39 protein-coding genes and 1 pseudogene (1 of these 40 running past the window's edge) are annotated in these 57,671 nt (G+C 73.2%); 21 read left to right on the forward strand and 19 right to left on the reverse strand.

The annotated features are described in order from the left end of the window. The 7 genes from ACGF13_RS18280 to ACGF13_RS18310 all read left to right on the forward strand — a co-directional run. Positions 1–8,395 (forward strand): SDR family NAD(P)-dependent oxidoreductase (locus tag ACGF13_RS18280; protein ID WP_392875834.1); only part of this gene is annotated, 8,395 nt, incomplete at its 5' end. Positions 8,396–8,514: 119 nt separating this feature from the next. Further along, a complete protein-coding gene (locus ACGF13_RS18285) occupies positions 8,515–11,736 on the forward strand; it encodes a type I polyketide synthase (protein WP_392875837.1) in 3,222 nt (1,073 codons plus the stop codon). Between the two features lie 97 nt (positions 11,737–11,833). Next, a complete protein-coding gene (locus ACGF13_RS18290; RefSeq protein WP_392875839.1) occupies positions 11,834–12,376 on the forward strand; it encodes a TetR/AcrR family transcriptional regulator in 543 nt (180 codons plus the stop codon). Positions 12,377–12,468: 92 nt separating this feature from the next. Further along, positions 12,469–12,669 (forward strand): hypothetical protein, encoded by a 201-nt coding sequence (locus ACGF13_RS18295; RefSeq protein WP_392875842.1) that lies wholly within the window; start codon positions 12,469–12,471, stop codon positions 12,667–12,669. A gap of 495 nt (positions 12,670–13,164) precedes the next feature. Next, positions 13,165–13,347: a hypothetical protein gene (locus tag ACGF13_RS18300; RefSeq protein WP_392875845.1), complete on the forward strand. Its 183-nt coding sequence runs from the start codon at positions 13,165–13,167 to the stop codon at positions 13,345–13,347. 25 nt (positions 13,348–13,372) lie between these two features. After that, positions 13,373–15,481, forward strand: a complete 2,109-nt coding sequence (locus ACGF13_RS18305; RefSeq protein WP_392875848.1) for a flavin monoamine oxidase family protein — start codon at positions 13,373–13,375, stop codon at positions 15,479–15,481. Further along, positions 15,478–17,337: an alpha-keto acid decarboxylase family protein gene (locus tag ACGF13_RS18310; RefSeq protein WP_392875851.1), complete on the forward strand. Its 1,860-nt coding sequence runs from the start codon at positions 15,478–15,480 to the stop codon at positions 17,335–17,337. Before ACGF13_RS18305 ends, ACGF13_RS18310 begins: the two co-directional genes overlap by 4 nt. A 125-nt stretch (positions 17,338–17,462) precedes the next feature. On the opposite strand, the gene ACGF13_RS18315 is transcribed toward ACGF13_RS18310, so the two are convergent. Beyond that, on the reverse strand, positions 17,463–17,666 hold the full coding sequence (locus ACGF13_RS18315; RefSeq protein ID WP_045694210.1) for a cold-shock protein: 204 nt from the start codon (positions 17,664–17,666) through the stop codon (positions 17,463–17,465). Between the two features lie 503 nt (positions 17,667–18,169). Between ACGF13_RS18315 and ACGF13_RS18320 the strand changes: the two genes are divergently transcribed. Then, positions 18,170–18,397 (forward strand): hypothetical protein, encoded by a 228-nt coding sequence (locus ACGF13_RS18320; protein WP_392875854.1) that lies wholly within the window; start codon positions 18,170–18,172, stop codon positions 18,395–18,397. A 373-nt stretch (positions 18,398–18,770) separates the two neighbouring features. Here the strand turns inward: ACGF13_RS18320 and ACGF13_RS18325 are convergent. The 8 genes and pseudogenes from ACGF13_RS18325 to ACGF13_RS18360 all read right to left on the reverse strand — a co-directional run. After that, positions 18,771–18,899: pseudogene (locus tag ACGF13_RS18325) on the reverse strand (family 1 glycosylhydrolase); the annotation flags it as partial. A 64-nt stretch (positions 18,900–18,963) separates the two neighbouring features. Further along, the gene (locus tag ACGF13_RS18330; protein ID WP_392875856.1) at positions 18,964–19,938 is read right to left on the reverse strand and encodes a GlxA family transcriptional regulator; all 975 of its coding nucleotides are present in this window, start codon (positions 19,936–19,938) and stop codon (positions 18,964–18,966) included. Then, positions 19,935–20,519, reverse strand: a complete 585-nt coding sequence (locus ACGF13_RS18335; protein WP_392875859.1) for a cysteine hydrolase family protein — start codon at positions 20,517–20,519, stop codon at positions 19,935–19,937. The genes ACGF13_RS18330 and ACGF13_RS18335 overlap by 4 nt, the downstream gene beginning before the upstream one ends. A 214-nt stretch (positions 20,520–20,733) precedes the next feature. Further along, complete coding sequence (locus ACGF13_RS18340; RefSeq protein ID WP_392875862.1) at positions 20,734–21,705, reverse strand: TolB family protein; 972 nt, start codon at positions 21,703–21,705, stop codon at positions 20,734–20,736. After that, positions 21,702–22,967, reverse strand: a complete 1,266-nt coding sequence (locus tag ACGF13_RS18345; RefSeq protein ID WP_392876808.1) for an MFS transporter — start codon at positions 22,965–22,967, stop codon at positions 21,702–21,704. Before ACGF13_RS18345 ends, ACGF13_RS18340 begins: the two co-directional genes overlap by 4 nt. 2 nt (positions 22,968–22,969) lie before the next feature. Then, positions 22,970–24,274, reverse strand: a complete 1,305-nt coding sequence (locus ACGF13_RS18350) for a discoidin domain-containing protein (protein WP_392875865.1) — start codon at positions 24,272–24,274, stop codon at positions 22,970–22,972. A gap of 679 nt (positions 24,275–24,953) precedes the next feature. Continuing rightward, positions 24,954–26,294 (reverse strand): GH1 family beta-glucosidase, encoded by a 1,341-nt coding sequence (locus ACGF13_RS18355; protein WP_392875868.1) that lies wholly within the window; start codon positions 26,292–26,294, stop codon positions 24,954–24,956. A gap of 359 nt (positions 26,295–26,653) precedes the next feature. Continuing rightward, a complete protein-coding gene (locus tag ACGF13_RS18360) occupies positions 26,654–28,177 on the reverse strand; it encodes a sialidase family protein (protein ID WP_392875871.1) in 1,524 nt (507 codons plus the stop codon). Between the two features lie 396 nt (positions 28,178–28,573). On the opposite strand from ACGF13_RS18360, the gene ACGF13_RS18365 reads away from it, so the two are divergent. Together ACGF13_RS18365 and ACGF13_RS18370 are read left to right on the forward strand one after the other, a co-directional pair. Beyond that, a complete protein-coding gene (locus tag ACGF13_RS18365; protein ID WP_392875874.1) occupies positions 28,574–29,095 on the forward strand; it encodes a SigE family RNA polymerase sigma factor in 522 nt (173 codons plus the stop codon). 628 nt (positions 29,096–29,723) lie between these two features. After that, a complete protein-coding gene (locus ACGF13_RS18370; protein ID WP_392875877.1) occupies positions 29,724–30,134 on the forward strand; it encodes a hypothetical protein in 411 nt (136 codons plus the stop codon). A gap of 198 nt (positions 30,135–30,332) precedes the next feature. Here the strand turns inward: ACGF13_RS18370 and ACGF13_RS18375 are convergent, their stop codons facing one another. Then, positions 30,333–31,772 carry an MFS transporter gene (locus tag ACGF13_RS18375; protein WP_392876811.1) on the reverse strand — a complete coding sequence of 480 codons (1,440 nt, stop codon included), beginning with the start codon at positions 31,770–31,772 and terminating at the stop codon, positions 30,333–30,335. 159 nt (positions 31,773–31,931) lie between these two features. Here ACGF13_RS18375 and ACGF13_RS18380 point away from each other — a divergent pair, with 159 nt between their 5' ends. Then, the gene (locus ACGF13_RS18380) at positions 31,932–32,357 is read left to right on the forward strand and encodes a winged helix-turn-helix transcriptional regulator (RefSeq protein ID WP_392875880.1); all 426 of its coding nucleotides are present in this window, start codon (positions 31,932–31,934) and stop codon (positions 32,355–32,357) included. A gap of 106 nt (positions 32,358–32,463) precedes the next feature. Here ACGF13_RS18380 and ACGF13_RS18385 read toward each other — a convergent pair whose 3' ends face one another. Next, entirely contained in the window at positions 32,464–33,627 is a 1,164-nt protein-coding gene (locus ACGF13_RS18385) for an MFS transporter (protein ID WP_392875883.1), read from the reverse strand. 612 nt (positions 33,628–34,239) lie between these two features. Here ACGF13_RS18385 and ACGF13_RS18390 point away from each other — a divergent pair. After that, positions 34,240–35,016 carry a hypothetical protein gene (locus ACGF13_RS18390; RefSeq protein WP_392875886.1) on the forward strand — a complete coding sequence of 259 codons (777 nt, stop codon included), beginning with the start codon at positions 34,240–34,242 and terminating at the stop codon, positions 35,014–35,016. Between the two features lie 70 nt (positions 35,017–35,086). Here the strand turns inward: ACGF13_RS18390 and ACGF13_RS18395 are convergent, their stop codons facing one another. Beyond that, positions 35,087–35,632, reverse strand: coding sequence for an EF-hand domain-containing protein (locus ACGF13_RS18395; protein ID WP_392875889.1), 546 nt, complete (start codon positions 35,630–35,632; stop codon positions 35,087–35,089). A gap of 478 nt (positions 35,633–36,110) precedes the next feature. Continuing rightward, the gene (locus tag ACGF13_RS18400) at positions 36,111–36,734 is read right to left on the reverse strand and encodes a LysE/ArgO family amino acid transporter (RefSeq protein WP_392875892.1); all 624 of its coding nucleotides are present in this window, start codon (positions 36,732–36,734) and stop codon (positions 36,111–36,113) included. Between the two features lie 69 nt (positions 36,735–36,803). Between ACGF13_RS18400 and ACGF13_RS18405 the strand changes: the two genes are divergently transcribed. Both ACGF13_RS18405 and ACGF13_RS18410 read left to right on the forward strand, forming a co-directional pair. Beyond that, positions 36,804–37,721, forward strand: a complete 918-nt coding sequence (locus ACGF13_RS18405) for a LysR family transcriptional regulator ArgP (RefSeq protein WP_392875895.1) — start codon at positions 36,804–36,806, stop codon at positions 37,719–37,721. Positions 37,722–38,026: 305 nt separating this feature from the next. After that, a complete protein-coding gene (locus tag ACGF13_RS18410; RefSeq protein ID WP_392875898.1) occupies positions 38,027–40,117 on the forward strand; it encodes a HelD family protein in 2,091 nt (696 codons plus the stop codon). 44 nt (positions 40,118–40,161) lie between these two features. Here ACGF13_RS18410 and ACGF13_RS18415 read toward each other — a convergent pair whose 3' ends face one another. After that, positions 40,162–40,344: a hypothetical protein gene (locus ACGF13_RS18415; protein ID WP_392875901.1), complete on the reverse strand. Its 183-nt coding sequence runs from the start codon at positions 40,342–40,344 to the stop codon at positions 40,162–40,164. Between the two features lie 341 nt (positions 40,345–40,685). On the opposite strand from ACGF13_RS18415, the gene ACGF13_RS18420 reads away from it, so the two are divergent. Continuing rightward, entirely contained in the window at positions 40,686–41,516 is an 831-nt protein-coding gene (locus ACGF13_RS18420) for an ABC transporter ATP-binding protein (protein WP_392875904.1), read from the forward strand. Continuing rightward, entirely contained in the window at positions 41,513–44,125 is a 2,613-nt protein-coding gene (locus ACGF13_RS18425; RefSeq protein ID WP_392875907.1) for an ABC transporter permease, read from the forward strand. Before ACGF13_RS18420 ends, ACGF13_RS18425 begins: the two co-directional genes overlap by 4 nt. A gap of 45 nt (positions 44,126–44,170) precedes the next feature. On the opposite strand, the gene ACGF13_RS18430 is transcribed toward ACGF13_RS18425, so the two are convergent. Then, positions 44,171–44,593, reverse strand: coding sequence for a hypothetical protein (locus ACGF13_RS18430; protein WP_392875909.1), 423 nt, complete (start codon positions 44,591–44,593; stop codon positions 44,171–44,173). Positions 44,594–45,053: 460 nt separating this feature from the next. On the opposite strand from ACGF13_RS18430, the gene ACGF13_RS18435 reads away from it, so the two are divergent. The 5 genes from ACGF13_RS18435 to ACGF13_RS18455 all read left to right on the forward strand — a co-directional run bounded on the left by ACGF13_RS18435 (position 45,054) and on the right by ACGF13_RS18455 (position 53,648). After that, complete coding sequence (locus tag ACGF13_RS18435; RefSeq protein ID WP_392875912.1) at positions 45,054–45,581, forward strand: hypothetical protein; 528 nt, start codon at positions 45,054–45,056, stop codon at positions 45,579–45,581. A 389-nt stretch (positions 45,582–45,970) separates the two neighbouring features. Beyond that, positions 45,971–47,503, forward strand: coding sequence for a trypsin-like serine protease (locus ACGF13_RS18440; protein ID WP_392875914.1), 1,533 nt, complete (start codon positions 45,971–45,973; stop codon positions 47,501–47,503). Positions 47,504–47,658: 155 nt separating this feature from the next. After that, complete coding sequence (locus ACGF13_RS18445; protein ID WP_392875916.1) at positions 47,659–49,305, forward strand: trypsin-like serine protease; 1,647 nt, start codon at positions 47,659–47,661, stop codon at positions 49,303–49,305. Between the two features lie 243 nt (positions 49,306–49,548). Further along, a complete protein-coding gene (locus ACGF13_RS18450) occupies positions 49,549–53,139 on the forward strand; it encodes an ALF repeat-containing protein (RefSeq protein ID WP_392875919.1) in 3,591 nt (1,196 codons plus the stop codon). Then, complete coding sequence (locus ACGF13_RS18455) at positions 53,136–53,648, forward strand: DUF2247 family protein (protein ID WP_392875922.1); 513 nt, start codon at positions 53,136–53,138, stop codon at positions 53,646–53,648. Before ACGF13_RS18450 ends, ACGF13_RS18455 begins: the two co-directional genes overlap by 4 nt. Before the next feature lie 182 nt (positions 53,649–53,830). Here the strand turns inward: ACGF13_RS18455 and ACGF13_RS18460 are convergent, their stop codons facing one another. From ACGF13_RS18460 to ACGF13_RS18475, 4 genes are all read right to left on the reverse strand, one after another. After that, positions 53,831–54,967, reverse strand: a complete 1,137-nt coding sequence (locus ACGF13_RS18460) for a glycosyltransferase (protein ID WP_392875924.1) — start codon at positions 54,965–54,967, stop codon at positions 53,831–53,833. Positions 54,968–55,087: 120 nt separating this feature from the next. Beyond that, positions 55,088–55,942 carry a response regulator transcription factor gene (locus tag ACGF13_RS18465; RefSeq protein ID WP_392875927.1) on the reverse strand — a complete coding sequence of 285 codons (855 nt, stop codon included), beginning with the start codon at positions 55,940–55,942 and terminating at the stop codon, positions 55,088–55,090. 66 nt (positions 55,943–56,008) lie between these two features. Continuing rightward, on the reverse strand, positions 56,009–56,617 hold the full coding sequence (locus ACGF13_RS18470; RefSeq protein WP_392875929.1) for a hypothetical protein: 609 nt from the start codon (positions 56,615–56,617) through the stop codon (positions 56,009–56,011). A gap of 271 nt (positions 56,618–56,888) precedes the next feature. Continuing rightward, positions 56,889–57,671: the 3' portion of an FAD-dependent monooxygenase gene (locus ACGF13_RS18475; protein WP_392875932.1), read on the reverse strand. Its footprint extends 780 nt past the window's final position; 783 of the gene's 1,563 nt are visible here — the last part of the coding sequence; its start codon lies beyond the right edge, outside the window; its stop codon occupies positions 56,889–56,891.

Genomic DNA, 57,671 nt, shown 5'->3' on the forward strand with positions numbered 1-57,671 from the left:
CAACGCCACCACCCTCCACGCCACCCTCACCCCCACCACCCCCGACACCACCCACCTCACCATCACCGACCCCACCGGCACCCCCGTCCTCACCGTGGGCTCGTTGCACCTCCGGGCGGCCGACCTCACCCCGTCCGCCACCGCCGCCGACCCCGGCCTCGGCCTCTTCCGGGTCGACTGGCAGCCCGTCGCCACCCCGCCGGAGACAGAGCGGGCCGTCACCCGTGCGGTGCTGGGACAGGACGTGATCGGCGTCGTCGCGGCGCTCGGCGGGGACGTCCCGCTCCACGAGGACCTGAACGCGCTGCTCGCCGCCGGGCCCGTACCGGAGGAGGTGCTGTTCGCGGTCAGCCCCGGCCGGCCGGCGCGCGGCACGTACGTCCCGGTGGAGCTGGCCAGGGAGGCCCCGAGCCGAGTCCTGAAGGTCCTCCAGCAGTGGCTCGCGGACGAGCGGTGCAGCCGTTCGCGGCTGGTCGTGGTCACCCGCCACGCCGTCTCCACCCGCTACGACGAGACGATCCGGGACCAGAGCCTGGCGGTCTGGGGCCTGGTGCGCACGGCGGAGCGCGAGCACCCCGGGCGGTTCCTGTTGGTCGACGTGGACCGGGACGAGGCCTCGCACCGGGCACTGGGCCAGGCGCTGACCGTCACCGGGGAGAACCAGCTCGCGCTGCGCCACGGCGCCGTGCTCGCCGCCCGGCTCAGCCGGGAGGCCCCCGGGGGCGGGTTGGCGGAGCCCGCCGGGTCGGCCAACTGGCGTCTCGGCTCGGCGAGTCGGGGCACCCTGGACCACCTGGCGCTGCTGCCCGCCGAGGACCCGGACGCCCCGCTCGGCCCGGGCGAGGTGCGGGTCGGCATCCGGGCGGCGGGCCTGAACTTCCGCGACGTCCTGATCGCGCTGGGCCAGTACCCGGGCGAGGCTCCGATCGCCAGCGAGGGCGCCGGCTACGTCCTGGCGACCGGCCCGGGGGTCGACCGGTTCGCTCCCGGCGACCGGGTGATGGGTCTGTTCGGGTCGGGCGCGGGCGGTCCGGTGGCGGTCACCGACCAGCGGCTGCTGACCAGGGTCCCCGGCCACTGGTCCTTCACGCAGGCGGCCGGCGCGCCAGTGGTGTTCCTCACGGCGCTGTACGCGCTGCACGACCTCGGTGACTACCGGGCCGGCCAGACCGTGCTCGTCCACTCGGCGGCGGGCGGCGTCGGCATGGCCGCGGCCCAGCTGGCCCGCGCCCGCGGCCTGGAGGTGTACGGCACCGCGAGCCCGGCCAAGTGGGACGCGCTGCGCTACCAGGGCTTCGACGACGCCCACCTGGCCAACTCCCGCACCCTGGAGTTCGAGCAGCGGATCCTGGACCTGACCGGGGGCCGCGGCGTGGACCTCGTGCTGGACGCGCTGGTGGGCGAGTTCGTGGACGCCTCGCTGCGGCTGCTGCCGCGCGGCGGCCGGTTCCTGGAGATGGGCAAGGCCGACATCCGCGACCCCGAGCAGGTCCCGCGGGAGTATCCGGGCGTGGTCTACCGGGCGTTCGACCTGATGGAGGCCGGTCCGGACCGGATCGCCGAACTGCTCGCGGAGCTGTCCGCGGGCTTCGAGTCCGGTCAGCTGCTGCCGCTGCCCGTCGAGGCCTGGGACGTGCACCGGGCCGGCGACGCCTTCCGCCAGCTGCGCCAGTCGCGCCACGTCGGCAAGGTGGTGCTGACCCTGGCCAAGCCGCTGGACCGCGACGGCACGGTACTGATCACCGGTGGCACCGGCACGCTGGGCGGCCTGCTCGCCCGCCACCTGGTCACCGAGCACGGCGTCCGGCACCTGCTGCTCACCAGCCGCCGGGGCCCCGACGCCCCCGGCGCCACCGAACTCGCCGCCGGTCTCTCGGCGTTGGGTGCCGAGGTGGAGATCGTCGCCGCCGACCCCGCCGACCGGGAGACCGCCTTCGCCCTGGTCGGCTCGGTCGGGCCGGAACACCCGCTGACCGCCGTGATCCACGCGGCCGGGGTGCTGGACGACGGCACCATCGAGTCGATGACCCCGGAGCGGCTGGACGCGGTGGCCCGGCCCAAGCAGGACGCCGCCTGGCACCTCACCGACGCGGTACGGACCCTGGACCTGTCGGCCCTCGTGCTGTTCTCCTCCTTCGCCGGTGTGCTCGGCAACCCGGGTCAGTCCAACTACGCGGCCACCAACTCCTTCCTGGACGGCCTCGCGGCGTACCACCGCAGAAACGGCATCCCCGGCGTCTCGCTCGCCTGGGGCCTGTGGGGCGCCGAGGCCGGGGACGGCTCCGGCGGCGGCATGGCGGGCGCCCTGGACGGCGGGGCGCTGTCCCGGATGGCCGCCGCCGGGTTCGCGCCGCTGGCCCCGGAGCAGGGCCTCGCCCTGTTCGACCAGGCGCTCGACCACGACGAGCCGCTGCTCGTCCCGCTGCGGCTGGACCTCGCGGGGCTGCGCGCCCGCGCCGAGGACCGCTCGCTCGCGCCGCTGCTGCGCGGACTGGTCCGCACCCCGCTCCGGCGTCCGGCGGTCACCGCTCGGGCGGCCGCGGGCGGCGGCGGTTCGCTGACCGACCGGCTGCGCGAGGCGGACGAGGCCGAACGGGACCGGCTGCTGCTCACCCTGGTCCGGGCCGAGGCCGCGGCCGTGCTGGGCCACGGCGGCGCCGAGTCCGTCGGGCCCGAGCGGGCGTTCAAGGACCTCGGCTTCGACTCGCTGACCTCGGTGGAGCTGCGCAACCGGATCAACAGCGCGACGGGGCTGCGGATGCCGTCCTCGCTGGTCTTCGACCACCCGACCCCGGCCGCCCTGGCGGGCCGGCTGCGCACCGAACTGCTGGACGAGGACGAGGCGGCGCCGGTGAAGGCCGTCGCGGCACCGTCGGCCCCGGCCGAGGACGACCCGATCGCGATCGTCGGCATGGCCTGCCGATTCGCCGGCGCGGTGGCCTCGCCCGAGGAGCTGTGGCGGCTGGTGGCCGAGGGTCGGGACGGGATCACCGACTTCCCGGAGAACCGCGGCTGGGACACCGAGGCGCTGTACGACCCGGACCCGCAGCGGACCGGCACCTCGTACACCCGCCGGGGCGCCTTCCTGACGGACGCCGACCGGTTCGACGCGGCCTTCTTCGGCATCAACCCGCGCGAGGCGACCGCGATGGACCCGCAGCAGCGGGTGCTACTGGAGACCGCCTGGGAGGCCGTCGAGCGGGCGGGCATCGACCCGACCGCCCTGCGCGGCAGCGACACCGGGGTCTTCGCGGGCGTGGTCGCGGGCGACTACGTGACCAGGCTCGGGCACTCGCCGGAGAGCGTCGAGGGCTACCTGGCGACCGGGACGACGGCCAGCGTCGCCTCGGGCCGGATCGCCTACACGCTCGGTCTGGAGGGCCCCGCCGTGTCCGTGGACACCGCCTGCTCCTCCTCGCTGGTGGCGCTGCACCTGGCGGCGCAGTCCCTGCGGGCCGGCGAGTGCTCGCTCGCCCTGGCCGGCGGTGCGACCGTGCTCTCCGGACCCACCAGCTTCGTGGAGTTCAGCCGCCAGCGCGCACTGTCCGCCGACGGCGTGTGCAAGGCCTTCTCCGACGACGCGGACGGCACGGGCTGGGGCGAGGGCGCGGGCCTGCTCCTCCTGGAGCGCCTGTCCGACGCCCGCCGCAACGGCCACCCGGTGCTCGCCCTGGTCCGGGGCACCGCCACCAACCAGGACGGCGCCAGCAACGGCCTGACCGCGCCGAACGGGCCCAGCCAGGAGCGGGTCATCCGCCAGGCCCTCGCCAACGCCCGGCTGACGGCCGACCAGGTGGACGCGGTGGAGGCCCACGGCACCGGCACCCGCCTCGGCGACCCGATCGAGGCGCAGGCCCTGCTGAACACCTACGGCCGCGCCCGCGACACCGAACACCCGCTCTGGCTCGGCTCCCTGAAGACCAACGTCGGCCACACCATGGCGGCGGCGGGGGTCGGCGGCGTGATCAAGATGGTCATGGCGATGCGGCACGCGACCCTCCCGCGCACCCTGCACGTCAGCGAGCCCACCAGCCACGTCGACTGGTCCGACGGCACCGTCCGACTGCTCACCGACGCCCGCCCGTGGGGCACCGCGGACGACCGGCCGCGCCGCGCCGCCGTCTCCTCCTTCGGCATCAGCGGCACCAACGCCCACGTCATCCTCGAACAGCCCGTCGGAAAACCGGAACCGGCCACCGGGTCGGCGGAGCTTCCGCTGCTGCTCTCGGCCCGGAGCGCCGAGGCGCTGCGCGAGCAGGCCGGGCGGCTGACCGCCTTCCTGGCCGAGCAGCCCGAGCCGCGGTCCGTCGCCGTCGCCCGCGCCCTCGCCGCCCGCACCCGCTTCGACCACCGCGCCGTCGTCCTCGGCCAGGACCGCGAGAGCCTGCTCGCCGGACTGCGGGCGCTCGCCGACGGAGTGGAGACCCCGGGGGTGGTCACCGGCGGCACGGTCGGCGACCAGCCGGGCCGGGCGGTGTTCGTCTTCCCCGGCCAGGGCAGCCAGTGGGCCGCGATGGGCCGCGAACTGCTCGACTCCGACCCGGAGTTCGCCCGCTACCTGGGCGAGTGCGCCGAGGCGCTGGCCCCGCACACCGACTGGGACCTGCTGGAGGTGCTCACCGAGGCGCCCGGCGCGCCGGGCCTGGACCGGGTGGACGTGGTGCAGCCCGCGCTGTTCGCCATGATGGTCTCGCTGGCCAAGCTGTGGCGCCACCACGGGGTGGAGCCGGCCGCCGTGATCGGCCACTCCCAGGGCGAGATCGCCGCCGCCCACCTCGCCGGCGCGCTGAGCCTGGCGGACGCCGCCAGGATCGCCGCGCTGCGCAGCCGGACCATCACCCGGCTGGCCGGGACCGGCGGCATGCTGTCGGTGCAGGCACCGGCCGCGACCGTCGCCGAGCGACTCGCCGAACGACTCGGCAAGGGGCTCGGCAAGGGCGAGGACGCGCACGTCGCCGCCGTGAACGGCCCTGCGGCGACCGTGGTGTCCGGGGCGCCGGAGGCACTGGCGGCGCTGCGGGACGCCTTCGAGGCCGACGGCGTCCGGGCCCGGCTGATCCCGGTGGACTACGCCTCGCACTCCCCGCACGTGGACACGCTGGAGGAGGAGCTGCGGACGCTGCTGGCCGCCACCGCGCCCACCACGGGCGACGTCCCGTTCTACTCGGCCGTCACCACCGAGCCGCTGGCCGGCACGGAGCTGGACGGAGCGTACTGGTTCCGCAACCTGCGTGAGCCGGTGCGCTTCGAGGAGACGGTGCGACGGCTGCTCGACCACGGGCACACCGCCTTCATCGAGGTCAGCCCGCACCCGGTGCTGACCACGGCGGTGCAGGACACCATCGAGGCCGCGGGCGCGGCAGCCGTCGCGCTGGGCACCCTGCGGCGTGACCAGGGCGGTCCGGAGCGCTTCGCGCTCTCGCTCGCCGAGGCGCACGTCAGCGGCACCTCCCCCGCCGCCTGGGCGCCCGCCACACCCGCCGCGCCCGGCACCGCCGTACCGGAGCTGCCGACCTACCCGTTCCAGCGGGAACGCCACTGGCTGGAGGCGACGCACACGGCGGTGGACGCCGACGGACTCGGCCTGGACCGGGCCGGGCACGCCCTGCTCGGCGCGAGCGTGCCGCTCGCGGACGGCGACCAGCTGGTGCTGACCGGCCGGATCTCCGTCCCGACCCACCCCTGGCTGGCCGACCACGCCGTCGAGGGCACGGTGCTGCTGCCCGGCACGGCCTTCGTCGACCTCGCGCTGCACGCGGCCGAGCTCGCCGACCCGGAGGCCGAGGTGCCCACTGTGGAGGACCTGGTGCTGGAGGCGCCGCTGGTGCTCGCCGGACGGGACGCGGTGACCCTCCAGGTCAGCGTCGGCGCCCCGGAGGAGGGCGGCCGACGGCCCGTCGGGGTGCACTCCCGGACGGCCGGCGCCCCCGGCTGGACCCGGCACGCCGCCGGCTTCCTCGCCCCCGGCGACCCGACGGCCCCCGGCGGGTCGACAGCCCCCGGCGGCCTGCCCTGGCCGCCGCCCGGAACCGCGGTCGACCTGTCGACGGCGTACGACGAACTGGCCGCGCAGGGCTACGCGTACGGACCGGTGTTCCAGGGCCTGACCGGCCTGTGGCGCGACGGCACCGACCTCTACGCCGAGGTGACCCTGCCCGAGGACACCGACGCCACCGGCCACACCGTGCATCCGGCGCTGCTGGACGCGGCGCTGCACGCGCTGGCGCTCGGAGCGCCGGACGGCGGGCAGGGCCCCCGGCTGCCGTTCTCCTTCGCCGGACTGCGGCTGTACGGGCGCGGCGCCACGGCGCTGCGGGTGCGGCTCACCCCGGCCCAGGACGGCACGGTGGCACTGAGCGCCGCCGACGCCTCGGGCGCCCCGGTGGCCGAGCTGGCGGCGCTGGCGCTGCGGCCGGTGACGGCCGAACAGCTCGCCGCGCTGCGAGCGGGCGCCGAGGGCGGCGCGCTGCCGCTGCACACGGTGGAGTGGACCGCACTGCCCGCCGGCCCCGCCGCGCCCGCCCCGGCGCCGGGCGCCTGGACGGTGCTCGGTGCCCCGGCCGTCGCCGACCTGCTCGGCGCCCCGGCCTTCACCGACCTGGCGGCGCTGCGCACGGCCGTCGAGGACGGCACGGCGCCGGTCCCCGAGGTGGTGGTGGCCGCACTGCCGCCACTGGCCGGCTCCGGCCCGGAGGAGACCCGGGCCGCGCTCAGCGGGCTGCTCGCACTGCTGCGCAGCTGGCTGGACGACGAGCGCTTCACCGCCTCGACGCTGGTGCCGCTGGTGCCGGGCGGCGCCGTCGGGGACGCCGACGCGGCGACGCCCGCGGCGGCCGCGCTGTGGGGCCTGCTGCGCACCGCGCGGACGGAGAACCCGGACCGGCTGGTGCTGGTGGACCTCGACCCGGCCGACGAGGCCGCCGTCCTGGCCCTGCCGACCGCCCTGGCCTCCGGCGAGTCCGAACTGGCCGTGCGGGCCGGCACGGTGTCCGTCCCCCGGCTGGCCGCCGCCCCGGCGCAGCCCGCCGGCCACCCGTGGGCGGGCGCGGCCGACGGCACCGTCCTGATCACCGGCGCGACCGGCACCCTCGGCGCCCTGGTGGCCCGTCACCTGGTCACCGAGCACGGCGTCCGGCACCTGCTGCTGACCGGCCGACGCGGCCCCGCGGCCCCCGGTGCCAAGGAACTCGCCGAGGAGCTGGCCGAGTTGGGTGCCGAGGTGCGGATCGAGGCCTGCGACGCGGCCGACCGGGAGGCCCTCGGCGCCCTGCTGGCCTCCGTCCCGGCCACCCGGCCGCTCACCGCGGTGGTGCACGCGGCCGGGGTGCTCGACGACGGCGTCCTGCAGTCGCTGACCCCGGAGCGGCTGGCCACCGTGCTGGCCGCGAAGGCCGACGCGGCCCGGCACCTGCACGAGCTGACCCTGGAGGCGCCGCTGTCGGCGTTCGTCCTGTTCTCCTCGCTCGCCGGGGTCACCGGTGCCGCCGGCCAGGCCAACTACGCCGCCGCCAACGCCTACCTGGACGGTCTGGCCCGGCTGCGCGGCTCGCTGGGCCTGCCCGCCACCTCGGTGGCCTGGGGCCTGTGGGCGGACGCCAGCGGCCTGACCGGCCACCTGGACGCCCGGGAACGGGACCGGATGGGCCGCACCGGCGTGGCACCGCTCTCGACGGAGGACGGCCTCGACCTGTTCGACCGGGCACTGCGCTCCACCGCACCCGCCCTGGTCGCGGCCAGGCTGGACACCGGGGCGCTGCACCGCCAGGCGGCGGCGGGCCTGCTGCCCCCGCTGTTCGGCGGTCTCGTCCGGCGCACGGCGCGACGCGGCACCGTGCAGCCGGCCAGGTCGCTGGCCGAGCGGCTGGCGGCGGTGCCGCAGGCACAGCGGGAACGGCTGGTGCTCGACCTGGTCCGGGACACCGCCGCGCTGGTCCTCGGGCACGCGGACTCCTCGGCGGTCGACGACGAGCAGTCCTTCAAGGAGCTGGGCTTCGACTCGCTGACGGCGGTGGATTTCCGCAACCGGTTGAACGCGGCGACCGGCGTACGGTTGCCCGCCACCGTGGTCTTCGACCACCCCTCTCCCGCGGCGCTGGCGGCCCGGCTGCTCACCGAGGCGGAGCCCGCCCGGTCCGCCGCCTCGGCACCGGAGTTCGGCGGCTCGGCGCTGGCGGGGCTGGACGCGCTGGAGAAGCTCCTGGTGCGGACGCCGGAGGAGGACCCGGCGATCCGGGCGGAGATCGGCCGCAGGCTGCGCGAGTTGCTGCGCGGCTGGGAGTCGGAGCAGACCGGCGGCGCGGAGGCCGACGTGGCCTCGCGCATCCAGTCCGCCTCGGCCGCCGAGATCCTCGATCTGATCGACAGCGAGTTCCGCGGAAAGGGCGGATCGCGATGACCAAGGACCCGGCCCCTGCCACGACCCCAGCCCCTGCCACGCCCCCAACCCCTCCCAAGGCCCCGACCCCTCGCACGGCCCCGGAACGAACGACTGCGGAAGAGACGGCGAGCACACCGATGAGCAACGAGGAGAAGCTGGTCGACTACCTCAAGTGGGTCACCGCCGACCTGCACGAGACGCGACAACGGCTCGCAGAACTGGAGGCGGCCGCCCAGGAGCCGGTCGCGATCGTCGGCATCGGCTGCCGCTACCCCGGCGGCATCCGCGGCCCCGAGGACCTCTGGCGGGTCGTCGACTCCGGCACCGACGTCATCGGAGACTTCCCCGACGGGCGGGGCTGGGACGTCGACACGCTGTACGACGCCGACCCGGACCGGCCCGGCACCTCGTACACCCGCCACGGCGCCTTCCTCCCGGACGCCGCCGAGTTCGACGCCGGCTTCTTCGGGCTGAGCCCGCGCGAGGCACTGGCCACCGACCCGCAGCACCGACTGCTGCTGGAGACCACCTGGGAGGCCTTCGAGCACGCCGGGCTGGACCCGCACACCCTGCGGGGCAGCCGGACCGGGGTGTTCGCGGGCCTGATGTACAGCGACTACGCGGCCCGGCTTCCGTACGTCCCCGAGGAGTTGGAGGGGTTCATCGGCAACGGCACGGCGCCGTCGGTGGCCACCGGTCGGATCTCGTACACCTTCGGCTTCGAGGGCCCGGCGGTCACCGTGGACACCGCCTGCTCCTCCTCGCTGGTGGCGCTGCACCTGGCGGTGCAGTCGCTGCGGCAGGGCGAGTGCTCGCTCGCCCTGGCCGGGGGCGCCACGGTGCTGACCACGCCGGGCCTGTTCACCGAGTTCAGCCGCCAGCGGGGGCTGTCCGCCGACGGCCGCTGCAAGTCCTTCGCGGCCGCCGCGGACGGTACGGGCTTCGGCGAGGGCGTGGCGCTGCTCGTGCTGGAGCGGCTGTCCGACGCCCGCCGCAACGGCCGCCGGGTGCTGGCGGTGGTCCGCGGAAGCGCCGTCAACCAGGACGGCGCCAGCAACGGCCTCACCGCGCCCAACGGCCCGGCCCAGGAGGCGGTGATCCGCCAGGCGCTGGCCAACGCCCGCCTCACCCCGCAGGACGTGGACGCGGTCGAGGGGCACGGCACCGGCACCACGCTGGGCGACCCGATCGAGGCCCAGGCGCTGGTCAACACCTACGGCCGTGAGCGCGACCCGGGACGACCGCTGTGGCTGGGCGCCCTCAAGTCGAACATCGGGCACACCCAGGCCGCCGCCGGGGTCGCGGGCATCATCAAGGTGGTGATGGCTCTCCGGAACGGACGCCTGCCGCAGACCCTGCACGTGGACGAGCCGAGTCCGCACGTCGACTGGACTGGCGGGGTGCGGCTGCTGACCGAGCCGCGGCCCTGGCCTGCGGCCGAGCGCCCGCGCCGCGCCGCGGTGTCCTCCTTCGGGATCAGCGGCACCAACGCGCACGTGATCGTGGAGGAGGCGCCGGCCGTCGAGTCCGCACCGGCGGAAGCCGCGGAATCGGCGGAAGGTGCGGAAGCCGCCGGTGCGCGTTTTCCGCTGGTGCCGTGGGTGTTGTCCGGACAGGGCCGCCCCGCCCTCGCCGGGCAGGCCGCCCGGCTGCTCGACCACCTGCGCGCGCACCCCTCGTACGAGCCCGCCGAGGTGGCCCGGGCCCTGACCGCCCGCAGCGCGTTCAAGGACCGCGCGGTGGTGGTCGGCGAGGACCGCGAGGAACTGCTGCGCGGCCTGGAGACCCTCGCCGCGGGTGGCACGGCCGCGTCGGTGGTCACCGGGCGGGCGGACCGCGGGGCCGGGACGGCGTTCCTGTTCACCGGCCAGGGCAGCCAGCGACTCGGCATGGGCCGGGAACTGTACGGCAGCCACCCCGAGTTCACCGCCGCCTTCGACGAGGTGTGCGCGCTGTTCGACCGACGGCTGGAACGACCGCTGCGCGAGGTGGTGTTCGCCGCGCCCCGCACCCCGGAGGCGGAGCTGCTGCACTCCACCCGCTACGCGCAGGCGGCGCTGTTCGCGCTGGAGACCTCGCTGTACCAGGTGCTGGAACACCACGGCCTGGTCCCGGACTTCGTGCTCGGGCACTCGGTCGGCGAGGTGGCCGCGGCCCACGCGGCCGGGGTGCTGGGCCTGGCGGACGCGGTGACCCTGGTCGACGAGCGTTCCCGGCTGATGCAGTCGGCCCGCTCGGACGGCACGATGCTGTCGGTGCAGGCCTCCGAGGAGGAGGTCCGCGCGTTCCTGGACGCGGACGGTGGCGGACGCTTCGCCGGGCGGCTGGAGATCGCGGCGGTCAACGGCCCGCAGGCGGTGGTGCTCTCCGGTGACGCCGATGCCGCCGCCGAGGCCCTGGCGCACTGGCGCGGCAACGGCCGCAAGACCAAGCGGCTGCGGGTCAGCCACGCCTTCCACTCCCCGCACATGGACGGCATCCTGGCGGAGTTCGGCCGCGCGATCGCGGGCCTGACGTTCCGACCGCCGACGATCCCGCTGGTGTCCAACCTGACCGGACGACCGGGCACCGCGGAGGAGTTGGGCAGCCCCGAGTACTGGGTGCGGCAGGTGCGCGGGGCGGTCCGCTTCCACGCGGGCGTCCGGTACCTGGCCGGGCAGGGCGTGCGGATCCTGCTGGAGCTCGGACCGGACGGGGTGCTGTCGGCGATGGCCGGGCAGAGCCTGCCCGCCGAACCACTGGTCCTCACCCCGGTGTTGCGCGCCGACCGCCCGGAGGGGCGGACCCTGCTGGCCGCGCTCGGCCTCGCCTGGGCCCACGGCCGACCGGTGGACTGGCACCGCCCCGTCCCCACGGACGGCACCGGCGCGCTGCCGCTGCCGACCTACGCCTTCCAGCGCCGCGGCTACTGGCTGCACGGCCCCGCCCGGCACGCCGACCCGGCCTCCGGGCGGGTCGCCTCGACCCCGGCGCCGGACGGTTCCCCCGTTCTCCCCGAGGCCCTCGGGGAGAACGCCGACGCCCCCGGGGGGACCGTCCTGCGCCGGCAACTCGCCGCCCTGGAAGCCGACGCGGAGCGCGAGACGCTGCTGCTCGACCTGGTACGGGGCTCGGCCGCCTCGGTGCTGGGGTACGAGTCGGTCGAGGAGATCGCGGCCGACGTCTCCTTCCTGGACGCCGGATTCACCTCCTTCACCGGCCTGGAGCTGCGCAACCTGCTCTGCGCGGCGACCGGCCTGGACCTGCCCGCGGTGATCGCCTTCGAGCACCCGACCCCGGCGGGCCTGGCGAAGCGGCTGCTCACCGAACTGACCGAGGAGGCCTCCGCCGCCGGGGAGGACGGGTCGGCCGACGGGTAGCACGGGCTAGAATCCGGGGAAAGGCCCCGGTACGGTGCTGCCCCCACGACCGGCGGGGGCAGCACCACGCCCAGTACGGCTAGAAGAAGGTGGCACCATGCGCGCAGACGCCCGCCGCAACTACGAGCGACTCCTCGCGGAGGCCAAGTCGGCCTTCGAGCAGCACGGCACCCAGGCCTCGCTGGACGACATCGCCCGCCAGGCCGGCCTGGGCAACGCGACCCTCTACCGCCACTTCCCCACCCGGGAGAGCCTGCTGGAGACGATGCTGCGGGACAGCCTCAAGGAACTCGGCGACACCGCCGAGGAACTGATGACCACCAAGTCCCCGGGCGAGGCCCTCGCCGCCTGGGTGCGCGCGGCCGTCGCGCACGCCACCCTCTACCGCGGCCTGGTCACCATGCTGATGGAGAGTCTCAAGGACGAGGCCTCCGACCTCAACAGCGCGTGTACCGCGATGCAGTCCTCCGGCCGCCTCCTGCTCGAACGCGCCCACCTCGCCGGTGAGGCCCGCCAGGACGTCACCGCCAACGGCCTCTTCACCCTGATCGCCTCCGCCGCCTGGGCCCGCGAGCACGCCCCCGAGGACAGCGACCAGGTCCTCGCCGTCCTCATCGACGGCCTCCGGCCCCGCCCCTGAGCCGCCCCCTCCCGCGGGGCCGCCCCCGGCCCGTCGAACCGGCTGCCGTCCGGCCGGCTGTCGTCCGGTCGGCCGGAGACCGGCCACGGCCGGTGGCCGAGCACGTCCGGCACCTCGACGGTGGCGCCCGTGGCGAGCCCACCCGGCGCGACGACCGCGAGGCCGTCGGCGAGGGCCGGACCGCGCAGCATCGCCGGGCCGTCGAACGGCAACGGCACGGCGGCGCGGGTAGTGAGCGCCGTCAGCGGCCCGGCAAGGATGCGGCCGAGACCCCCGGAGAGGTCGGCGGGTGACGGCGGGCAGCGGCCGGCCCGCGCTGTTCCGGGCGGTCGCCCGCGCCCGCTCCCACGGCATCCGGTGGGCGGCGGTGCCGTGTCGGTGCGGTACGCCGTACGCGATCCGCTCGGGGAGCGTCCCGTGACTCATGCCGCCCCCGCCTCCTCGGGTCGCTCCGCCACCCAGCGCCCGGCCGGTGCGGACACCGCGCGGTCGACCTCCGTGACCGCCTCCACGGCGCTGCCGGGCCCCGTCGGCCGACCACCCGCCCGGAACCACCGGGCCACTCGCCGCCGCACGGCACTCCCCGGTGGGAGGCCCCACCGACGCCGTGCGGCTTCCGGCGCATACCTGCGCGGAAGCGCTGCACCTGGCTACGCTGCGTGACCCCGCCGAGAGGCCGACCTCCGGTTGACAGGCCTCTCGACGACGAAGCTACGTTGAGTAGCACACCTCTCGCATGTTGTGACCAGCGCTGCCTGGCCCGCACCCCCGCCGCTCGGAGCCCGACCATGACCAGAGCCCCCACCCGTCCCACCGCCGTGCCGTCCATCGAGCAGTCGCCCCAACCGAAGCCGGCGCGTACGAACACCGACACCCAGGGGGACGCGCTCGACGCCTTCACCCCCTCGATCAGCACGCTGCGCCTGCTCGCCGAGGGCAGGGACCTCCCCAACAAGCCGGTCGGCTCCTGACCCCCGAGCGCTCCGAGGAGACACCATGGAGAACCCCGCCATCAACGGCGCCACCAACGAACGCGCCCGCCGGCAGACCTGCCGGCAGCTGGCGCGCGAACTGCTGCTGGTCGGTCCGGACGACAAGGACCTGAAGCTGCGCTACCTCGACGTCCTGATCAAGGACGGCATCCCGGAGACGGACGAGTCCAAGGACGTGCTGATCGTCGGCGCGGGCATCGCCGGCCTGGTCGCCGGGAAGCTGCTCAAGGACGCCGGACACAACGTCACCATCCTGGAGGCCAACGCCAACCGGGTGGGCGGGCGGATCAAGACCTTCCGCTCCACCGACGACGAGGTGGACGGCCCGTTCTACGACCCGGAGCAGTACGCCGAGGCCGGGGCGATGCGGCTGCCCAGCTTCCACCCGCTCACCCTGGCCCTGGTCGACAGCCTCGGCCTGCAGCGGCAGCTCTTCTTCAACGTCGACGTCGATCCGGACACCGGCAACCAGAACGCGCCCGTGCCACCGGTGGTCTACGAGTCCTTCGAACCCGGGAAGGTGTGGACGTACGGCGCGGACAGCCCGGACTTCCGCGAGCCGGCCAAGCGCTTCAACTCGTGGATCCGCGCCAACCGGATCCAGGCCCGGCGCAGCGAGTACACCGCCGACCCGAGCTGCGTCAACGAGGGCTTCCACCTCACCGGCGACGAGGTGCGGATCGCCGCCGCCGACATGGTCAACCAGGCACTCGAACCGGTCCGTGACTACTACTCGGTGATCAAGGACGGCAAGCGTGAGAACAAGCCGTTCGCCGAGTGGCTGGACGGCTGGGCCCGGGTGATCCACGACTTCGACGGCTACTCGATGGGCCGCTTCCTGCGCGAGTACGCGGGCTTCAGCGACGAGGCCATCGAGGCGATCGGCACGATCGAGAACATGACCTCGCGGCTGCACCTGTCCTTCTTCCACACCTTCCTGGGCCGCAGCGACATCAATCCCAAGGCCACCTACTGGGAGATCGAGGGCGGCAGCTGGAACCTGCCCCACGCGCTCGCCGAGGAGCTCCGGACGGAGCTGCGGATGGGCGAGCGGATGATCCGGATGGAGTACTGGGACACGCGCCGGGACGGCGGGGGCGCCCGGAGCGTCGGCCCGAACGGGCCGCAGGTCGCCGTCATGACCGTTCCCGAGCACGACCCGGAGGCCGAACCCACCGTCTGGACGGGCGACTTCGCGATCGTGACGGTCCCGTTCTCCGCCCTGCGGTTCGTCCAGGTGACGCCCCCGTTCTCGTACAAGAAGCGCCGGGCGATCATCGAAACCCACTACGACCAGGCCACCAAGGTGCTGCTGGAGTTCTCCCGCCGCTGGTGGGAGTTCACCGAGGCGGACTGGAAGGTCGAGCTCGACTCCATCGCACCCGGCCTGTACGAGTACTACCAGCGGGCCGGCGAGGAGGACGCCGAGGCGGCCGTGGCCGCCGCCCACAACGGCCACCGGCCCCCGCGCAACCTGCCGGAGGTGCTGCTCGGCGCGCACGCGAGCGTGGACGAGCGCCGGATCAACCAGGGCCAGCGGGAGGCCTACCGGCACACCCCGCTGCTCCGGGCGAGCGTGCGCCCGGCCACCAACTGCTTCGGCGGCGGCTCGACCACCGACAACCCGAACCGCTTCATGTACTACCCCTCGCACCCGGTGCCCGACAGCGACGGCGGCGGTGTGGTGCTGGCCGGCTACAGCTGGTCGGACGACGCGGTGCGCTGGGACTCCATGGAGGACGACGAGCGGTACGTCTACGCGCTGCGCAACCTCCAGTCGGTGCACGGCCGGCGGATCGAGGTGTTCTACACCGGCTACGGGAAGACCCAGAGCTGGCTGCGCGACCCGTACGCGTTCGGCGAAGCCGCGGTGTACACCCCGCACCAGATGACCAGTTTCCACCTCGACGCGGTCAAGCCGGAAGGCCCGGTGTACTTCGCCGGCGAGCACGTCTCGCTCAAGCACGCCTGGATCGAGGGCGCGGTGGAGACCGCCGTGCGGGCGGCCATCGCCGTCCACGAGGCGCCACCGCCACCGCCCCCGGCGGAACCGGAGATCCGGCCCGAGGTGCGGGTCCGCGGGGAGCGTCGACAGGAGGCGATGAGCAGATGAGCGGCGAGCACGAATGGACGGTGGCCCGCTACCTGGCCACCAGACTGGAGCAGTTGGGCATCCAGTACCTGTTCGGGGTGCCGGGCGACTTCCTCGGCCCGTTCCTGACGATCATGCAGTCCACCACCAAGGTGCGCTGGATCGGCACCCCGACCGAGATGGGTGGCGGCTACGCCGCGGACGCGTACGCCCGGGTGCGGGGCGCCGACGCCGACCCGGACAAGGACGAGGTCGGCATCGGCGCGGTCGCGGTGACCTACGGGGTGGGCGCGTTCAGCCTGCTCAACACCATCGGCGGCGCGTACGTCGAGGACGTGCCGCTGATCGCGATCAACGCGGCGCCCTCGTACGAACAGTGGCTCAACCAGCAGGCGGTCGGCCTGCTCACCTCGCACATGAGCCCGCGCCGGGAGAGCAACCTGGACGTCTACCGGCAGGTCACGGTGGACGCGCAGGTGCTCTCCAACCCGGGGCTCGCGCCCTGGCAGATCGACAGCGCGATCACCGCGTGCCTGACCGAGCGCAAGCCCGTCTACCTGGAGGTGATGGAGGACCTCTGGCACGCGCCGTGCGAGCCGCCGCAGGGTGAACTCCGGTCTCACGAGCGGGTGCCCACCAAGCGGAACGAGGAGATGCTGGCCAGGGCGGTCGAGGCGGCGGTGGAGCTGATCGGGAAGTTCGGCACGCCGATCGTCTGGGCCGGCGAGGAACTCGTCCGCCAGCGGCTGGAGGCCGAGCTGTCGGAGTTCGTGCAGGCCACCCGGATGCAGTTCTGCACCACGGTCGGCGCGAAGTCCGTGGTCTCCGAACGGCATCCCCTGTTCGCCGGCGTCTACAACGGCAAGGCGAGCCTGCCGGAGATCCGGGAGACCTTCAAGAACGCCGGGTGCCGGATCGGCCTGGGAACCTGGTCCACGTCCAAGAACCTCGGCGGCGAGCAGTCGATCGGCGACGACTGGATCGTGGCGGCCCGCGGCGGTGTCAGCGTCGGCGCCACGTACTTCCCCGAGGTCCGACTCGGCCGGTTCATCACGGCGTTGCGCAACGCGCTGCAGGGACAGACCTTCCCGGCCGACCACTTCGCGCTGGCCCACGCGGCGGGCCTGGACGTCCCGGCCACCACGGCCGAGTTCCTGGAGTCGCTGAGCACCGACCGATACCCGGAGGAGCTCACGTACGACAGCTTCTTCGAGCACGTCAACCACTTCCTGGAGCACCAGGCCACCGGTGGGGACCCGCAGGCCCCCTCGCCGTTCACGGTGGTCTCGGACGCGGCGTTCGCGCTGATCGGTTCGATGAACCTGCGGATCACCGAGCGGGCCGGCTTCCTGGCGCAGAACAGCTGGCTGTCCATCGGCTACTCGGTCGGCGCGGCCACCGGCGTGGCACTGGGCCGGCAGAAGCCGCTGAAGCGGCCGCTGGTGTTCGTCGGGGACGGCTCGTTCCAGGAGATCTGCCAGGAGCTGTCCACCCATGTGCGCCACCACCTGCGGCCGGTGGTCTTCGTCCTGGACAACGAGGGCTTCTACGGCATCGAGCAGATGCTGGTCAGCCCCTGTTACTACAAGGACAAGCCGTCCGACGGCGCCGACTTCTACAACGTGCTGCACCCGTGGCGGTACGAGAAGCTGGCCGAGGTCTTCGGCACGGACAAGGACCGGATGCACGGGTACGAGCTCACCACCCACACCGAGCTCGAATCGCTCCTGCTGGACATCGCCGACCCCGGCAACGACATCAACCACGCGCCGATCCTGGCCCGCGTCCGGCTCAGCCGGCACGACTACCCGAGGGCGCTCCAGTACAAGATCGACGAGAAGTGCCTCGCGGCCGGAGGCGGCCCCGCGCGGGGGTGACCGCCGCCGCGAAGCCAGGGGCCTGAGCGGCTGGGAACGCGTCGTGGCGCGATGCCAAGGGGCCCGCACCGGGCGTGTGCTCGGTGCGGGCCCCTCACTGCTTGGCGGGTGCCGTGGCAGAAGAACTACAGCGGGCGAATGTTCTCGGCCTGCGGGCCCTTCTGGCCCTGCGTGACGTCGAACTCGACCTTCTGGCCCTCGAGCAGCTCACGGAAGCCGTTGGCGTTGATGTTCGAGTAGTGGGCGAAGACGTCGGGGCCGCCACCCTCCTGCTCGATGAAGCCGAAGCCCTTTTCCGAGTTGAACCACTTCACGGTGCCATTAGCCATTAAGAAATCTCCTTCAAGAGGCTGTCCGAAGCGCGCACAGCGCACGCCTCGAGTCGCCGCGGGAAGCACCCACCCGGGAAGAGCCGGGAAACAAAAATACGCCTGCGAATACATCAGCAGGCGCACACAAAGTTCATGGGAACCACTACTGCAACTAAAACGACTCTAGCAGGCCCGAGCGCGCTGCGGGCGAATTTTTCAACCCCGGTTTCGGAGAGATGCCCCCGGGGTCGCCGAACCGGAGCCGCCATGGGCATCAACACGCCTTGCCGGCAGTCTCGTTGCCACGACCCCGAGGTGTCGGCGCCGAGGGCCCGGAAGGATGATCCCCGCGGGCACGGCGAGGCCGGCCCTCGTCCCGACAGTCACCGCGCAACCGATCACGCCGCGCGCCGGCACCGCTCAGGGGCGTACCGGACGGCGCCCGCCGCATTACGCCCCACTCGAACTCGAGTGCGCCGAAAAGGGCCCGCTCCCGTGACTTCCGGCGCATACTGGAGGGGATGAAAGAATTCAGAGGAGCCCGCCGCCCACTGCCCAACAGCCCCTTCAAGGCCCCACCGCAGGCGCCCCGCAAGCATTTCGCCGTCGGTGACCGGGTCACCCACGACAGGTACGGCCTCGGCCGGGTCGTCGGCGTCGAAGGCGACGGCGACATCGCCGTGCTCGTCGACTTCGGTTCGCAGCAGGCACGCATCTCCCCGCCGTACAGCGCGCTGTTCGTACTCTGACCCGGCCGCCCCCGACTCCCGCGCCCATGGTGCGCACGCCACCGGGCGGAGCGCCCGGTGGCGTTGCCAGGTGGCGGGTCGGGGGTGTCCGTGCGGGCGGATTCCGACGGGCATCGATCAGCACAGCGCCCACCGCGCGGTGGACCGACACCCGGCCAACGCCGACTCGGCGAAACATCCACCTCCTGGCGCGGGCCGGATGCGGCGTGATCGCCGAACCACCCGTGGGTGAACCACGGGGAATGGGTCACGGACCTGTCGAACACCCTGTCTTCTGCCGCGCAGCCGCGGCATGGCTGTTGCGAACCATGCACCTGGGCTGCCCTTCAAGAGTTGCCGAGAGGCCGCATACTCCGCAGCAGATGGATGCCGACTACCGCGCTTGAAGCGCACGATGGGCGGCGATCCGGTCGCGGTACCAGGCGTACGAGGCCTTCGGGGTGCGCCGCTGCGTCGCGAAGTCGACGTGGACGAGGCCGAAGCGTTGGTGGTAGCCCTCAGCCCGTCGGACAGGCTGTCATTGTGGCAAGACCTTGACCGAAAGGCACTGGCTCCCATCAAGTCAACTATCCGACGGAGGAGTTGACGCACTCTGCCAGCCCGTCCACGCCGCGGACCGCACCGGCGTGGACGACTCCGGCGCGGGCGCGCAGGCGGCGGAGCATCCGGGCGTCCTGGAAGCCGGCCGCGCGGGCGGCGGCCTCCGTGGTGGCGCCGTGCGCGATGAGGTGCTCTGCCCGCTCGACGCGCAGTTCCTGCTGGTAGCGCAGCGGGGTGAGTCCGGTGGCCTCGGTGAAGTGGCGGGTGAGGGTACGCTCGCTGACGCCCGACGCGCCGGCGAGGTCGGCGAGGCTGAGCCGGGCGGTGAAGCGGGCGTCGATCAGGTCCTGCACCCGGTGGACGGCGTCGACCAAGTGGGCGCGGTGCCGAAGCATCACGCTGACCTGCCGCTCGTCGCCGTTGCGGCGCGCGTAGACGACCATCTCCCGCGCGATCCGGGCGGCCGCTGCCGGCCCGTGCCGGACGGCGACCAGATGCAGGGCCAGGTCGATGCCGCTCGCGATGCCGGCCGAGGTCACCACCCGGTCGTCCACCACGTACAGCACGTCGCGCACTACCACCGTCCTCGGGTAGCGGCGAGCCAGTTCGTCCTGGAGGTCGTGGTGCGTGGTGCAGCGGCGCCCGTCCAGCAACCCCGCCCGGCCGAGCGCGTCCGCGCCCGCGCAGACGCTGGCGACCGTACCGCCGGCCGCGTGGTGGGCAGCCAGCCGCTCCAGCGTCGCCGGGGAGAGCTCCCCGTGTGCCCGCAGCGTCGACGCCCGCCAACCGGGGACCACGATCAGGTCGTCCGGCGTGAGCCGGGGCCACTCGGCGGAAGCCCGCAGCGTGAGCCCCTGCGCCGTGGGGACGTCCTCCTGCTCGGCCACGTAGCCGACCGCGTAGCCGAGCCCGTGGTCGGCCGCCGTCGAGAACACCTGGGCGGGCCCGGCGAGGTCCAGCAGGTGCAACTGCGGGACCAGCAGGAAGACGACACGGGTCACGATCCGGTCAACTCCTTCACAGTGGTGACGGTGGCGAAGCGGCCCGCCAGAGCGTACTCGGTACGGGCGATGATCTCCTCCGTGGAGAGCGTGCGCGGATCGGCAAGGATCTCGTCGAGACTGCGCCCGGCAGGCGCGTCGCGATGCTCGATCGGATGGGTGGCGGTCGCGTCGACCACGAACGTGACGGCGTAGCCGAGGTCGGCCGCCACCCGGGTGGTGGTCTCACAGCACTGCTCGGTGCGAATGCCGCTGACCACCAGTTCGCGGATCGCTTGCCGGGTGAGCAGCTGCTGCAGGTTGGTGGTGGTGAACGCGTTGTGCGAGGTCTTGGTGACGACCGGCTCACCCTCCATCGGCACCAGCCCGTCCATCAGGCGGACGTGACCGAGGGCTGGGTCGAACACCGTCCCGGTGCCGGGCTCGGCGTGCAGGACCCAGACGACGAGGTCGCCCTTGGCCCGGGCGTGCTCGACGAGCCGGGCAACCTGCCCGACGATCCCGGGGTTGGAGACGGCCGCCCAGTTCTCGCGGCGGCGGAAGGATTCCTGGACGTCGATGACGAGGAGTGCGTTGGTCATGCCTCGATCCTCACCGCCGCGGGGTGCCCGGATGAAGACCCCATCGGGCCTGGATGCGGAACGATCCGGTCAGGGCGGGCTGAATGAGCGGCCGGAACGGACGCCGTCCAGGCCGGTAGGCCGCGGGCGCCGTCCTGGGGCTCCGCGGTGGGGGTTGGTGATGACGCCGAGCTCCCGTCCGATCGGCAGGGGCTGTGCGGCGCCGGCCGCCGGGTCATTTCGACGCCGCCGGAACGGTCACCGGCGACGAACCGCCGGGCACCAGCAGGTGCGGCGTCCCGCTGCCGTCCGCCGGCACGCTCCAGACGTCGGTGCCCTTCCCGTCCTGGGCCGGCAGCGCGTACCCGAGCGTCTCCCCGTCGAGCCAGGCCGCCTGGTCGTCCACGCTGCGCGACTCGGCCAGCGGGTGCTCGCGCAGTCCCGCCAGTTCCAGGACGTGGAGCCGCCAGGGCGCCGCCGGGTCGGCCGAGATCTTCTTCTTGAAGGCGATCCGGGTACCGTCCGGCGAGAGCGAGGGGCACTCGACGTTCTCCCGCAGTGTGCGGGCCGACCACGCCCGGAGGTCGCCCTCGACCAGGTGGGTCCGGCCGCCGGTCGAGACGGTGGCGTAGAAACGGTTGTCGTCCGAGGCGAAGTTGACGCCCCAGTAGTTGACGTCAGCGGCGTGGTACCGGGCACCGTCGACGGTCAGTGGGATGGACTCGACCGACTTGACCAAGTAGCCGGTGCGCAGGTCCAGGATCGACGTCCGGGTGGAAAAGGTACCCGCCGCGTAGGAGTCCCCCACGGCGAAGGTGGTCCAGGAGAGCAGTTGCCCGGAGGCCGACACCCGGGCCCGGTTCGGGATCCCGGGCACCGTCACCGTCTGGAGCTCGGTGAACCGTCGGTCGTACACCACCGCTTGGGTACGCGCCGGGGTGCCGGGCAGCGCCCGCAGGCACAGGGCCCGGTCTCCCCCGGCGTGGAAGCGGACACAGGACGGCCCGTCCGGCACCCCCGGGCTGCGGGCGACCCGCCCGCTGGCGGTGTCCCGGTAGTAGAGCCCGGGCTCGTCCAGGGTGAACGAGGTCTCCGCGGCGACGAGCCGCTGCCCGCCGTTGCGCTGCCGGGCGTGCAGCATGTACCCCAGCGAACCGCCCAGCAGTACCAGAGCGGCTGCGATCAGCACCACTGGACGCGCCTTCACGAGGCCTCCCTCTCCGGCAGGATCCGCCATGCTGCGACAAGTGCGGCGGCCAGCCCGAGTGCGGCCACCGCCAGGGCCGGGCGCGGCCCCCACCACGTCCAGGCCGCACCGAAGCCGGCCGCACCGACCAGCCGAGCGAGCGCCTGGCCGGTCTGCAGCACCGCGAGGCCGCTCGCGCGGCCGTCGAGCGGCAGCACCGGCCCGGCCAGTGCCATCAGCACGCCGTCCGTGGCGGCATAGAAGACGGCGAGGAGCACCAGGACGAGTACGGCCGCCGGCCATCCCGGCGGGGCCATCAGGGTGAGGTAGGCGGCGAGCAGCGCGGCGTGCCCGCAGAGGAACGGAATGCGCCTCCCGGTCCGGTCCGCGATCCGGCCTGCCGGTACGGCCAGCAGCAGGTAGCCGGCCGCGGCGCCGAGCGGCATCAACGGGAAGAGCAGGGGCGGCAGGTCCAGGCCGCGTTGCAGCAGAAGGTAGAGGAAGGAATCGCCGATCGTCGCTGCCCCCAGTAGTGCGGCGGCCGTGACGACCCGCCGGAACACCGGGTCGCCGAGTACCCTGCTCCTCCTCCTTCCGGTGGACGTCGACTCGGCGGCCGCTACAGCCGCCCCGGCCACCCCGGCCCCCGGCACCGCCCCCGCCGGGACGAACAGGACCAGCACCAGCACGCCGAACAGCCCGATGGCGAAGCTGACCACGAAGACCGCGTCGTACGCGTCCGTAGTCGCCCACAAAACCGCGAACGCGACCAGGGGTCCGAGCAGCGCCCCCGTGGTGTCCATCGCCCGGTGCACTCCGAACGCCCGGCCGAGCGCCTCCGGCGGTGCGCTGAGCGAGATCATCGCGTCCCGCGGCGCGGTCCGCACGCCCTTGCCGAGCCGGTCGGCGGCCAGCGCGGCGGCGATGCCGCCGGCCGCCCCGCCGGCCAGCAGCAGCCCGAGCCGCGAAAGCGCCGAGAGCAGGTAGCCGGCCCCGGCGACGGTCCGGTGCCGGCCGCCGCCGCGGTCGGCGAGCCTGCCTCCGAGCAGCCGGACCACCGCCGTGGCGCCGTTGAACAGCCCGTCGAGGAAGCCGAATTGCAGGGGTGAGAGGCCGAGGCCCAGCACCAGGTAGAGCGGCAGCACGGCGGTGACCATCTCCGAGGAGACGTCGGTGACCAGGCTGACCGCGCCGAGCGCGATGACCGTGCCGGGGACGCGCCGCCCCTGCCCGGCGGGGCGGGGCGGCGCGTCCGGACGGCGGCCGGTGGTGGCCAGGTACATCATCAGTGGCAGCTGTACTTCGGACTGGTGTCCTTGACCTGGCCGTCCGTTCCGACGTAGCTCCAGCCGTAGCCGGAGTCGGTGAAGTCCAGCTTCAGCACGCCGTACTCGCCGCTGATCCGCTTCTGGCTGTTCGGCTGGACCTGCTCGATCGGGTACGGCTCCGCGCCGCCCATGCCGCCGACGATCTCCACGATCCCGTCCGCGGTGGCCTTCCCTTCCGGGTCCTGCGGGGCGAACCGCTCGTAGTGGTGGTCGTGCCCGTTCAGCACCAGGTCGGCCTTGGCGCCGTAGAGGATCTTCCACACGGGCCGGGAGACCGGGTCGTTGCCGTGCCCGCCCGAGGAGTACAGCGGGTGGTGCCAGTAGGCGGCCACGCACTTCTTCGCGTTGGCCGCGAGGTCGGCCTTGAGCCAGTCGATCTGGGCGCTCTGGTCGAAGGCGTTGGAGTCCAGGGCGACGAAGTGCCAGTTGCCCTCGTCGAAGCTGTACCAGCTCTTTCCCTGCGGGTAGGCGATGCTGCCGAAGTACGCCTTGTACCCGGCGAGCGACCCGGCCGGGTCGTAGGTCTCGTGGTTACCCGGAACCGGGTGGGTCTTCGCCTTGAACGCCCCCCAGGTCTTGTCGTAGTAGTTGCGGAAGTCCGCCAGCCGGGCGTCGTCGTACTGGTTGTCACCCATCGTCAGGTAGAACCTCGGGTTGATCCGCTGGGCCAGCGCGGCCGTCTTCGGATGCGCACAGCCGCTGTCCGAGGCGGTGCACTGCGCGGCGATGTCGCCCGCCGCCACCACGGTGAACGCCCCACCCGGCGTGGTGCCGGTCGGTGACGGGCCGGTCGGTGACGGGCCGCCGTCCGGCACCCCGTACACCTGCATCTCGAACAGCGAGTACCCGTACGACGTCCCGCGCGCCGTCCCGTACATCCGGACGTAACGGCCCCTGGCGCCCAGCCCCGGCCAGTCGTCCGTCCCGCCGTTCCCGGCCTTCTCCTCCGCCACCGTCGTCCAGGTCACGCCGTCCGCCGACACCTCGACCCGGTACGCCTTCGCGTAGGCGGCCTCCCAGCTCAGCTTCACCCGCGAGATCCCCGCGCTCCCTCCGAGGTCCACCAGCAGCCACTGCGGGTCCGCTCCCTCCGCACTCGCCCACCGCGTGGAGGTGCTCCCGTCGAACGCCTTCCCCGCCGCGTACGACGACCCCTCGGCGGACGAGGCCGTCGCGGCCTTCCCCTGCGAGATCAGCGGATCGCCCGCCGCCCCCGCCCGCTCGGACCAGCCGAGCAACAGGCCGCCGAGCAACGCGAGCACAGCGGCGAATACTCCGACACGAACAGGCCTTGCCGAGACACCCAGACGCATCCCTGACTCCATGACCTTGAGAAACGGCGAGAGCTGGACTCCGGTCCACACCACACGAACTCACCGGCAAGCGGCGTCACACCGCCGCGGCGGCCGGGTCAGAGCTCTCACTGAGCGCGTCACGCCCCTCCTGCACGGACGCCGCGCCAAGCCGCCAGCCGACAGCGTAATAGAAAGTAAAGTTCCCTATCAATAGGGCGACGACACCGTACCGCCGCCCGCATCGTCCCGCCGCCCGGCCCGAGTGCCTTACAGGGCAGCTTGATTGACGGTCCGTCATGATCCACCGCCGCAGACCGTTCCCTGGTGCCGCGACGCGATCGCGGCACCAGGGGTACGAGGCCTTCGGCGTGCACGCCGCACTGGCCGGCTTCGTCCGGCCGTGCTCGGCCCCGCCGCTCACAGAGCGCACATGAATCGCTCACAACCCGCAGGGAGGGACCAGGTCATGGCCTCCAGTGCGCCCCCGCCGCCCGGCGCAGCCGCCGAACTCGATCACGGCCCCGGTCCCCGACCGATCTGTCCGACCTCGATCCACGCCGGCGCGCCGACCGTCAGAGCGCGAAAGACAGCCCGGCATTGGCGTCAAGGCTGGCATCAGCGGCCTGAGGCGCCCGGCAACCCAGGCCTAACGAGCCCACCGCGCCCGGTGGGCGGCGATCCGGTCGCGGTACCAGGCGTACGAGGCCTTCGGGGTGCGCCGCTGCGTCGCGAAGTCGACGTGGACGAGGCCGAAGCGTTGGTGGTAGCCCTCGGCCCATTCGAAGTTGTCGAGCAGGGACCAGGTGTAGTAGCCGCGGACGTCGATGCCCTCGGCGGCGGCCCGGGCGAGGGCGTCGAGGTGGGCGGCCATGAAGTCGATGCGGGGCTGGTCGGGTTCGACGGACTCCTCGACGGAGCAGCCGTTCTCGGTGACGGTGAGGGGCGGGAGGGCCTTGCCGTAGGTGTCGCGGAGGTCGAGGAGGAGACGGGTGAGGGCGTCGGGGACGACGGGCCAGCCGAAGGCGGTGTGGGGGACGTCGGGGATGTCGACGAGGTCGAAGGGCAGGCCGGGTTCGGTGGGCGCGGCGACGCGGGTGGGGTTGTAGAAGTTGAGGCCGAGGCCGTCGAGGCCGGGTGTGTGGATGAGGTCGAGGTCGCCGTCGCGGACGGCGCCGAAGATGTCGTCGGGGACGCCGAGGGCGGAGAGGTCGGGGTAGCGGCCGAGCAGGACGGGATCGGTGAACAGCCGGTTGTGGAGGGCGTCGTAGGCCTGGGCGGCGGCCGCGTCCTCGGCGGAGTCGGAGGCCGGCTCGACCGGGGTGAGGTTGTTGGAGAGCATCACCTCCAGCCCGCGCTCGTGGAGGATCGAGGCGGCCAGGCCGTGGCCGAGGAGTTGGTGGTGGGCGGCCGGGAGGGCCTCGAACATCAGGGTGCGGCCCGGGGCGTGGGTGCCCAGGGCGTAGCCGAAGACGGTGTGGACGAAGGGCTCGTTGAGGGTGATCCAGGCGGGGACGCGGTCGCCGAGGCGGTCGGCCATGACGGTCGCGTACTCGGCGAAGCGGTACGCGGTGTCGCGGTCGAGCCAGCCGCCGTCGTTCTCCAGGCCCTGCGGGAGGTCCCAGTGGAAGAGGGTGGGGAGCGGCGTGATGTCGGCTTCCAGCAGTGCGTCCACCAGCCGGTCGTAGAAGGCGAGTCCGGCCGGGTTGACGGCACCGGCGCCGGTCGGCAGGACGCGGGACCAGGAGACGGAGAAGCGGTAGCCGTCCAGCCCGAGGCCCTTCATCAGGGCGATGTCCTCGGGGTACCGGTGGTAGTGGTCGCAGGCCACCGCGCCCGTGTGGCCGTCGCGGACGGCTCCCGGCCGGGCGGCGAAGGTGTCCCAGACGGAGGGCCCGCGGCCGTCCTCCTCCACCGCCCCCTCGATCTGGTAGGCGGCGGTGGCGGCACCCCAGCGGAATCCCGCCGGCAGGTCGTAGCGGTCCGGCATGACAGCCTCCTGACGTAAACGTGAGGGACACTCATGTTACTGGCGCGGCATCGAAACGCCAGAGGGCGACCGGCTGACGGTAGCCGCCGACGATCGACAAGGGACCGCTCGCCGCGGTGGCGCCCGGCGGCGCCGGGCGCCACGACTACTCCCTACCCGTACCGCCCACACCGTCACCCGCTCCCCCGGCGGCCGGGGCCGCCCACTGGCCGTCGACGAGCGCACCGGCACCTCCGTTCCCTACCCGGGGCTGCCCGACTCGGAGCACCGGAAGGCGTCGACAACTGCCGTGCGGGGAAAGGCCCGTCCTCCCGGTGTGGCGGGAGGACGGGCCCGGGTGGAAGGACGGACCGGAGCGGTCAGTGGCGGGTCAGCGGCGGGAGGGGCCGCTCGTGGTCGGGCGAGGTGACGAGGACCGGGCCGGTACTCGAGGGGGTGGTGCCGGCGCGGACGGGCAGGCCGCCCGGGACGGCGTACATCGCCTCGTCGAAGGCCCGGCCGTCGACCGGGGCCCTGCCGACCGCGAAGACCGCCACCGCCCTGCCGTCGAGGACGGAGGTGGAGAGGTAGTCGCCGACCATGCTGCCCCCGGTGGTGGCGGCGATCCGGGACAGCGGCATCGGGCCGGCGACGGTCAGCGGTGTGCTCCAGGTGGCGCCGCCGTTGGTGGAGGAGACGAAGCCGACCTCCAACCGGCAGGTGACGTCGGTGCAGTCGGCCTCCGGGTAGAAGTAGTAGTACAGCCCGAGCTTGGCGGTGGGGCCGGCGGTGGCGCGGTCGACGCCGAGGCCGGGCAGGAAGTGGTCGGCGCCGCTGGTGGTGGGGTCGATCGGCACCCTGGTCACGGCGGACCAGGTGGTGCCGTCGGGCGAGGTCGCGTAGACGATGTCGTTGGCCGAACAGCCGGCGCGGAAGCGGCAGTCCTGCCAGGCGACGTAGACCCTGCCGTCGGCGTCGATCTCCGCCGAGGGCAGGCCCTCGCCGTCGCGCAGGCCGCCCGCGACCTCGTGCGCGGAGACGTCCGCGACCAGGACCGTGGCGCCCCAGGACCTGCCGCCGTCGGTGGAGGTGAAGGAGCGGATCGAGGTGGTGTCGGTCGAGAAGGGGACCACGACCGTGCCGTCCGGCCGCACCAGCGGCTGGCCGCCGAGGCCCAGGTTGACGCCGGACGGGGAGGCCGGGGCGGACCAGGTGGTGCCGCCGTCCCGCGAGACGGACATGACCATCAGGTCGTCGGAGGACGGGATGTCGACCTCGATGTAGCAGGTGCCGAAGTAGCGGCTGGTCGGAGTGTTGTCGCAGACGATCCACTCCTTGTCGTAGGCCTGGCCGTCGAAGCCGACCGCCGGCACCGGGTCCCGCCAGCTCCGGCCGTCGGCGGAGCGGCTGACGGTCACGCCCACGGGGTTGCGCCCCGAGTCGATGACCAGACCGGCGACCATCCAGGTGCCGTGCCTGGCGTCGTAGGCGACCGACGGGTCGGAGGCGCGGGCCCAGCGGCCGCCCTGCTGGACGGTGATGCCGGGCAGCATGCCCTGCCGCCAGCTGACGCCGCCGTCCATCGAGGTGCTCCAGCCGAGGCCGGCCGCGCCGCCGTCGACGAACCGCCCGACCTGGAAGGAGGAGACGATCGTGCCGCCCTGGGCGAAGGTGTCGGGCTCCACCTCGGTGGCGTGCTGGCTGCCGGTGTCGGTGAGCGGATCGGCGCTCACCCGGACCAGGCTCGGCCCGACGGCGGCGGGGGCCGGGGCGGCCGAGGTGGGGGTGGCGGCGCTCGCGGCCGCCGGCGCGGTGCTCCAGGCGGCGCCGGCCAGGGCGAGGGCGGCGGCCGCGACGGCGGCGAACGGCCGCCGCCAGGGGGTGGGGGTGCGCGGGTGCTTCATCCGAAGCTCCTTTGCGTGGGGGTGGGAGTACGGACGACGGGGGCGGGCGCGGTCCGGGGGCACGGCGCCCACCCCGGCTGGTGCGTACGGTCAGCAGAACGCGGCAGCGTCGGACCGAGCGTCCGGGGATGTCCGACGGTGATGGCGGCCGTCCTCCGGACCCGGCCGGAGGAGGCCATGCGGCAGCCGGAAAGCGCCCGGCCGACGAGAAGTGGAGGACCTTCGTGCGGAAGCGCACGTATGTCCGCAAATCGGTAGTGTGAGCCCGGCCATGACATCACACAAGACATGTGACCGAACTCACAGAAAATCAGGCCGGACACCCATCGCCCGGATCTCCGGGGCGAATACCGATGGTTTGTCATCCGTTTTCGGCGGCCCGGACGTCCTGGGGACATGAAGCGCGAATCGATCCGCCCGGGGGGCTCCGGGCCCGACCCGTTCGACGAGTTCGTCGCAGCGCGGTACCAGGCCCTGCTCCGGGGGGCCTACTTGATCACGGGGGACGTCCACGACGCCCGCGACCTGCTGCACGACGCCCTGGCCCAGGTGTACCCGAAACGTTCGGCGATCCGGGACGTGGCGGCGACCGAGGGGTACGTCCGCAGGACGATGGTCCGCACCCACGTGTCGCGATGGCGGCGGACCAGACGCGAGGTGCTCACCTCCGCGCTGCCGGACGGGCCGGCGGTTCAGGAGGCCGAGCGGGACGACGAGCTGGCGACGGCACTGGCCGGGCTGCCGCGACGGCAGCGGGCGGCCGTGGTGCTGCGCTACTACTTGGACCTGCCGGTGGCGCAGGTGGCGGAGGAGCTGGGGTGTTCGGTGCCCACGGCGAAGACCCACCTCGCGCGCGGAATCAAGGCGCTTCGACAGGAGATGGAACCGGTGAGGGAGTTGGTGAGTCGTGAGCGCTGAGGACAGGTTCGAGGAGGAGCTGGTCACCCGGCTCGGAGCGCATGCCGCGGGCATCGGCGGCAGCCCGCCGCTGGCCGAACTGCACGAGGCCGGCCGGCGCCGGGCCCGACGGCAGGCGGTCGTGCGGGGGGTGACGGCGGTGGCGGTGCTGGCCGTCGGAGCGGGGGCGTTGACGCAGCTCGTCGGCGGCCTCGGGGCCGGCCGCACGGGGGCGGCCGGCGTGGGCCTGGGCACGACGAGCCCGTCGCCGAGCGCGACGACGCCGGGACGCGTGACCGTGATGCTGAACTGCACGAACGGGCCCTCGTCGATGCGGACGCCGGGCTGGCACCAGCACGACTCCCGGCTGCCGCCGAGTCCGCCGTCGGGCCTCCCCTCGGGCGGGACGCCGTCGCCGGGGATGCCTTCTTCGGACCTCCCCTCGGACGGGACGCCGCCGTCCGGCCTTCCGGCGACGGGCCAGCCCTCGTCGGGGATGCCGTCGACGGGCGGTCCGACGACCGGGGCGCCGACGACCGGCGGTCCGACAACCGGGGCCCCGACCTCCGACGCCCCGTCCACGCCCGGCTCGTCGTCGACCTGGCCGACGGCCTCGGGCTCGCCGTCGCCGTCGTCAGCGTCAGCGTCGATGTCGGAGGATCCGGCGGAGCTCACCTTGAACCGGGCCGGTCAGGCCATCGAGGGACTGGCGATGACCGACTACCCGGACCAGTACTTCGGCACCTGCCGCGACCGGAACACGAACACGCTGTACGTGATGCGCGTCCCCGGCGGCGGCCTGGACGCCGCCGTGACCCGCATGGCGGCGCCCACGGTGAAGGTGGCGTTCGCCGACGCCGCCGGCTCCCGTGGCCAGCTCATGACGTTCCTGAACCGGATCCGCGCGGACACCGAGGAGTGGCGGGCCAAGGGCGTGGAGATCGAGGCCCTGACACTCGCCATCGACGGTAGCGGCGTGATCGTCGACACCCCGCAGTGGCAGTCCGCGGCGGCGGACATCAAGGCGAAGTACGGTCCCCTGGTGGCCGAGGTCCGCTGACGGCTGGCGCCGTAACACCCCTTGCCGTCAAGGGACTTGACGCCAGGAACCACAGCACCTGGCCGGCGGACCACCGGACCGCCGGACCACCCGCTGACGGCAGGCCCCGCACCCCCACGTGCGGGGCCTGCCGGTGCTGCACCGGTGCCCGGCCAGGCGTCCCCGTCAGGCGTCCCGGCCAGGCATCCCGGCCAGGCCTCAGGAGACGAGCGCCTCGTCCTCGCGCGCACCGTCCTCGCGCGCACCGGCCACCGGAGCGGCGACGGCACGCTTCCGGCCGAGGCCGAAGGCGGTGACGACCGCCCCGAGGAGCACCGCGCCCACCGGCACGGCGAGCGCCGCGTGGAAGCCGTCCAGCTTGTCCCGGACGGTGCCGTCGGCCTTGGTGGCGGCCAGGTTGACGGTGGTGACGACGGAGAGGCCGAGCGCCGCACCGAACTGGAACGAGGTGTTGACCAGGCCGCCGGCCAGGCCCTGCTCGGCCTCCTCGATCCCGTCGGTGGCCGCGATGGTGAGCGGGCCGTAGGCGAGCGAGAAGGCCATGCCGGTGAGGATCATGGTCGGGAACATCGCCGCGTAGCTCCAGTCGAGGCCCACCGGCAGGAACAGCGCGTAGGACACCGCGGCCAGCAGGAAGCCGCCGAGGATGACCTTGGTGTTGCCGAACCGGTCGACCAGCTTCGGGGTCAGGGTCGGGGCGAGGATCGCGTCGCATCCGACCGCCAGCAGGGCGAGACCGGTCTGCAGCGGGCTCCAGCCGCGCAGGTCCTGGAGGAACAGGGTGACCACGAACTGGAAGCCGAAGAACGAGCCGGCGAAGAGCATCGCACCGAGGTTGGCGCGCACCAGCGGGCCGGAGCGCAGGATGCCCAACCGCACCAGCGGCGTGGCCGAGCGCCGCTCGGCGACGACGAACAGCACCAGCAGGAGCAGACCGCCGCCCAGGATCGCCAGGGTGACCCCGAGCTCGGCGTCGGACTCGCCGAAGCGGACCACGGCGTAGACGAGCAGCAGCATCGAGCCGGTCGCCGTGATCGCGCCCAGGACGTCGAACCGCTCGCTCGGGTCGCGCTGCGGCGGCGCCTCCCGGGGGATCAGCACCAGGGCCCCGAGCAGGATCGATCCTGCCAGTATCACCGGGGCGAAGAACACCCAGCGCCAGCTGATCCCGGTGAGCAGACCGCCGACCACCAGGCCGAGCGAGAAGCCCGCCGCGGCGGTGCCCGCGTAGAGCAGCAGGGCCCGGTTGCGCTGCGGGCCCTCCGCGAAGGAGGTCGTGATGACGGCCAGGCCGGCCGGCGTCATGAAGGCCGCCGACAGACCGGTCACGAAGCGCGCGAGGATCAGGATCCAGCCCTCGGTGGCGAATCCGCCGAGACCGGAGAAGAGCACGAAGGTGGTCAGCCAGAACAGGAACATCCGCCGGCGGCCCAGAAGGTCGGCGGTGCGGCCGCCCAGCAGCATGAAGCCGGCGTAGCCGAGGACGTAGGCGCTCAGCACCCAGCTGAGCGCCCCGGTGGACATGCCCAGGTCGGCGCGGATGGAGGGCAGCGCCACGTTGAGCATCGCGACGTCGATGCCCTCCAGGAAGATGGCGCCGCACAGGACGATCAGTACGCCCAGGGATCGGCCGGTGATCCGGCCTGAGTCGCCTTCCGGCGATGCGGTTCGGGTTGACACGGAGCTCTCCTTGCGAGGCGTCACGGAGCCCGGGACCGGACGGCCGGGGTCGGTTCCCGCTCGGCCTGCCAGTTCCCTCTTGTAAGCAGTCGCCATCCTGCGGCAGCATGAGGAACCGTGGAAGAAGGCACTTCGAAGTTACCGACGCACTGCACGGATACCGACGGCGACTACGCGGTCCTGCAATGGGACACGCGTGAGGACTGCGAAGTCCGCCAGATCCTCGACCGGATCGCCGACAAGTGGTCGCTGCTGGTCATCGCCCTGCTGGACCGGCGCTCCCTGCGCTTCACCGAACTGCGCCGTGAGATCGACGGCATCAGCCAGCGGATGCTCACCGTGACGCTCCGCCAGCTGGAGCGGGACGGCCTGGTCAGCCGCACCGTGCATCCGGTGGTCCCGCCCCGGGTGGACTACGAACTCACCCCGCTCGGGCGCACCCTGCACTCGACGATCCAGTCCCTGGTGGTGTGGACGGAACAGCACCAGAACGAGATCGCCAGGGCCCGTTCCCGGTACGACATCCGGTCCGACGCGCCCTGACTCCCGGCGTCCTCGGTGGCGCCGACCAGGCCCCGTCCTCGACCGGGCGCGGCGGGTCGGCCCCACCCGACAAAAGCGGAACCGCCGTACGCCGTACGCACCATGATCAGGCGAGGTCGCGCACGCGGCGGATCGGGCCGACCAGCAGGATCGCCGGGCCGGCCAGGCCGCACACGGCCAGCACCACCAGGGCCGTGCGCGGCCCCCAGGCGGTGGAGGCCGCGCCGGCCAGCAGCGCGCCGACCGGGGTGGCGCCCCAGGAGACGAACCGGACGGTGGCCATCACCCTGGGCAGCAGCTCCGTCGGGGTGTGGGCCTGCCGGTGGGTGCGGGCGACGATGCTGGTGACCACGACGCCCGCCGAGAAGCCCGCGTTGCCGACAGCGAAGACCAGCACCGCCCAGCCCGAACTCGCCGCCGGGAGAAGGAAGGTGAAGAGCGCGGCCAGCAGCGCCGCCCACCGCAGGGCGCCGCCGCCGCCGATCCTGGACACCACCCGGGGTGTGAGGGCGGCGCCGGCCAGGCTGCCCAGGCCGCCGGTGGCCATCAGGGCGCCGACGGCGGCGGCCGGCGCGTCGAGGGTGTCGATCAGGAACACCGGGGTGAGCGTCATCAGCCCGCCCGCGACGAAGTTGACGACGGCGGCGTCCGCGGCGCACGGCCCGATCACCGGGTGCCGGGTGACGAAGTGCCAGCCCTCGCCGATCTGTTCCCGCATCCCCGCGCCGGCCGGCCGCCCGGTGGGCCGCTCCGCGCGCGGCAGGCTGCGCAGCAGGGCGGCCGAGACCAGGTAGCTGACCGCGTCCAGCACCATCGCGGCCGCACCGCCGACGAGTTGGACCAGGACCCCGCCGAGCGAGGGGCCGGCCAGCTCGGTCGCGGCGCTGCTGCCGGAGAGCAGGCTGTTGCGGGCGGTCAACTCCTCCTTGGCGACGATCGAGGGCAGGAAGGTGGAGTTGCCGACGTCGAAGACCACGCTCGCCAGCCCGACCAGCAGGGCCACCGCGACCAGGTGCGGCAGCCCGAGCACCCCCAGCGCGGCCGCCACCGGCACCGTGGCCACGGCCAGCGCGCGCACCAGGTCCATCACCACCTGGGTGCCGCGCAGCGGGAGCCGGTGGACCAGGACGCCGGCCGGCAGCCCGACCAGCAGCCAGGCCAGGTACCCGGCGCCGGTGACCAGGCCGACCTGCCAGGCCGTCGCGTGCAGGGTGAGCACGGCGATCAGCGGCAGGGCCACGGCGGTCACCTGGTCCCCGAGCCGGCTCACCAGCGATCCGGTCCAGTAGCGCCGGAACACCCCTGCCGACGTGCGCAGTCGCGCCTCCCGTCGCGCGCTCCCTTCCGCTTCCCGTTGCGCCGAGCGGTCCGTCGTGAGCGCCGTCCGCGTCGTCACATCCACCCTCGGTCCCACCCCTTCTGTCGCCAACCGGCCCACCCACCGGGTGGGGGGAGATCCCCGGCACGGCCGACACGCACCCCCGAGTCCGACACCGACCGTGACCGAGTGGCCGAATCCACCGCCCGCGACGTCCGGGCCCACGGCTGCGGCACCCAACGCCCGTACCAAGCGGCCGCGTTGGCGGAGTCCGCCACGCGGTGATCGGCCCGGCGGGATCGGCCGAGGACGCACTCGCCCTGATCGACGGGCTCCTCGCACACTGACGGCAGGCCGCCACCGGCCCCGCTCCGACGCACCGGGCGTCCGCACAGCCGCCCGGGTCCTGACGCGTCCCTGCCCAACTCTCCCGACACTCACACCCCAGGCGTCGACAACGCTCGACAGGGCGGCCGGGCCCCGGATACAGCGGTGCACCGTCATCCGACAGGATGGGGTGGGTCAGCGAACGGAAGCGAAAGCGGAAGCGGAGGGGGAAAGCCGATGTCGAAGTACGACATGCTCGTCGTCCTGCCACCGATGCCGCCCGAGCGGTACCGCAAGGCCCTGATCGCCGCCCTCGCGCCGTACCACAGCGAACTCGAAGTGCCCCCGTACCGGGACTACGAGCCGGCGGACCCGCACAGCGCGTACTGGGTGCGGGCGAACAAGGAGCGCGGCATCCTGCCTGACCGGGACCGCCTCGGCTGGGCCGAGGTCGCCGACGTGATGAACTCCCGGACCGGACGAACCCCCGGTGACGACGGCTATCTTCACGTCGACGAGACCGGGCGCGGGTACTTCCTCACCACCCGTAACCCCCGTGGCGAGTGGGACGGCCTGTCCCTGCGCATCGAGGGCCCGCGCCTGCTGCACCGGCCCGACGCCATCGCGGACCCGCGGCTGGTCAAGCACCTCTACGCCGAGGTGCCCCAGGACCGCGACCTGCTCGGCGGCCTTCCCGACCGGTGCGACGGCGGCCCGCGCGGACTGCTCGACTTCGAAGCGCTGCGTGCCGCACACGAACGCCTCGCCGCGGCCCGGCACGACGCGTGGGCCGCGGGTGGCGACGAGCCGTACGACTGGCCGTTCCGGTTCACCGAGGACCGGGCCCGGAACATCGCACGGGCCCGCGCCACCGCGGTGCCCGGCCACGCGCTGCTGCGGCTCGACGGCTCGTGGACCGACCACGACGACGCCGGCTACCTGCCGGACGCCAACGCCTACCTGGACGCCCTGGCCCCGGAGGCCGTCGTCCTGGATGTGTGCTGCCACTGCTGACGGGACGCCGGGGCGGCGGGCCCGGAGCCCGCAACCCGCCGGACCCCGGTCGGATCGGAGTTCAGGACCGCTACTCGATGGGGCCGATCAGCCAGTTCCCCGGCGCGTTCTCGTCGGTGCTCAGATAGAACTCGGTGATGGCCGTCCTGAATTCCTCGTGGCTGATCACCCCGCTGCCGTCCCGGTCGAGCCGCCGGAACGCATCCCCCGAATGCTCGGGCGGGATTCCCAGGGCGCTGTACATGCGCACGTACTCGTCCTTGCTCAGCACCCCGTCATGGTTGGTGTCCAGCGCGCGCATCAGAGCGTCCGCGATCGCCAGCACCGCCTTCTCGAAGTGCTCCGGGGCCGTGACGTTGGCCTTCATGACGTCGAGGAACTCCTTGCGGTCGATCCTCCCGTCCCCGTTGGCGTCCCCGTGTGCGAGCAGCACTCGCCACCACTCCTCGAACGCCTTCCGCATCGCCGAGGCGTTCTCCTGGTCGTCCTCCGCGGCCAGCCCGCCGAAGAGCTCTCCCATCGCCCGGAAATCATCGTGTGTGAGCATTCCGTCGCCACCCTGGTCGAACCAGTCGAAGAGCATGCCGAACTTCTGCTTCTTCACCTTGACCGGCATTTCCTCGTCCTCTCCCCTGCCCGGCGACAGGGCACGCCGCCCCGTCAGGACTTTCGGCGCACGTTAGATCGAAAATGAACGGCGCGACAATTGCTTTCCGGGAAAATCACGCCTTCGATGGAAGAATGCGCCATGAACGCATGATCTGCGCGCGCGAGGACAGGGCAGCACGGCACCGGTGCCGGTCGACGCGGACGACTCGGCTGAACCGCCCGGGCTCACTCCTCCTCGTCGTACCTGCCGCAGCCGGCCGAGATCTCCTCCATGGGTGGTCTCCCTTGATCGTCCTGCACCGGCCGTGACCGACCCGTCGTCCCTCGACGCATCCCCGCCACGGCCGAGCCGGTGGACCCGGAGGCCCGTCGGGGTCGCCGTCGGTGATGGCGCCACCGGTGATGACGCCGCCGTTGCCGAAGCCGATCCACCGGGCCCTGCCGCCGAACGCCTCGGCCCGACGGTCAGGGCGCCTCCGGCCGCCCTACGCCCCGGCGACGAGCATCCCGCCCATCGCCAGCATGGTCGCCGCGACCAGCCCGTCCAGCACCCGCCAGGCCTTCGGCCGGGACAGGACGCCGGTCAGCAGCCGGGCGCCGAAGCCCAGGGCGGCGAACCAGCACAGGCTGGCCAGCGCCGCGCCCGCGCCGAAGGCCCAGCGCAGGTCGCCGCGGTCGGAGGCGAGCGAGCCCAGCAGGAGCACGGTGTCGAGGTACACGTGCGGGTTCAGCCAGGTCATCGCCAGGCAGGTCAGGACCGCTCGCCGGACGGAACCCGTCTCCGGTCCGCCTCCGGTGAGCGCGGCCGCCGGATCCGGGCGCAGCACCCGTCGGGCCGCCAGGAAGCCGTAGCAGAGCAGGAACGCCCCGCCGACCAGGCCCACGGCGGTCAGCGCCGCCGGCCAGGCCGTGACCACCGTGCCGACCCCGGTCACGCCGAGCGCGATCAGCGCCGCGTCCGAGAGGGCGCAGATGGCGACCACCGCGAGGACGGCGTGCCTGCGGGCGCCCTGGCGCAGGACGAAGGCGTTCTGGGCCCCGATGGCCACGATGAGGGAGAGTCCGGTTCCGAATCCGGCGATCACGGCCGCGATGGTGCTGCTGTTCATGGCTTCGACCGTATGGACCGCGTATCGATGAGTACAGCTAAAGATTCTAAAGTAACCTTAGCCGTACTTATGGACGAGCTCCCCCTGGACCAGGTCCGGACCCTGCTCGCGGTGGTCGACGAGGGCACCTTCGACGCCGCGGCCGCCGCCCTGCACGTGACCCCCTCGGCCGTCAGCCAGCGCGTCAAGGCCCTGGAACAGCGCACCGGGCGGGTCCTGCTGCTGCGCACCAAGCCGGTACGGCTCACCGAATCCGGCGAGGTGGTGGTCCGTTTCGCCCGCCAGCTGGCCCGCCTGGAACGCGACGCCCGCGCGGAACTGGGCCTGGCCGCCGAGCAGGGCCCGGCCCGGGTCCCGATCGCGGTCAACGCCGACTCCCTCGCGACCTGGTTCCTGCCCGCGCTCACCCGGGTGCCACAGGACCCGCCGATCTGCTTCGAGCTGCACCGGGAGGACGAGGCCCACACCACCGCCCTGCTGCGCGAGGGCCAGGTGATGGCGGCCGTCACCTCCTCGCCCGACCCGGTGGCCGGCTGCACCGCGCGGCGGCTCGGGCTGGCCCGCTACCTGGCCGTGGCCACACCGGAGTTCGCGGCCCGACAGCTCACCGGGGACCTGGCCGAGGACCTGTGTCACGCCCCCACCGTGGTCTTCGACCGGCGCGACGAGCTCCAGGACGAGTTCGTCCGGTCCCTCACCGGAGGGCGGTCGGGCGCCGGGCGGATCCGCCACCTGGTGCCCGCCTCGGACGGGTTCCGGGACGCGGTGGCCGCCGGTTTCGGCTGGGGCCTCGTGCCCGAACCGCAGGCCGAGCCGCTGCTGCGGTCCGGCCGACTGGTGGAACTGGCGCCCGCCCGGCCCATGGACGTCGCCCTGTACTGGCAGCAGTGGAAGCTGGATTCGCCCGCCCTGTCCACGGTCGCCGAGGTCGTCGCGAAGGCCGCCGCCGAGGCGCTGCTGGCCGAACCCACCCGCCGCCGGCCATAGCCGGCCCTGGATGCACGGCGCACGGCCGGGCCGCTGCCGGTGACGGCCACCCGCCCGCGCGCAGAGGGCCGCGAGGCGGACGGCCACCGGGCTGCGACGAGGAGCGGCACAAAAGGGAGTGACACCGGAAGCGCATTGCCGCGCAACGGATCCACGGCGGTCCGGCGGGCGCGCGGCCGTTTCCGGAATTCCCCGGAAATCCGTGCCGCCGGAAATCGAAGGCCACATCCGTGCCGGAAAATCAACATTTACTTTCCCGGAATCGCTCTGCATAGTGGTGGGTCGAATCGAGAGGGGGCTCTTCCTTGTCGCAGATCCACGGCAACGCCGCACAGCAGGTGGAGCTGGAGCGGGTGCAGGTGTCCGTCATCGGCGAGCTGTTCGACGAGCGGCTCGCCGGGGCGCGGGCGCAGCTGGCCCGGGTGCTCGCGTCGGCGGCCGGCAGCGCGGGCGAGGTGTACGAGCGGGAGGTGGCGGCCGGGCGGCTGGCGGGCGAGGTGCGCCGGCTGGAGGGCGCCGAGGGAGGGCTGGTCTTCGGCCGGATCGACCTCGCGGACGGGACGGTGCTGCGGATCGGTCGGCTGGGCCTGCAACGGGACGAGGACGAGCTGCCGCTGCTGGTGGACTGGCGGGCGGAGGCGGCACGGGCCTTCTACGAGGCGACGCCGGTGCACCCGATGGGGCTGCGTCGGCGCCGTCATCTGAGCCTGGCCGGCCGCACGGTGGTCGGGGTGAGTGACGAACTGCTGGACGGCTCGGAGCCGGCCCGCGGGGACGTCGTCGGTGACGGCCCGTTGGCGGCGGCGCTGCGGGAGCGGCGCACGGGTCGGATGGGGACGGCGGTCGCCACGCTCCAGGTGGAGCAGGACGCGATCGTCCGGTCGTCACACCGCGGGGTGACGGTGGTGCAGGGCGGGCCGGGCACCGGGAAGACGGTGGTGGCGCTGCACCGCGCCGCGTACGTGCTGTACGCGTTCCCGAAGGCGGCCGAGCGCGGCGTGCTGGTCCTGGGGCCGAACGCGCGCTTCCTGGACTACGTCTCCCAGGTGCTGCCCTCGCTCGGGGAGAACGACGTCGTCCTGGCGACGTGCGAGGAGCTGGCCGGTGTCCGGCCGGGTGCCGTGGGCGGGTTCGGGGCGGCGCGTCTGAAGGGCGGTGCCGAACTGGCCGACGCGCTGGCCGGGTCGGTCCGCGCGCGGCAGGCGCCCGGCGGGGACTTCACCGTCCGGGTCGGGCAGGAGTGGGTCCGCCTGGCGGAGGGGGAGGTCGCCGGGGCGCGCGAGGCGGCGCGGGCGAGCGGACTCGCCCACAACCGGGCACGCCGGCTGTTCCTGGAGCTGCTGGTGGACGCCCTGACCGGCGCGCTGGCCCGCGGCATGGCCGAGGACCTGGAGCGCATCGACGCCGAGGTCGCCCAGCTCACCGGCGTCGACTTCGACAAGATGGCGGCCCGGGACCTGCGCAACCTCGGCATCGACGGCGAACCCTCCACCGGGGCCGACGAGTTCGACGCCGACGCCGTCCGGTCCGCACTCCTGGACGACGCGTACGTGGACCGGGCCGTCGAGGAGCTCTGGCCGCGGCTGGTGCCCGGCGGGGTCGTCGACGCCCTGCTGGCGGACGCCGACGCACTCGCCGAGTACCTGCCGCACCTCACCGACGACGAGCGGGCGTCGCTGCTGCGCTCCCCCGGCGCGCCGTGGGCCGAGGCCGACGTGCCGCTCCTCGACGAGGCGGCGAGCCTGGTCGACGGGCCGCCCGAGCAGGCCTTCGGGCATGTCGTCGTCGACGAGGCGCAGGAGCTGACGGCCATGCAGTGGCGGATGATCGTGCGCCGGTGCCCGGGGCGGTCGATGACGCTGGTCGGTGACTTCGCGCAGGCCGGCCCGGCGGCGACCGCGCGGGACTGGGACGAGGCGCTCGCCCCGCACCTCGGCCGGCGCTTCGACCTGCGGACGCTGACCGTCAGCTACCGGACCACACAGGAGATCCTCGCCACCACCGGGGAGTTGCTCCACCGGATCGCCCCGGCGCAGCCGCCGGTCCGGTCGATCCGGCACGGCGACGAGCCGCGGTCCGTCGCGGTGGCCCCGGAGCGGCTCGTCGGCGAACTCGTCCGCGAGCTGCGGGCGCAGGCCGCCGCGCATCCCGGCGAGTTGCTCGGCGTCGTCTGCGCGGACGGCCGGGTGGCGGAACTGGCGGCCGCCGGGGTCGAGGAGTACGCCCGGCTGGTCCCGGCGTCGGAGGCGCGCGGCCTGGAGTTCGACGAGGCCGTCGTGGTGGACCCGGAGGGGATCGTCGCGGCCCGTCCCGCGGGCGAACGGGACCTGTACGTCGCCCTGACCCGCGCCACCAAGCGGCTGTGCACGGTCGTCGTCCGGGGGTCAGGGGCGTAGCGGGCGCCCCGCGCCCGGCTGAACCGATGCGGCGGAATCCGTAGTCACCGTCGTTGCCGCATCGCACGGTCCTCTGCCGCGCGTCGCTGCCGGTCGGCCCTGTCCTTCGCCGCGTCCTTGCGGGCCTGGGCCGCGTCGGGGGGCTCCACGACGTGGTTGCAGTTGCCGCAGACGTAGCCCCCGCGCGGGCCGTAGGTGATCTCCGCTCCGCACTGAGCGCAGTTCATGCCCGACACGCCGACCTCCCGAGTGGTGACCTCTCGGGAGGTGGCGTTGGCCGGCGGGGGGACGACGTGCCAGCACGAGCCGCACACGTACCCGCCCAACGGCCCCTCGGTGGCCGGTTTCCTGCACTTGCCGCAGCGCGGAGACTTCATGGCTACCTCTCGGCGGGCTGGACGCTTCGGAGGAACAGCCTAGGGATGTGTTCCGGATGCACCCGGGTGGGGTTAACCCCACCCCTCGTCCGCCAGTAGCCTCCATGGCCGGCGGTACCCGCCGTTCCTAACCTGGGTCACGTCGACGACCAGCGACGATCCGCCGGCGATCCGCGAGGGAAGGCACCACCATGGCACGCCGCCACGACCGCTCCGAGTACCGGTCCGAGTACCGGCCGAACGGGCCGACCGGGCCTTTCGATCCTTCCGGCCAGGCCCGAGCCGCGATCGAGTTACGGGCGGTACGACGCAGCTACGGGCGCGGCGGTGAGACGGTGCACGCGCTGCGCGGCATCGACCTGGCGCTGGCGCACGGCACCTTCACCGCCGTGATGGGCCCGTCCGGCTCCGGCAAGAGCACCCTCCTGCAGTGCGCCGCCGGCCTGGACGAACCGACGTCGGGCGAGGTGTTCCTCGGCGGCGAGGAGATCACCGGCCTGAGCGAGAACCGGCTGACCGAACTGCGGCGCAGCCGGGTCGGGTTCGTGTTCCAGGCGTTCAACCTGCTGCCCTCGCTGACCGTGCTGCAGAACGTACTGCTGCCGCTGCGCCTGGCCGGTGAGCGTCAGGACCGTGGCAGGGCACGGGAGTTGCTCGACCAGGTCGGTCTGGGTGGGCACGCTTCACGCCGGCCGGGCCAGTTGTCCGGCGGTCAGCAGCAGCGGGTGGCGATCGCGCGTGCGCTGATCACCCGCCCCGATGTGGTGTTCGCGGACGAGCCGACGGGTGCCCTGGACACCCGCACCGCGCACGAGGTACTGGGACTGCTGCGGCACGCGGTGGACACGATGGGTGCGACGGTGGTCATGGTGACGCACGATCCGGTGGCGGCCTCGTTCGCCGACTGCGTGGTCTTCCTGGCCGACGGCGCCCTCGCGGGCGAGTTGCCCCACCCGGATCCGCAGTCCGTCGCCGACCGGATGGTCACGCTCACCACCGGCCGGGTGGAGACGGCGGCGTGAGCAACGGCCTCGCGCGCGCCTCGGTGCGCTTTCGGCCCGCCTCCTTCGCGGGCACGTTCATCGCCCTGCTCTTCGCCGCGGCGGTCATCATGGCCTGCGGCACCATGCTGCAGACCGGCATCACCGCCACCGTGCCCCCGGTCCGCTACGCGAACGCGCCGGTCGTCGTCGCGGCCGATCCGGACGTCGAGATCGTCCGCAAGGTCTCCGACAAGAAGGAGAAGACCGTCGACCGGCCCGTCTCCGACCGGGCCCGCGTGGATGCCGCCCTGGCCCGGCGCATCGCCGCGCAGCCGGGCGTGGCGGCGGCCCGCGCGGACTCCGCCTTCCCGATCCAGCCGGGTCCGGCGACGCCGGGCCTGACGGGGCGCGGGTACGCGGCGCTCGGCATCGCCGGCGGCGCGGACACCCTGGTCGAGGGCGTCGCACCCGGCGACGGCGAGGTCGTCCTCGACGCCGCCACCGCGCGCGCCGCCCACCTCACCTCGGGCGCGAGCCTGATCCTGGTCGCGCCGGGCGGCAGCGGCACCTACCGGATCTCCGGCCTGGCCGCGCCGCAGAGCGCCGGCCCCACCGCGTGGTTCGCCGACGACACGGCCGGCCGGCTCTCCGGCCACCCCGGCCGCGTCGACGCCGTCGCCGTCCAGCCACACGAAGGCGTCAGTGCCGGAGACCTCGCCCGGCAACTGCGCGACGCGCTGCGCGACACCGCCGACCGGAAGGCCGCCGGAGCATCCCAGCCCGCCGCCTCCCCCACCGGGATCAGGGTGGTCACCGGCGACGCCCGCGGATCCGTCGAACAGCCGGCGCTCGGGGCCGGCCGGACACTGCTCATCGCGATCGGCGGTTCCTTCGGCGGCACCGCGACCATGACGGCCGTCTTCGTCGTGGTCTCCACCATCGCGCTGGCCATCGGCCAACGAGCCCGCGAGTTCGCCCTGCTGCGCGCCGTCGGCGCGACACCCCGCCAGATCCGCCGCTCCGTCGCCACGGAGGCGGTGCTGGTGGCCCCGCTCGCCGGCGTGCTCGGCCTCGTCCCCGGCGTGGCACTGGCCCGCTGGTGGCTCGACGGCCTCGCCTCGCGCGGCGCCGTCCCCCTGGGCGTCGAACTGGACCTCGGCCCGCTCCCCGCGCTCGTCGCCGTCGCCACCTGCCTGCTCGCCGCACTGGCCGCCGGCTACCTCGCCGCCCGACGGCCCTCCAACCTGCGGCCCGGCCAGGCGCTCGGCGAGGCGTCGGTGCCGGTGGCACGAACGGGCGTGGTGCGGACCCTCCTCGGTGTGGTGGCCATCGCCGGCGGCGTGGTGCTGACCGCGGTCGCCGCCAACCTGAGCGGCGAGAACGCCGCCAACACCGCGCTCGGCGTGGTCATGTGCTTCCTGCTGGCCATCGCCCTGCTCGGCCCGTGGGTGGCCCGGATCGCCGCCGGAGTACTCGGCCTGCCGCTGCGGGCCGGCGCGGGCGGCGCCGGCGGATCACTGGCCGCCGACAACGCCCGCGCCAACGCCCGCCGACTGACCTCCGCCCTCACCCCCATCGCGATGGTGACCGCCTTCTGCGGCACCATGCTGTTCATCCAGAGCAGCGTCCAACACGCCACCGGCGAGCAGGTACGCGACGGGATCACGGCCGACCACGTGCTCGGCTCCACCGGCCCCGGCCTGCCCGCCACCACCGCCGAACAGGCCGCCCGGGTGCCCGGCGTCGACACCGCGATCGGACTGCTGCGCACCGGCGCCGTCTACCGCTCCGACGGCAAGCTCCGCTCCGCCAACGTCCTCGGCATCTCCGGCGACCCGGCGAAGCTGCCCCGGGTCCTCGACCTGGGGGTGCGGACCGGTTCGCTCGCCGACCTCGCCCGCGGCACCGACACCGTCGCCCTCGACACCGCCCTCGCCGACAAACTCGGCCTCAAGACCGGCGACCGCGCCTCCTTCTGGCTCGGCGACGGCACCCAGGCCCAGCTGACGGTCGTCGCCACGTACGAACGCGGGCTCGGCTTCGGCCAGTTGGTCCTGCCCCGGGCGGCCGTCGCCACCCACGCAGCCGTCGCCTACGACAGCCAGGTCCTGGTCGCGGACACCCCCGGCACCGACCACGCCGACATCGCCACCCGCCTGGCGAACCTCGCCGCCGACACCTCCGGCACCGCAACCGCCACTCCCGGCGCACTCACCGTGGCCGACCGCGCCGGATACCTCGCCCAGACCGACCGCAGGCGCGCAGCCGGCGACTGGGCGAACTCCGTGATGGCGGGCGTCCTCGGCGGCTTCGCGGCGATCACCGCCGCCAACACCCTGGTGATGACCGTCCTCGACCGCCGCCGCGAAGTGGCCCTGCTACGCCTCACCGGCGCCACCCGCCGCCAGGTGCGCGGCATGATGCGCTGGGAGGCCCTGCTCGTGGCCGCGGCCGGACTGCTGCTGGGCGGCGCGATCGCCTGGATCACCCTCGTCCCGATCGCCCGCGGCCTCGCCGGCACCGCACCGTACGTCCCGCCGGGCACCGCCCTGACCCTGGCCGCCGCGGCCGTCACACTCTGCCTCGCCGCGACAGCCCTGCCGACCCGGGCCCTGCTGCGCACCCGCCCGCTCGCGGCGGACGGCTGAACCACGTCCGGGTCGGGCGGCCCGCCAGAGCCCCGCCATGTTCCCTCAGTCACCGGTGTGCCGAACGAACAGGTTCCGCCAGCGCTGGCTGAGGACATGGCGTTTGCCCGCCGCCAACGGCGCGAGTGCTTCGCGAGCGGCGCGGATCTCCTGGTCCCGACCACTCCAACTGTGCGTCGACGACGGGTCGCTACGGCGATAGACGGCGGAAACGGTGCTCCACTGCTGATAGCCCAGAACCTTCGCGAGTGCGACCCGGTTCTCCGCCCACGTCTGCGCAGCCGGACTTTCCTGATGACCAGCCGCACCGACACTTCCCGTTTCCAGGCGAGCCAGGTCGTCGTCGACAAGACGGGCGCCCACGAGACCATCGGCCAGTTCCTGACGGATCGTCGCGAGCCATCCCCACAGAGTGGAGATCAGACCGCCGACCACGACCCCGATGAGACCGAACCACGCAGCATCCACGCATTGATGGTACGTCAATTGATCCGTATTTTGGCGCATTTGATTCGGAGAAGCCGGGGCGCCGCTACGCCCACAGGTAGCTCGATCGCGAGTGCCTGGGCAGCAGGAGGGCGGCGATCAAGCCCGTCAGCGGGCTCCGCCCGCGCCGATCCCGGTTCCTGGCGCTCCAAAGGATTTCAAGGTTTGCTTAGCGGCAAATTCATCTTGCCGGTTGACCTGAGTACGTACGCTGACGTACCGGCTGCCAGGAAGCGATGCCTATCGGCTCCAGGCACGAGCATCTCCGGGGATTCGTACACAGGAGACGTATCGTCAGGATCCGCCCTGGTGGCCCTACTTGCGCGCTTAATTCGGCCCACCGGGAAGCGCTTGCTGATACGTTGCACATGCTTTACTCATGTCAATCTCATCTGAAGGCCTGGCCGACCGAGCCAGGCCTCCTCGGAATTAAGGATCGGCCGTGGAGATATCCCGCTTCAGCAAGCCCTTCATCGTCGGCGCGATCGGCGTTCTGGCCGCAGGCGTCGGGATCGCGTCCCTGACGGTCGCGCAGGCCGCCACCGGGAGCAGTTCTGCGGACGCCTCGGCGATACCCGTCGCCGTGGAGGACTTTCAGCACCCCGGAGCCGACCGCCTGCTGCAGGAGCGTCAGATCACGCTCCGGCAGGGCGACGGGCACATCTGGCTCAAGGAGGGCCCGGGGAACACCGTGCCGACCGACTGCCAGGCCTCGAACGAGATCTTCATCGAGTCCCGCCTCGACAAGCGCGGCTACTGCTTCACCACCAACAGCAAGACGGGCTACCTCGCCATGGAGCTGCCGGACGTCTACGGCATCTGGACCGAGGACCGCGCCGTCAGTGCCAAGCTCACCGCCGGAGGGCAGGAGAAGCAGGTCGACGTGGCCCCGAACTCGGCCGCGCCCGTCGGCGAGAGCCTGCCCGGCGGGAAGCGCTCCGTTCTGGTCGAACTGCGCGTCACCGGCTGACGAACACCCCGGCGCAGGCCTCGCCGGCTGCTGTGCGGCCTGCGAGGATCCGGCAGGCATCAACACCAATCGGACGGCTGCCGACCGCTGACGACAGGCACCCCGGCGCTGTGCCCGCGCCGACGAGGCCTCCGGATCCGACGCACCGACGCCAACCACCTGAGATGTCCGGCAATTTGAGCTGCCGTCACCGGAGGCGTCGAGCAGCGCTCCGGTCGGCTGCCCTGGCCGTCCATGCCGAGAAGCCGACCGATTCGCTTCGGCCCACGCCTGTGGGCATCCCGCTTCTGTTCATTCTTCGCAGGGACATCCCCATGTATCGCAAAACCCAGCCCCAATCTCAGTCTCGGTCTCAGCACCAGTCTCGTTTACGGCGGACGGGGGTGCTGGTGGCGGCCGCGGCCGCCTGCACGCTGAGCTCCTACTCTCCGGCCGGTGCCGTGACCGGCGACGCGGCTCCCGACAACACCTATGCCAGTACCGCCCGGATCGTCGTCGGTGACAGCCTGCGTGGCTGCACGGGTGCGCTGGTTGACCGCTCCTGGGTGCTGACCGCGGCGTCCTGCTTCTCCGACGACCCGGCGCAGCCGCAGGCGCTCGCGGCGGGTGCGCCGAAGTGGAAGACGACCGTCACGGTGGGTTCCAAGTCGGTCCAGGTAGCCGAGTTGGCGCCGCGTCAGGACCGTGACCTGGTGATGGCCCGCCTGGCCACGCCCGTGGACGGGGTCGCTCCGCTGTCGCTGGCGACGACGGCCCCGACGGCCGGGCAGACGCTGCGGGTGCCCGGTTTCGGCCGGACCAAGGACGAGTGGGCGCCACTGAAGCTCCACACCGGTGCGTTCAGTCTCGACACCGTGAGCGCGACCGGTATCGGTACCACCGGCACCGGTGGCGCGGCGATCTGCAAGGGTGACACCGGTGCCCCGGCAGTCCGTGAGGTCAACGGCAGGGCCGAGCTGGTCGCCGTCGCGTCCCGTTCGTGGCAGGGCGGCTGCCTGGGCACTCCGGCCACGGAGACCCGCACCGGCGCCTACAACACCCGGGTCGACGACCTCGGCGGCTGGGTGCAGCAGGTGAAGATGTCGGGTCTGGTGAGCCGGCTGTTCGTGGTCGGCGGTGACGGCCAGATCTGGGGGAACGGCGGCGCCTACACGGAGAACGTGTGGGGCACCTTCCGCCCGGTGCCCGGCAAGAACGACGTCCGGCAGGTCAGTGCCACCACGATGGGCGACAAGGTGCGCCTGTTCATGGTCGGTGACGACAAGCGGATCTGGACCACCACCGGCGACTACGCCGCCGGCACCTGGAGCCCCTACGACGTGGTGCCGAACAACAGCGGCATCGAGCAGGTGACCGCCGTCGCGATGGGCAGCAAGGTGCGCCTGTTCGCGGTCGGTGGCGACAAGCGGGTCTACACGGCGGCCGGCGACTACGCCGCCGGCGTCTGGACCACGTTCGAGGCGCTGCCCACCAGCAGCATCAAGCAGGTCGCGGCCGTCGCGGTCGGCGAAACGGTGCGGCTGTTCGTGATCGGCGGCGACGGCCAGATCTGGACCACCACCGGCGACTACGCCGCCGGCACCTGGACCCCGTTCACGGCCGTGCCCAGCACCGGCATCCAGCACATCGCCGTCACCGCCTCCGGGAACACCGTGAACCTGTTCGCGGTCGGCGCGGACCAGAAGGTCTGGACCACCAGCAGTACCGACAACGGCCCCTGGGCCACCTTCGCGGCCGTCCCGAACACCGGCGGCATCAAGCAGGTCGCGGCCGCGACGATGGGCGACAAGGTGCGCCTGTTCGCCATCGGCAGTGCCGATGAGATCTGGACTGCCGACCGCAAGGCCGACGGCAACTGGACGACCTTCTACCCGGTCGCCAGCAGCTCCATCCAGAGCGTCTCCGCCGCCACCACCGGCTGAGCCGGCCCGACGCTCGGGCCTCACCGGCTGCTGCGCGGCCGGCGAGGCCCCGACGGGCATCGGCGTCGGACTCGAGCGCGAGCCCCTGAATCTCATCGGCACCCCCCGCTCCCGAGGGGTGCCGCCCTTTCGAACGTCCTGAGGAGATCTCTCTCATGTCCCGCAAGTCCCAGGCCCGTTCCCTGCGGGCCGGTGTGCTGGTCGCGGCCGCGGCCGCGACCGCCGGCACGCTGAGCAGTTTCTCCCCGGCCGGCGCCGTGGTCGGCGATGCGGCCGCCGACGGTTCCTACGCCTTCGCCGCGCGTCTGGTGATCGGCGACAACGTGCGGTCCTGCACCGGCGCGCTGGTGGACCGCAGCTGGGTGCTCACCGCCGCCTCCTGCTTCGCCGACGACCCGGCGCAGCCGCAGGCGCTGGCGGCGGGCGCGCCGAAGTGGAAGACGACCGTGACCGTCGGCGGCAAGTCGGCGGAGGTTTCCGCGCTGGTTCCGCGTGCCGACCGTGATCTGGTGATGGCCCGTCTGGCCACGCCCGTCGACGGTGTCGCCACGCTGCCGGTGGCCACCGCCGCGCCCGTCGCCGGGCAGGCGCTCCGGGTGCCCGCGTACGGGCGGACCAAGGACGAGTGGGTGCCGAACAAGCTGCACAGCGGCGCGTTCAGCCTGGACTCGGTGAGCGCGACCACTGTCGCCACCACCGGCACCGGCGGCGCGGCGATCTGCAAGGGCGACACCGGCGCCCCGGTGGTCCGCGAGGTCAACGGCAAGGCCGAGCTGGTGGCCGTCGCCTCCCGCTCCTGGCAGGGCGGCTGCCTGGGCGTGCCCGCCACCGAGACCCGCACCGGCGCTTCCAACTCCCGCGTCGACGACGTCGCCGGCTGGGTCCAGCAGGTCCGCGCGACGGCCGTGGGCTGGAAGACCCAGGCCCTGGTGCGCAGCGACGCGAACCTGTTCTTCGCGTCGCGGCTGTACGACGGTTCGTGGACCCCGTTCGAGGACGTCCAGGCCGTGGCGGGGAACATCGGTGGTGTGCGGGCCGCTTCCTCGGTCGGCATCAACGGTGACACCCATGTCGTCGCGCTCGGTGGTGACGGGCACCTGCACTACGCCGTGCACAGCCTCGACGGCGGCTGGGGGCAGAAGTTCGTGGACCTGAACACGACGGTGTCCGACCTGGGCAACATCACCCAGGTGACCATCGCCTCCGTGGGCGGTGACCTGCACGTGGTCGTCGTCGCGGACGGCTACCTGTTCCACAACGTCCGTTCGGAGAACGGGCAGTGGACGTCGTTCAAGGTGGTCACCGACGTGACCGGTCCGCTGAGCGGGATCACGTCCATCTCGGCGGCCGGTGCCGCGGGCGGGGAGCTGCACATCGCCGCCGTGGCCGGGGGGAAGGTCTACCACACGGCCCGTTTCGCCACCGGAAGCTGGTCCCGCTGGGGTTCGGTCGCCGAGGCCGCGGGCGCCACCGCGCCGGTGAGCGCCGTCGCCGTCACCCGGCAGAACAACGACCTCAACCTCGCCCTGATCGCGAGTGACGGTCAGTACCACACCATGCGCTACGCCAGTGGTAGTTGGCAGCCGGTCAGGTCGCTCGGCAGCGTCGTCGGGAACGTCACCGGTACCGGCATCAGCGCCGCCACCGTCGACACCGACGCCGTGTTCGCCGTCACCACCAACGACAACAAGGTCCTGCTCACCGCCCGTCACGCCGACGGCGGCTGGGCCGCCCCCGAGGACCTCAACCTCACCGCGATCCCCGGCAACCACACCGGAACCGTGATCACCAGCTCCCTCTGATTCACCACGCCTTCGAGTCAGGGCTCCGGTGGGAGAGGCCTTGGCCCTTCCTGCCGGAGCCCTGCCGCTCTGCCGCCGGTGGCCGCATCCGCGCCGCCGGCCGGAAAACCTATGCCCCTCAGAGAGGAACGTCTCATGAAACGCTCATTGCGCTCCCTGGGAGCGCCGGAAGGCACCGGGAAGAGGCAATCACGGGGAAGCCGAACGGCGGGGATGCGCCGCGCGTGCGCGGTTCTCCTGCCCATGGCCCTCGCCGCCGGCTTACTCGGCACGACATCCGCGTTGGCGGCGGAGTCCGACGGCACCCCGGACCTGCCCGGGCTGACGGACCGTGGCCGCGTGGTCGGCCTGTGGACCATCGGTGGCCCGGGCGTGAAGGCCGCGGCCGAGGCTGCGCTGACCGGTTCGGACGAGGACGTCAAGCGGTTCCTCGACGTCGAGAACGGCGACGCGGCGTACCACGACAACCGGGTGAGCGCGTTCCAGCTACTCGGCCTCGGCGGGCCCGGAGTGCAAGACGCCGCGACCAAGGCGCTGAAGGGTTCTCCGGCCGATCTGCGGGCCTTCCTCAGGGACGGCTGGCAGGCCCCACTGGAACAGGACCGGCGGGTCGAAGCCTTCCAGCTCATCGCCACCGGCGGCGTCAGCGTCAAGGAGCAGGCCACCACCGCGCTCAAGGGCACGCCCGAGGACGTCAAGAGGTTCCTGGAACAGGGCCAGTACGACGCCCGGGAAGTCGACAACCGCGCACGGACGATGCAGCTCCTCGGCTCCGGTGGCCCGGCCATGAAGGAGGCCGCCAAGGTCGCGCTGCGTGGAACGCCCTCCGACATCGTCGAGTTCCTGGAAATCGGTCAGTTCGTCGCCAGCGCCCGGGACAAGGAACGCGCCACCATCTCGCAGCTGGCCGACCAGGCCGAGCAGGCCGGCGCGCAGGCCCTGGCTGCCAAGGATGCCGCCAAGGAAGCGTCCGAGCGTGCGGTCAAGGCCTCCCAGCTGGCCAAGGACGCCGCGGAGACCGCAGCGACGGAGACCGAGAAGGCCGGCCAGGACCTGGCCCGTGCCACGGCGGCCGCCAAGGACGCGGCCGATGCGGCCCAGGGCGCGGCAGCGGCCGCGCAGCAGGCGACGGCCGCCGCCGGTGCCGCCAATCAGGCCTCCCGCGTCGCCTCCAGCGCCGCGGCCCAGGCCGCCAGCGCGGCCAGCGGCGCGGCCCTCGCGGCGGCCGGCGCCCGCAAGGCCGCCAGCGCCGCCTCCTCGGACGCGGGCAAGGCCTCCGAGGCCCGCCAGCGGGCCGAAGAAGCACGCAATGCCGCCGGTGACGCCCAGCGGGCCGCGGACGCCGCGGACAGTGCCGGCACCGCTTCCCTGGCTGCGGGCGAGGCCGCGGCTGCGGCCAAGAGCGCCAGTGGCAACGCGAACGCGGCCGCCGGTTCCGCGGACAAGGCGGGCCGTCTGGCAAGCGCCGCCGGCGCCGGCGCCAACCGCGCACAGGCCGCGGCCGAGCAGGCCCGCCGCCAGGCCGCCGAGGCCAACCGGGCCGCGGACGCGTCCGCGGCGCTGGCCGCCCAGTCAGCCCAGGCCGCCTTCCAGGCCCGCGACGCCGCCCACTCGGCAGCCACGCACGCCCAGAACGCGGCGGCGGCCGCGGACCAGGCTGCCGCGCACGCGGGTGAGTCCGCCGTCTCGGCGGCCGAAGCCGCCCGACAGGCAGAGGCGGCACGCACCGCCGCGTCGGCGGCGGGCGAGGCCGTGAAGACCGCCGGCGGCGTCTACGAACTCGCCCGCAAGACCGAGGCCGAGGATCTCACCGCCCGTACCGCGGCCGCCGTCGAGACGGCCCGGAGCATGAAGAAGGCCGACGACGAGGCCATCGGTGAGATCGGCACGCTCCTCGCCGGCTGGCGGGCCCAGGACGACGAAGCCGCCGCTCTGGCCGCCGAGGCCAGTCGGCCCGGCGCGGACCCGAAGGCACTGGCGGCCAAGGGCCGCAAGGTCGCGCTCCGGACCATGGAGACCGGCGGCTCGTGGTCTCAGGAAGCCGCGGCCGACGCCCTGTCCGGTACCGACGCCACCGTCCTGGACTGGGTGCGCACCGGCCGGCACAAGGCCGAACTGGACGACATGCGCCGGAACGTGCAGGAGATCGCCCAGGACAGCCCCGACGAAGCCGTCCGGACCGCCGCCACGGCCGCACTCAAGGGCAGCGCCCAGCAGATCGAGGCCTTCTACACCACCGGCCAGCACGAGGCCGCGGTGACCGACAACCGGGTCCGCGCCTACCAGGTGATGGCCGCCGGCGGAACCAGCGTCAAGGAAGCCGCCGAGAAGGCCCTGCGTGACGGGTCACCCAAGGCCGTCGCCGCCTTCCTGGCGACCGGCCAGTACAACGCCCGTCAGATCGACGAACGGGTTCTGGCCACCCAACTGCTCGCCAGCGGCGGCCCGGAACTCCAGGCCTCGGCCAGGATCGCGCTCTCCGGCACACCCGGCCTCGTCAGCTCCTTCCTGAAGACCGGCCAGTACATGGCCGACCGCAAGGACCAGCTGACCTCCGCCCACGTCGCGCAGATGCGCCGTCTGATCGCCGAAGCCTCCCAGACCGCGGCCAACGCCCAGCAGGACGCCTGGGAGGCCACTGAGGCCGCCGCCATCGCCGCCAACGCCTCCGGCGAGGCCGACAACGCCCGCGATCAGGCCCGTTCCTTCGCCGACCAGGCGGCCGGCTTCGCCGCCCAAGCCGGCCAGTCCGCCCAGGACGCCGAAGCCTCGGCTGCTCGCGCCACCCAGTCCGCCACCGCCGCCCGCAACGCCGCCCAGGCCGCCGGGCGCGATGCCGGCAAGGCCACTGCCGCGGCGACCCGCGCCCGCGCCTCCGCGGCCCAGGCGCGCTGGTCCGCCACCGTCGCCCGCGACGCCGCCACCCAGGCCTACAACTCCGCGATCGCGGCGGGACGGGACGCCGGAGCCGCCCAGCAGGCCGCCGACGAAGCCTGGGGCATCGCCGCGGAGAAGATGATCCAGGAGCGCCAGGCCGAGCTGGCCGCCGGGGACCCGGGTATCGAAGCCCAGACCAAGCAGCTCGAGGAGGAGTTCACCAAGGCGCTGGAGGCGCAGATCCGCCAAGAGATCTGGAAGGCGCAGTACTTCAGCCAGTTCAACTGCTTCTTCATCACGCCCGACACGCCGCGGGAGTTCATCGCCCAATGCAACATGGCCAAGGCGAACGGCACGTACGGGCCGGGCGGCGTGTTCGGACCGGGCACCATCACCGGACTTCTCGCCGAGTGGGGGTCCAGCAACGAGGTGCAGATCCTGAAGCAGCTCACCAAGTCCGTTCTCGGGGTGGACACCGCCGAGGAGTGCGTCAAGGAGAAGAACCTCGTCTCCTGCGCAGAGCTCGCCGTGACCTTCTTCCCGGCCGGACGGGCCGCCAAGCTCGCAGAAATCGCGACCAAAGCCAAGACCATCGAGCAGATCACCCGGGTATCGAGCGCCACGATCAAGTGGATTGAGAAGATTGACTATCTTCCCTCGCCGATGGAAGCGCAGCGGGCGATCGAAAAGCTCCCGCGCTGGGGTTCCGGGCTGATTCGAGACGGCCGGCACCTCGCGCCCGACTACGTGGTGAAGGACATCTCCTCCAAGGGCACGGTGTTCAGGATCACCGGCGGTGACGGGAGGCCACGCGTCCTCGTGCAGATGCCGGGCGAAGTGAACGGCGTCACGGGCCGGTTCGAGTGGCTCATCGAGGACCAGGGCGGCATCCAGGTAGTATCCCACCAAGGGTTCGTCAAAAACGGAACGATCAACGGTATCCCCAACAAGCCATGAGTGACTTTCTGAAGTTCAAGATCCCGGCGGAGTTCATCGAACCGCGTGTCCGCCCAAGCCTCGCGGAACTCGAGTACGGGCACCGCGAAGGCTGGATCGACGCCGACGGTGTCATCAGCCTCTGTACGCGACGCCTCGAGGCAGGCCAGGTGTCGCAGACGGAGGAGACGATCGCCCTTCTGCTGTCCGACGAGGCCGACCAGGTAGCCGGACTTCTGGAAGGGTCCGACGCAGGCCTTGCCGCGGACGACCTGCGGCTGGTGTGGCGATACCTGGCGCTCGCCTGGGCCTACGAGAACCGCGAAGACCTCGGCGACGCGCTGGGGGTGGTCGAGATGCTGTACGCGGGCTTCGACTACCCCTCCGAGATGGACGGCTTCGTCCGCTACATGCCGGCACAACCCGGGCAGACGACGGGAATCGATGCCCTCATGTCGCGGTGGGAGGAATTCGTCCGCAACGAAGGGGAGTTCTACCGAGGTCGTGACCGGGAGTCCGAAACCGACTGACGCCACCGGTGTCTGACACCGATCCGCCCGGCCATCGGCTGGGAAGGGCTGCTTCCGCAGGACTGCGGAAGCAGCCCTTCCTCGTGGGCTGAACGGCGGAACCCCCCTCCACGAGCGGGTCCTTGTCGGCGCGCCGCGGGCGACGGCCTCGCGCGGCACGCTCACCGCCGAAGCCGTGGCCCTCACCCAGGGCCGCCTCCACACCCCGCCCCCGTGGCCGGCGGCCACGGCGGCGCCGCGGTTCCGTCCCGGCGGGACGGGCCCGACCGGGAAGCGGAAACGGCCGGCGCTTCCACCACGGCGTACGCCTCCGGCGGGACCGGGAAGCGCTTCAGCAACTCGTCCATCCAGGCGGCCGGGTGGGTGGCCCGCGCCGGGCCGCCGGGGAGGGCGCGGGCCTGGCGGATGCCCTCGACCAGTGCCCTGACGGCGGCGTCGGCGGTGTACCGGTCGGCGACCCACTGCCGGCCCGCCCGCCGTACCTCGTCCTGGTCGGGCAGGTCGAGCAGTTCGAGGGCCTTGTCCGCCAGCCGGTCCGTTTCGAGCTCCGGGATCCGCCAGGCGGACGGCGAGTCGAACAGTTCCGCTCCGCCGCCGGCGGCGTAGCCGGTCATCAGGCAGCCGCTGGCCATCGCCTCGGCCGGCGGCAGTCCGAAGCCCTCGCCCTCGGGCGCTCCCAGCGCGATGAACACCGACGTGTCCGACAGGACGCGGGCGACCTCCTCGTGGGGAACCGCGTGGATGTCGTACAGGTCGACGCCCCGGGAGCGCGGGTCGGCGTGGAGCAGGCGGCGCAGCAGCGTGCTCTCGACGGGGCGCTTGCGGGACATCCACGCGATGCGCCGGACCCGCCCGGTCGCCGCCGGCCGGAACGACTCGGTGTCGATGACGCTGGGCACCAGGTGCGGCTCGTACTCGGGCAGGGCGCGGCGGAGCATGTCGACGCCCGCCTTCGAGACCGTCCACAGCGCCGGCCGGGACGACCAGCCCGGGTACGGTCCGGGGCCGGGGCCGGCCAGGAAGGTGACGTAGTGTCCCTGCGAGAAGACGACCTTGCGGCCGCCGGGCGCCGGGTCGTGGTCGGGGAGCACGCTGACCTCGGGCAGGACGAGCACGTCCTCGGGCCCGAGGTCCAGGGTCGTGCCGGACAGCGCCGGCACGTCGTCGGCGAACCACGTGTAGCGGAATCCCGGCGTGGGCGTCCAGCGGAACGCCTCGACTCCGGCGGCGCGCAGCAGCGAGACCTGCTGGTTCAGCGCGCGGATGCCGCCCAGCGGGAACTGGAACTCGAACGACGCGTAGATCACTCGGCCGGTCATCGCACCCTCCCTGCCCCCTGAGACACCGCGATCGGTGGTACCGACCCGCGAGGGTCCGTACGGAATCCCCGCGGCGCGCGTCGAGTCGCCTCGCCTCGCCTCGCCGACGCTTCCCGCCTCCTACCCGGTCCGCCCCGGCACAAGCCGCTCGCCCGGTCGGGGGAACTCCTCCAAGCCGGCGACGCCCGATCCGGAGGGGTCGGAGCAGCCGATCCCCCAGGCGGCGGCCCGGGCCGCGGCGGCCGCGCGGTTGGGGAGGTCGAGCTTGGCGAGGATGTGCTCGATGTGGGTCCCCACGGTGCGGGGCGTGACGTACAGCCGTTCGGCGATCTCCCGGTTGGTGCGGCCGGCCGTCAGTTCGGCCAGGACCTGCAGTTCGCGCGGCGAGAGCCCGCCCGGCCGGGCCGGGGCGCCCGGACCGGGCACGGCGGCCACGGCGGGCTCCTCGGACCGCGGGCCCGCGTGGGGGTCGACGGCCGCGGCGAGCGCCTCGCTGAGCAGGGTGACCACGGCCCGCGCGGGATCGGGCGCGCACCGCGGCCGGCGGGTGCTCACGTTCAGCACCCCGACGTACCGGCCGTCGACGGCGAAGAGGCACTGGGCCACCCCGTCCTCGATGCCGAGCGGGCGCAGCACCTCCCGGAAGCCCGGGGAGGCCGCCAGGAGCCGTCCGGGGACGTCCCCGAGCCAGAGGCCGCCCCTGGCCGGGCTGCGGAGCACGGGGAACACCGGGTCGTGGTGGAGCCGCGTCTCGATGTAGGCGGTGGCGTCGTCCGGGTAGCTCCCGGCCAGGGTGGTGTGGCAGCCGCGCAGCGGATCCCACCGGGCCAGCGAGGCGTGGTCGTACTCCATCACCCCCGACAGCGCCGCCAGGACCGCGTCGAGGCCGGTCGTGCCGACCGCCGCGCCCCTGGCGGCCTCGCGGACGCCGACGGCCGCGTCCAGGATCTCCGCCACGCTCCGCTCCGCTGCCATCGCCCCAGGATGATCATGTGCCCGGAATGCGTCAAACGCGCGCCCGGGCCGCGACACCGACGACTCCTAGTCCCGGCCATCGGGCTTCAAGGGCCTACCGTCCAGGGAGGTGGTCGTGAGCGAGGCGCGCAGCTCGGTGATGACGGTGGTTCGGCCGACCGCCGCGCAGGTCATCTCCAGGAGCACGAAGCCCAGGCGGTGCTTTCCCCGGACCATGCCGGAGCCGGCCAGGCTGCCGACCCCCTCGCACAACCAGTCGTAGACGCTCTGCGCGTCTCCGTCCTGCCACCCGTCGAAGGCCGCCGCCTCGATGCCGAGGGCCAGCTTCTCGGCCAGGTACTCGGGGTCCAGGACGGTACGGAAGCGGATCGTCAGACGCTCGAACCCGTGGCCCGCGCCGAACTCCCAGAGCGCCCACAGCTCGTCGACGCCATTCGCCCGGGGTGTGGCTTCGAGGAGCCAGTCGTACCGCTCCATGAAGGGCGCGTGGAGCTCCAACCATCGGTCGCGTTCGCGCGGCAGCACCAGCCAGGGGCTGGGGACCTCTTCGAAGGCCGGCCAGTCCACCTCGGGGCAGTCCCAACGCCCGCTCCACGAGCGGACCTTCTCCCGGTTGGCGATGAACTTCGCGCGCGCCTCGTCCGCTTCCCGCCGCTTCCGCCTGCCCAGGACCATGCGCACCAGCCTTCCCCGGTCGCCCCCGTCAGCCACGGCTCCTTGCTCGTTCGCGACTCAAGCCCGGCAGGTGGGCACCGAATCAATGTATCGACACGCAGGTCGTTCGAAAACCACTGCGACACATCGGAGTTGGGACACCGGAGCACCCCTCCGGGTCTCCGCGATCAGGAACGCCACCGTCGCCGAGGGGCGGTCGCGCCGGCCCCGCGGGGGCGTGCCGGAGGACCGGGCGCCGGACGTGCCGTGGCGGGTGTCCTCCTTTCCGCGCCTAGCAGCGGGCGAGCGTCGCCGTGACGGCGGTGCGGGCGGGTTCGCGGGGGTCGGGGTCGGTGGAGAGCCAGGCGAGGTGGCCGTCGGGGCGGACGAGGGCGGCGGTGACTCCGGACCAGGTGGGGCGGTGGCCTGCGGGGCGATTGTCGGCCGGAGGGGCGGTGTGGACGTCGAGGCCCGGCGTCACGTCGTGGGCCAGCGGCGCGAGCGGCGACGGGGTGTCGGGGGCGGTGGCCAGGTCGAGCAGGACGTAGCGGCCGCGGCGCAGCAGGGGCAGCAGCGTTGTGCCGCCGTGGACGGGGAGGTCGGGGGCGCGGGTCCCGGTGAGCGGGTGGGTGCCGGACGGTTCGGCGGGCGGGTAGTGGACGGCGAGGCCGGAAGCGCGCAGGGCCAGGGCGTCGGAGAACTCCGGTACGTCGCCGATGAGTTCGCCCAGCAGGTCACGCATGGCGAGGTTCTCCGGGGTGTAGCCGGTCATCAGGCCGGTCTGCGCGCTGGTGCTGCGCAGCAGGTCGGCGCCGACCGGGTGGCGTTCGGTGTGGTAGCTGTCGAGCAGGCCGTCGGGGGCGGTGCCGGCGAGGGTCTGGGCGAGCTTCCAGCCGAGGTTGCCGGCGTCCTGGAGGCCGACGTTGAGGCCGGGGCCGCCGGCGGGGAAGTGGGTGTGCGCGGCGTCGCCGGCGAGCAGGACCCGGCCGTGGCGGTAGCGCTCGGCCTGGCGGGTGGCGTTGCCGAAGACGGAGATCCAGTGCGGGTCGCGCATGCCGAGGTCGGTGCCGGCGAT

Source organism: Kitasatospora sp. NPDC048286 (genome assembly GCF_043201735.1).
Classification (GTDB): Bacteria; Actinomycetota; Actinomycetes; order Streptomycetales; family Streptomycetaceae; genus Kitasatospora.

Coding starts and splice junctions, on each gene's coding strand:
- ACGF13_RS18285 (WP_392875837.1), top strand. CDS start 8,515: ATGAGCAACGAGGAGAAGCTGGTCGACTACCTCAAGTGGGTCACCGCC.
- ACGF13_RS18290 (WP_392875839.1), top strand. CDS start 11,834: ATGCGCGCAGACGCCCGCCGCAACTACGAGCGACTCCTCGCGGAGGCC.
- ACGF13_RS18300 (WP_392875845.1), top strand. CDS start 13,165: ATGACCAGAGCCCCCACCCGTCCCACCGCCGTGCCGTCCATCGAGCAG.
- ACGF13_RS18305 (WP_392875848.1), top strand. CDS start 13,373: ATGGAGAACCCCGCCATCAACGGCGCCACCAACGAACGCGCCCGCCGG.
- ACGF13_RS18310 (WP_392875851.1), top strand. CDS start 15,478: ATGAGCGGCGAGCACGAATGGACGGTGGCCCGCTACCTGGCCACCAGA.
- ACGF13_RS18315 (WP_045694210.1), bottom strand. CDS start 17,666: ATGGCTAATGGCACCGTGAAGTGGTTCAACTCGGAAAAGGGCTTCGGC.
- ACGF13_RS18320 (WP_392875854.1), top strand. CDS start 18,170: ATGAAAGAATTCAGAGGAGCCCGCCGCCCACTGCCCAACAGCCCCTTC.
- ACGF13_RS18335 (WP_392875859.1), bottom strand. CDS start 20,519: ATGACCAACGCACTCCTCGTCATCGACGTCCAGGAATCCTTCCGCCGC.
- ACGF13_RS18345 (WP_392876808.1), bottom strand. CDS start 22,967: ATGTACCTGGCCACCACCGGCCGCCGTCCGGACGCGCCGCCCCGCCCC.
- ACGF13_RS18355 (WP_392875868.1), bottom strand. CDS start 26,294: ATGCCGGACCGCTACGACCTGCCGGCGGGATTCCGCTGGGGTGCCGCC.
- ACGF13_RS18360 (WP_392875871.1), bottom strand. CDS start 28,177: ATGAAGCACCCGCGCACCCCCACCCCCTGGCGGCGGCCGTTCGCCGCC.
- ACGF13_RS18365 (WP_392875874.1), top strand. CDS start 28,574: ATGAAGCGCGAATCGATCCGCCCGGGGGGCTCCGGGCCCGACCCGTTC.
- ACGF13_RS18370 (WP_392875877.1), top strand. CDS start 29,724: ATGTCGGAGGATCCGGCGGAGCTCACCTTGAACCGGGCCGGTCAGGCC.
- ACGF13_RS18390 (WP_392875886.1), top strand. CDS start 34,240: ATGTCGAAGTACGACATGCTCGTCGTCCTGCCACCGATGCCGCCCGAG.
- ACGF13_RS18395 (WP_392875889.1), bottom strand. CDS start 35,632: ATGCCGGTCAAGGTGAAGAAGCAGAAGTTCGGCATGCTCTTCGACTGG.
- ACGF13_RS18400 (WP_392875892.1), bottom strand. CDS start 36,734: ATGAACAGCAGCACCATCGCGGCCGTGATCGCCGGATTCGGAACCGGA.
- ACGF13_RS18405 (WP_392875895.1), top strand. CDS start 36,804: ATGGACGAGCTCCCCCTGGACCAGGTCCGGACCCTGCTCGCGGTGGTC.
- ACGF13_RS18415 (WP_392875901.1), bottom strand. CDS start 40,344: ATGAACTGCGCTCAGTGCGGAGCGGAGATCACCTACGGCCCGCGCGGG.
- ACGF13_RS18420 (WP_392875904.1), top strand. CDS start 40,686: ATGGCACGCCGCCACGACCGCTCCGAGTACCGGTCCGAGTACCGGCCG.
- ACGF13_RS18445 (WP_392875916.1), top strand. CDS start 47,659: ATGTCCCGCAAGTCCCAGGCCCGTTCCCTGCGGGCCGGTGTGCTGGTC.
- ACGF13_RS18450 (WP_392875919.1), top strand. CDS start 49,549: ATGGCCCTCGCCGCCGGCTTACTCGGCACGACATCCGCGTTGGCGGCG.
- ACGF13_RS18455 (WP_392875922.1), top strand. CDS start 53,136: ATGAGTGACTTTCTGAAGTTCAAGATCCCGGCGGAGTTCATCGAACCG.
- ACGF13_RS18460 (WP_392875924.1), bottom strand. CDS start 54,967: ATGACCGGCCGAGTGATCTACGCGTCGTTCGAGTTCCAGTTCCCGCTG.
- ACGF13_RS18465 (WP_392875927.1), bottom strand. CDS start 55,942: ATGGCAGCGGAGCGGAGCGTGGCGGAGATCCTGGACGCGGCCGTCGGC.
- ACGF13_RS18470 (WP_392875929.1), bottom strand. CDS start 56,617: ATGGTCCTGGGCAGGCGGAAGCGGCGGGAAGCGGACGAGGCGCGCGCG.